Source organism: Pseudomonas sp. JL3 (assembly GCF_031570575.1).
GTDB lineage: Bacteria > Pseudomonadota > Gammaproteobacteria > Pseudomonadales > Pseudomonadaceae > Aquipseudomonas > Aquipseudomonas cucumis.
This window is the reverse complement of sequence record NZ_JAKWJK010000025.1, coordinates 1-57,671: the sequence shown is the minus strand read 5'-3', so window position 1 is coordinate 57,671 and position 57,671 is coordinate 1. Positions and strand designations below refer to the sequence as shown.

Sequence of the window (57,671 nt, the reverse complement as noted above, 5' to 3'; positions counted from 1 at the left end):
CATTTGCTCAACAGCGCCTGTGGTTCCTGGCGCAACTGGAAGGCGGCAGCGCGGCGTATCACATTCCCGCGGGCCTGCGTCTGCGTGGCGAACTGGATGCCATCGCGCTCACCCGTGCGCTGGATCGTATCGTGGCCCGTCATGAAGTCCTGCGTACCACCTTTGTGCAGGAACAAGGGGAGGAGGCCGAGCAACGCATTGCCCCCGTCGATGTAGGGTTCATGCTGCAACTGCACGTACTGGCCGACCACCCGGACGCGGAAGCTGAACTGCTGATCATGGCCGAGGAGGAGGCTCGCGAAGCCTTCGATCTGGTGCGCGGTCCACTGGTGCGTGGTCGACTGGTTCGCATGGCCGATGACGATCATGCGTTGCTGGTGACCATGCACCACATCGTGTCGGATGGCTGGTCCGCCGACGTCCTGACACGTGAGCTGGGCGTGCTGTATGAGGCGTTCCGCCAAGGGCAGGAAGATCCGCTGCCGGCCTTGCCGGTTCAGTATGCCGACTATGCCATCTGGCAACGCTGCTGGCTCACGGGCGAGGTGTTACAACAACAGGAGAGCTACTGGCAGCAGGCACTCGCCGGTGCACCGGGGCTGTTGACGTTGCCCACTGACCGGCAACGTCCCGCGCAGCAAGACTATTCAGGCAGCGCCGTCGGCCTCACACTCGATGAAACCCTGACCGACGACCTCAAGGCGCTGAGTCACCGCCATGGCACCACGCTGTTCATGACCGTGACGGCCGCCTGGGCCACCGTGCTCAGTCGTCTGTCCGGGCAGAGCGATGTCGTCATCGGTACCCCTGTGGCGAACCGCCTGCGTTCTGAAGTCGAAGGCATGATCGGCTTCTTCGTCAACACGCTGGCACTGCGTGTCGACGTGTCGGACGAACTGACGGTCGAAGCCTTGCTGCAACGCGTGAAGGCTCAAATCCTGAGTGCTCAGGCGCATCAGGACTTGCCATTCGAACAGGTGGTGGAGGTGGTTCGGCCGGTGCGCAGCCTGTCCCACAGCCCGGTGTTCCAGGCCATGCTGTCATGGCAGAACAACGAAAACGTCGGCCTGGAATTGGGCGACATGGCGCTGCAAGGGCTGAGTGTGACCAGCCGTACCGCGAAGTTCGATGTGTTGCTGGACATGGCGCAAATCGGCGGCCGCTTGTACGGGTCGCTGGAATACGCCACGTCGCTGTTCGACCAGGCGACGATGGAACGTTACCTCGGTTACCTCGAGTACGTACTGCGAGCCATGGTTGCCGACGAGCATGCAAGGGTGGCGCACATCCCGCTGCTGGGCGATCACGAGCGCCATCATTTGCTGGAAACCTTTAATGCCACCGCGGTCGCGTATCCGCAGGGCCTGACGTTGCATGGGCTGTTCGAAGCGCAAGTCGCTACGCGTCCCGACGCAATCGCGGTGACGTACGAAAACAGTCACTGGACGTATGACACGCTGAACCGCCGCTCCAACCAGGTCGCCCATGGCTTGATCGCGCTGGGCATCCGCCCGGACGACCGCGTGGCGATCTGCGTGGACCGCAGTCTCGAAATGCTCGCGGGCCTGCTGGGCATTCTCAAGTCCGGTGCCGGTTATGTGCCACTCGACCCGGATTATCCGGCCGACCGTTTGGCCTACATGCTGGAAAACAGCGCCCCGGCAGTGGTCCTCACTCAGCGTGCCTTGCAGGCCAGTCTGCCAGCGACGACGGCGAGGGTGTTGCTGCTGGATGCCACTGACGAGGGCGATTTCTCGGCGCAGCCAACCATCGATCCTGTGGTGGACGGCTTGTGTGCGGAACACCTGGCCTACGTGATCTATACCTCGGGTTCGACCGGGCTGCCCAAAGGCGTGATGAACGAGCACGGCGCGATAGTCAACCGTCTGTTGTGGATGCAGGACGAGTATTGCTTGGCCCCTGCGGACGCGGTGCTGCAAAAGACTCCGTTCAGCTTCGACGTATCGGTGTGGGAGTTTTTCTGGCCACTGTTCTGCGGCGCGCGTCTGGTGATGGCCCGTCCGGGCGGTCATCGGGATCCTGCGTATCTGCGCGAGGTGATTCAAGCCAAAGGCATCACCACGATGCACTTCGTGCCCTCGATGCTGGACGTGTTCCTGGCCCATGGCGATGTCAGCGAGTGCGAAGGGCTGGTGCGGGTGATGTGCAGCGGCGAGGCGTTGCCGGGTCACCTGGTGCGGCGCTTCAAAACGCAACTGCCGGCGACATCGTTGCACAACCTGTACGGGCCGACCGAAGCGGCTGTCGACGTGACTGCCTGGGACTGCGCGGGTGCTGACACACCCGATAGCACGCCGATCGGCAAACCGATCGCCAACACGCGCATTTACCTGCTCGATGGCTGCCAGCAGCCGGTGCCCACGGGGGCGGCAGGCGAGATTTACATCGGCGGGGTCCAAGTCGCACGAGGTTATCTGCACCGTCCGGAACTGACGGCCGAGCGCTTTCTGAAAGACCCGTTCAGCGATGCTCCGAATGCCCGTATGTACCGCACCGGCGATCTGGGGCGTTATGTGCAGGACGGCAACATTCTGTACCTGGGGCGCAATGACGATCAGGTCAAGATTCGCGGTTTCCGTATCGAGTTGGGCGAGATCGAGGCGCGTCTGGCCGAGCACCCGGCGGTACTGGAAACGGTGGTGCTGGTGAGCGAAGACGAACCCGGCAACAAACGATTGGTGGCTTACTATACGCCGCGCAGGCAGGGCGAAATGCTCGACATCCAGGCCTTGCGTGGTCATCTTCAGGTTCGCCTGCCGGAGTACATGGTGCCGGCCGCCTACGTGGCGCTCGACGCGCTGCCGCTGACGCCGAACGGAAAACTGGATCGCAAGGCGTTGCCCGCGCCGGATCCGGACTCGGTGATCAGCCGAGATTACGAGGCGCCGCAAGGAGCAATCGAAACCACCCTGGCACAGCTGTGGGCCGAGTTGCTCAAGGTCGAGCGGGTCGGGCGCCACGATCATTTCTTCGAATTGGGCGGTCACTCGCTGCTGGCGGTCACGCTGATCCAACGCATGCGTGAGGTCGGTTTGAGCGCGGATGTGCGGGTGCTGTTCGGCCAGCCAACGCTGGCGGCACTGGCGGCGGCCGTGGGGAACGGTACGGAAATCGTGGTGCCGGACAACGGCATTGCGCATGACTGCCAGCGGATCACGCCCGACATGTTGCCGCTGACGACGCTGTCGGGGGAAGAGATCGAACGTGTTGTCGCGCTCATCCCCGGTGGTGTTGGCAATGTGCAGGACATCTACGCACTGGCACCGCTGCAGGAAGGGATTTTGTATCACCACCTCGCTTCGCAGCAGGGCGATCCCTATGTGCAGCAGGCTCTGTTCAATCTCAAGGATCGTGCCCGCCTGGATGCCTTCGTGGACGCGTTGCAGGGTGTGATCGGTCGGCACGATATCCTGCGCACTGCAATGCTATGGGAAGGGCTGCGCGAGCCGGTGCAAGTGGTCTTGCGCCAAGTACAACTGCTTGTCGAGGAATGTGTTTGCGAGCCGGGTGATGTCGCCGCACAACTTCGCGAGCGTTTCGATCCGCGACACTACCGGCTCGACGTACGCCAGGCACCGCTGCTGCGTCTTGCCTGTGCCTATGACGGCGAACACCAGCGCTGGGTGGCCTTGCTGCTGTTTCATCACATCGCTCTCGACCACACCGCGCTGGAAGTGATCCAGCACGAAATGCAGGCTTACTTGCTGGGTCAACAAGCGCAATTGGGCGATGCCGTGCCGTATCGCAACTATGTGGCGCAGGCGCGACTTGGGGTGAGTGAAAGCGCCCATGAGGCTTTCTTCAGCGACATGCTCAAGGACATCAAGGAGCCGACGTTACCGTTCGGCCTGCACGATGTGCAGGGCGACGGTACCGGCATCGAGCAAGCACAGTGGGTGGTTGACGAAGCCTTGTGTCGCCGCCTGCGCACGCAGGCACGTCTGCTCGGCGTTAGTGCGGCGAGTCTGCATCACCTGGCATGGGCGCAAGTGGTGGCAGGCGTGTCCGGTCGCGAGGATGTGGTGTTCGGCACGGTATTGATGGGACGGATGCAGGGAGGCGAAGGCGCCGATCGGGCATTGGGACTGTTCATCAACACCTTGCCGTTGCGGGTTGATGTCGGAGCAACCGGGGCACGTGCGGGAGTGAAGACGACCCATGCGCGCCTCACCGCACTGCTCGGGCACGAACACGCGTCGCTGGCCCTGGCGCAACGTTGCAGTGGTGTGGCGGCACCCGCGCCGCTGTTCAGCGCGTTGCTGAACTACCGGCACAATGCAACGCAGGTCACCGGTGACGCGCTGTCGGCGTGGAGCGGGATCGAAGGGCTGGGCGGTGAAGAGTGGAGCAACTATCCGCTGTCGCTGAACGTCGACGATCTTGGCGAACCGTTCGTGCTGACGGCCTTGGTGGTATCTCAGGTCGGGGCGAAGCGTGTCTGCGGTTATATGAATGCCGCACTGGAAAGCCTGGTTGATGCGCTTGAGCGTACCCCTGAAGCACCGCTGCGTGACCTGGCAATATTGCCGCTGGCAGAACGTCGGCAACTGCTGCTCGACTTCAATGCGACTGACACGGTCTACCCTCACGAACGGACAGTTCATGACCTGTTTGACGCTCAGGCCAGGGCCCGGCCCGACGCGATTGCCATCGAACAGGCGGGGCAACAACTCACCTATCGGGAACTGAATGCCCGGGCGAATGACCTGGCGCATTACTTGCGCGAGCAAGGCGTCACGCCTCAGGCACGGGTGGCGATTATGCTGAATCGCTCGTTCGATCTTATCGTGAGCGAACTGGCAATCCTCAAGTGCGCCGCCGTCTATGTGCCGCTGGACCACCATGCGCCGCAGGAACGCCAGCGCTTCATGCTGCAAGACAGCGCGGCGGCACTGGTTCTGACGACGAGCGATAGGGTGGTGCCTGAAGGCATCCTGCGAGTGGACATGGATACTGTGCGGCTGGCCCGCGATGAACGGCCTGCCGAAATGTCCACCCAGGCGAGCGATACGCCGGCGTACATCATGTACACCTCCGGCTCCACGGGCCAACCGAAGGGCGTGATCGTGCCGCATCGGGCCATCGGCCGATTGGTGATCAACAACGGCTATGCAGATTTTGGCGCACACGACCGTGTGGCCTTCGCTTCTAACCCGGCCTTTGACGCCAGTACGATGGAAGTATGGGGCGCGTTGCTCAACGGAGGACGGATCGTGATCATTGATCACGAAGCGCTGCTCAGCCCGACGCAATTCGCTCAGGTGCTGACAGGGGCGGGCGTTTCGGTGCTGTTCGTGACCACCGCCGTGTTCAACCAGTACCTGATGTTGATCCCGGATGCCCTGGCACGTCTTCGCATCTTGCTGTGTGGTGGCGAGCGGGGTGATCCGGCCTCGTTCCGGCGTCTTTTGGCGCATGCCCCGTCACTGCGGCTGGTGCATTGCTATGGCCCCACCGAAACCACGACCTTCGCCACGACCCATGCGGTGACAGCCGTGCCTGACGGCGCGATGAGTATTCCGATCGGCCGTCCGATTGCCAACACCCGGATCTATATTCTCAATGCTGCACAGCAACCGGTACCGGTCGGGGTCACGGGCGAGATTCATATCGGCGGCGCGGGGGTGGCCCTCGGTTACTTGAACCGTGCGGACTTGACCGAAGAGCGCTTTATCGTCGACCCGTTCAGCGATCGGCCGGATGCACGCCTGTACCGCAGCGGTGATCTGGGGCGCTGGTTGCCGGACGGCACCATCGAGTATCTGGATCGCAATGACGGGCAGGTAAAAATCCGCGGTTTCCGCATCGAACTCGGAGAGATCGAGGCGCGCTTGCACGAATGCCCCGGGGTGCGCGAAGCCTTGGTGGTGGCGCGAGAAGACAGCCCTGGCGATAAGCGTCTGGTGGCGTACTACACCGTGCAGGCGAGTGGTGAAATACCCGATGCCGAAACCTTGCGCATGCAGCTGCACTCACTATTGCCGGAGTACATGATTCCGGCGGCTTATGTGCAACTGGTGGCGTTGCCCCTGACGCTGAACGGCAAGGTCGATGTCGGCGCGCTGCCGGCACCGGAAACCGGTGCCTATGCGACCCGCGACTACGAAGCACCGCAGGGTGCATTGGAAACGACGCTGGCAAGTCTGTGGGCCGAGGTATTGAAGCTGGAACGGATTGGCCGTCATGACAATTTCTTTGAGATGGGCGGGCATTCGCTGCTGGCGATCCGACTGGTCGGCCTGCTGGCGCAGGCCAACCTGACGGTATCGCTGTCCGAGTTGTTCCAGCATGAAAGCGTGGCGTCGATGGCATCGATGCTGCAGGCCCGCGCCACTGATGTTCAGCAACTCGGCTCGATTGTCCCGGTGCGCAAGACCGGCACGCAAAACCCGCTGTTCCTGGTGCATGAGTTCAGTGGGCTGGACCTCTACTTCCCGGCGTTGGGCAAACATATCGATCCGGATATCCCTGTCTATGGTTTGTCTGCCATCGCGTGGGGAGAGCAGCAGTTGCAGACGATGGAGTGCCTGGCCTCGCGCCTGGTGGGCATCGTGCGTTCAGTGCAGCCCAAAGGGCCTTACCGGCTTGCCGGCTGGTCATTCGGCGGTGTGCTGGCTTACGAGATCGCCATCCAGCTGATTGGCCTGGACGAGGAGGTCGAGTTCGTCGGCCTGATCGATAGCTACCTGCCGCGATTGGTGGATCAGGGCCGGGCGCGCTGGACGCCGGACGAAGCTCACAAACTCCACTTGCTGGACCGCTGCGATGTCTTCTGGAAGGCCCAGGCACCCGATGACGTGGACGTCGCGTCGATCCTCGCAAAACTGGCGTGCTTGCAGACGCAGCTGAGCCAATTCGACTTCGAAGGCCTGGTACAGCGGTGTCGCGACGAAGGGGTGCTGCATCAAGAGCTGGCTGTCTATAGCGCAGCCCAGCTCTGGCACTACCTTGGCCGTGAGGTCGCGCATGGCCATGCACTGGCCCATTACACGGTGTATCCGATTTCCGCCCCGGTGCACTTGTTTATGGCCGACGAGCGCAAGGAAGACGCGCCCGAACATTCCGGCTATCTGGGGTGGGACGCTGTTTTGCCGAAAACACAGATGCACTGCATCAGCGTACCGGGTGATCACCAGACGATGATGCAGGCCCCGCATATTCAGACACTGGGTCAAGCCATCAACGATGCACTTCGCGCCGTCGCGTCACGTCCGGCGCCGATGCCATCGAAGACTGGCTATCAACCGCTGCTGACGATCCAGGGCGGGCGCGCCGATCGGGCTCCGATCTTCTGTGTGCCTGGCGCCGGAGACAGTGTGACCGGTTTCATCGGGCTGACCGATGCCTTCGGCCCGGACTGGCCGATCCATGGGCTGCAACCCCGTGGACTGGATGGCAGCACCGAGCCTTTCAGCCTTGTGGAAACCGCCGCCGAGGCGTACCTCGACGCGATTGACAAGGTGCAACCCGATGGCCCGGTGCATTTGCTCGGGCACTCCTTCGGCGGCTGGATCGTGTTCGAGATGGCGGCTCGTTTGAATGCGCGCGGTCGCAAAGTGGCGTCGCTGACGTTGATCGACAGCGAGTCGCCGGGTGGCAACGGTGTGGTGGGCAAACCCTATACCGCGACGGGGGTGTTGAAACGCTTGATCGAAGCGATGCAGTTAGCCTCCGGCAAGTCGCTCGGTATCGATGCCACGGTATTCGGCACGCAGGACGATGCCGCACAGATGCGCTTGCTGCATGCGGGCATGGTCCGCGCCGGCATGCTGCCGCAGCGCTCGGCTGTCGACTCGATGCGTGGTCCGGCGCGGGCCTTCGGCACGGCACTGCGCACGGTTTACCAACCTCAACATCAATACACCGGTCCGGTGCGCCTGGTGCTGGCTAACGATCCGACCCTGGACACGGCCGGTAACAAACGCGAGCAGCAAGAAATGATCGAAGGATGGCGCAAGCACGTGCCTGACCTCAGTATCTGGTACGGTCCGGGCAACCACTTCACGATCCTCAAGGCACCTCACGTACATAACCTGGCAGCCTGGTGGCAGGACAGCCTTCCCATGCTCGATGAGGAGGCCGCCAGTGATTGCGTATAGCCGTCCTCCCATCGCGCGAATCCATGGAGCCCGGCGCCTTATCGGCCGGGCCTGAAATCAACGCACTCATGGTTATTTATGGAAAAGTCGAAGTTTCGCAAAATTGCTATCGTGCTCGTTCTGGTCGTCGTGGCCGGTCTGATTTTTTACAGCGCTCAGTCCCCGGGCAAACCGCCGGAGTACCTGACCGCCACGGTCGAGCGCACGGACATCGAGAACGCGGTGCTGGCGGCCGGGATTCTGCAGGGCGTCAAACAGGTCGATGTCGGCGCGCAGGTTTCAGGCCAGCTGAAATCGCTCAAGGTCAAATTGGGCGACAAGGTCAAGAAGGGCCAGTGGCTGGCGGAAATCGATCCGATGCTGGCGCAGAATTCACTGCGCCAGGCCCAGGTCAATGAAGAAAACCTGGTAGCAAAAAAACAGGCCACGGCGGCGCAACTCAAGGACGCGAAAGCCACCTACGATCGCTACAGAAAACTGCAACCGGACGACGCGATCTCCAAGCAGGAGTACGAGACCGCCGAGTCGAACTACAAGGTGCAGGCGGCCAATCTGCTGTCGCTTGATGCGCAGATAAAGGACGCCCGTATCCAGGTGGAAACGGCGCGGGTCAACCTGGCCTACACGCACATCGTCGCGCCGATCGACGGCTATGTCGTGGGGGTCGTGACGCAGGAGGGCCAGACCGTGATCGCCGAGCAACTGGCGCCGGTACTGCTCAAACTGGCCGACCTGGACACCATGACGGTCAAGGCTCAGGTGTCAGAGGCCGATGTCATTCACATCGTCCCCGGGCAGGAGGTGTACTTCACCATCCTGGGCGAATCGGACAAACGCTACTACGCCAAGCTGCGGGGTACTGAGCCCGCGCCGCAAAACTTCCTCGAAACACAGGCCGCCGGGACAACCAAGCAGAACACCGCGGTGTTTTACAACGGTCTGTTCGACGTGCCGAACCCCGACCATCGCCTGCGTATTTCAATGACCGCCCAGGTACGTATCGTCCTGGATAAAGCCAAGGACGTATTGACGATTCCCGTCGCCGCCCTGGGCGCGAAAAACAAGGATGGCAGCGTCGTGGTCCGTGTGGTGGACGCCGAAGGCAAGGCGCAGATGCGCAATGTGCAAACCGGTATCAACAACAACGTCAGGGCCGAGATCAAAGAAGGCCTGGCAGAAGGTGACAAGGTCATCATTGGTGAACCGGCTCCGGCCGTGGCGGGTGCCTGACGATGACGCGACCACTGTTGGAGCTCAAGGGTATTACCCGCAGCTTTCTCGCCGGCGAGAAGGATTTCACCGCGCTCAAGGACATTAATCTGACGATCAACGCTGGCGAGATCGTTGCGATCACCGGCGCTTCCGGCTCAGGCAAATCCACGTTGATGAACGTGCTCGGCTGCCTCGATCATGCGAGCGCCGGTAGCTACAAAGTGGACGGGCGCGAAACCAGCGCCATGGACGACCATGAATTGGCGGTGCTGCGTCGTGACCATTTTGGCTTCATTTTTCAGCGCTACCATCTGCTGCCGCACCTGAGCGCCTTGCACAACGTCGAAATGCCGGCCATCTATGCCGGTACCGGCGAGTCGCAACGGCACAGCCGTGCCGGGGAGCTGTTGACCCGCCTGGGGTTGGCGGGTCACTTGCGCAATCGGCCGAGCCAGCTTTCCGGTGGTCAGCAGCAGCGGGTGAGTATCGCCCGGGCATTGATGAACGGCGGCGAGGTCATTCTGGCCGACGAGCCGACCGGTGCACTGGACACCACCAGCGGCAAGGAGGTGATGAAGATTCTGCTCGAGCTCAATGCGGCAGGGCATACCGTTATCATCGTCACCCACGATGAGAAAGTGGCGGCCAATGCCAAGCGCATCATTGAGATCCGTGACGGCGAGATCGTCGACGACCGGGTCAATCCAGAGCGTCCCGTGGAGGATCAACCGGCGCAGGGAGCACGCCCGGCCAAGGTCAAGCAGACGAACCGTTTGCTGGCCAGTTTCGGGCTGTTCAGCGAAGCGTTCAACATGGCCTGGGTTGCGCTGGTCTCGCACCGGATGCGAACCCTGCTGACCATGCTGGGCATCATCATCGGCATCACGTCTGTTGTCTCGATCGTGGCCATCGGCGAAGGGGCCAAGCGCTACGTGCTCAAGGACATCGAAGCGATCGGCAGCAATACCATCGAGATCTATCCGGGCAGCGACTGGGGGGACAGCCGCTCCGCCGCTATCGAAACACTGGTGATGCCCGACGTCACAGCCTTGAGCGAGCAGTATTACATCGACAGCGCCACACCTAACGTGGGCCGCAACCTGTTGCTGCGTTATGAAAACATTGATGTGACGGCGACCGTCAACGGTGTGAGCGAGAGTTACTTCCAGGTCCGCGGGATCAAAATGGGCGCGGGTGTATCGTTTGGCAAAGATGATGCCCGGCGGCAGTCGCAGGTGGTGGTGATCGACCACAATACGCGTCTGAGGTTGTTTGGCCCGACCGCGGACCCGTTGGGCCAGGTGATTCTGGTCGACAACCTGCCGTGCACCATCATTGGCGTGACCGAAGACAAGAAAAGCGTATTCAACACCAGCAAGAACCTGAACGTGTGGATGCCTTATGAAACCGCGGCCGGGAGGTTGCTGGGCCAGCGTTACCTCGACAGCATCACGGTGCGGGTGAAGGACGGGCAACCGAGCAAAGTGGTCGAAGACAACGTCGTCAAGTTCATGGAACAGCGCCATGGCACCAAGGACTTCTTCACCTACAACCTCGACAGCGTGCTGCAAACGGTGCAGAAGACCAGCCAGTCGCTGGCGTTGCTGCTCTCGTTGATCGCTGTCATATCGCTTGTGGTGGGTGGCATTGGCGTGATGAACATCATGCTGGTCTCCGTGACCGAGCGTACGCGTGAAATCGGTATCCGCATGGCGGTCGGCGCACGTCAGTCGGATATCCGCCAGCAGTTCCTGGTCGAGGCGGTGATGGTATGCCTCGTGGGGGGGACGATTGGCATCGCGCTGTCGTTTGGTATTGGCTACGTGTTTTCGATCTTCGTCAAGGAATGGCAGATGGTGTTCTCGATGGGATCGATCATCACGGCTTTCGTCTGTTCGACGCTGATCGGTATCGTGTTTGGCTTCGTGCCTGCACGCAATGCCGCGCGACTCGATCCGATCGATGCGCTGGCGCGCGATTGACTAACCTCAAGTCCCGCCGCCCGAGGGCGGCGGGACATAATCACGAAACCGAGTCGTCAGGCTCGGTATCTACTGCTCTTCATACCGCCTCGCGCGCATAGTGTGGACGTGTTTCGCCGGCCTTCCTGACTGCCTGTTCGAAGCGATCCAGCACCATGCCGACCTCGGCTTCGGTAATGGTCAATGGCGGCAAGAACCTGAGCACCGCGCCATGGCGTCCGCCGGTTTCCATCATCAGTCCGTTGTCGAAGCAGTTGAGTTTGATGGCGCGTGCACGGGCACCGTCCGCCTGGCCGGCACGTTGATTCGCGCCAGGCTTGGTAACCTCCACCCCGATCATCAGCCCGCGACCGCGAATATCACTTATGAACTGAAAGCGTCGCGCAATTTCATGAAGACCGCTCTCCAGCCGTTTGCCCATATGGGCGGCATGGGCAACGAGGTTGTCTTGTCTGATTTGGCGCATGGTTGCCGCACCGGCGATCATCGCCACCTGGTTGCCACGGAAAGTGCCCGCGTGCATGCCCGGGCTCCAGGTATCCAGGTGATCGGCATACACGATCACCGACAATGGATAGCCACCACCGATGGCTTTGGACAGCACCAGAATGTCGGGCACGATGCCGGCATGCTCGATGGCGAAGGTGGTGCCGGTGCGCCCCAGACCGGTCTGGACCTCGTCGACGATCAGCAGAATGTCTTGCTCAAGAGTGATTTCACGTAAAGCTCTCAGCCAGTGCGCCGAGGCGGGAATACAGCCCCCTTCGCCTTGCACGACTTCGACGATCACGGCAGCGGGTTTGGTGACGCCACCTTCAGGGTCCGACAGGACGGTACGGATATAGTCGATGGACAACTGGTCGGTCTGTTCGCCGTCGGTACCGAACGGGCAGCGAAAGCGATAGGGGAAGGGGAGAAAGTGAGTGCCCTGGGCTATCAGTCCGTTACCGGCCTTGGGGGACAGGTTGCCCATTGCCGACAATGCCCCGGCTGTCATTCCGTGATAGCCACCGTGGAAGGCCATCAGTGTCGAGCGTTTGGTGTAGTGGCGCGCCAGTTTGATGGCCGCCTCGACCGCATCCGAGCCGCTGGGGCCACAGAATAAAATCTTGCTCGTGTCGCGCATTTTCGCCGGCAGCATGGAGAACAATTCCTGCACGAAAGCGTGCTTGGCCGGGGTGGCCAGGTCGAGCGCTTGCTGCAGGTGATCGCCGCCGAGAAAGTCCATTACTGCGTCTTTGACGGCAGGCGGATTGTGACCCAGGGCCAGGGTGCCGGCGTTCGACAGACAATCGAGAAACTCCTGGCCGCTGGCATCCTTGATGCGCATTCCCTTGCCGCTGACGAACAGTCGCTGGAACGTCTGCGCATAGGTTCGTGCGTTCGACTCGACTTTCTTGAGATAGCTTAGTTCTTCCATATTCGATCACCCATTGGCCCTAGGAAAGAGAGTCGAGCGGTGTTGTGCCTCACGCTCAGCAGGACGTGTTGCCTTATTTGGCAGGCGAGTTACATGTTTCAGTCATTTCAACAGGGCCCCGCATGAACCGCTAATTTTTCTACCGGCACCTGTCCCTGTTTTCCATGCCAGACACAGAATGAGACGCAGGTTTAAATAGCTGACACACGAGCTTCATCAAACCCATCACTATCAACCTTCCGTCTCCCCGAGCCGTGCCTGTATCGGGTGCCTCGCTGTTTTTCCACTTTTTTGTCAGGCACCAAGAGAACGCTATGCATGTCTTCAAGCCTCCAGGTGGAGTATTACTGGTGACACTGTGTGCAATGGCCCTGAGCAGTTGTGTTCTCGGGCCTGACTATCAGGTGCCAACGGTCCCGGTCGATGTCAAATGGCAGGCGCCGTTACCCCATGGTGCGTCCGTGGCAGCCTTGACCGATTGGTGGCAGCAGTTCGACGATCCGGCGCTGGCCGAGTTGTTGCGCCTGGCCGAAGCCGACAGCCCATCAATGGATCAGGCTTGGGCCAACATCGCCCGGGCCCGCGCGACGCTTGCCGGGAATGTCGCGGATACCTTGCCGAGACTTGACGGTACGTTGTCCAAGGGCCGTGGCGGACAACAAACCGGTGATAAACACCTGACGGGTTCAGGCTCTTCTGCCCAGTTCGATACTGCGTGGGAGGTCGATCTGTTCGGCAAGTTGCGACGCAACAACGAAGCGGCGAGTTCGCGGGTCGAGGCGCGCGTGGATGATTGGCATGATGCGCGGGTTTCGCTGGCGGCCCAGGTAGGCGACTACTACGTGCAATACCGTGGCTGTCAGAAACTGGTGTTGGCCTACAGCGACCAGGCGCAATCGCAACTGGATACGGCGCGCATCACGCGCCAGTCGTTCGAGGCGGGCTTTACCTCGTCCGCCGATGCAGCCCTGGCCGATGCCAGTGCCGCCAGCAACGCGGCGACCCTGATCAGTCAGCAGAGTGAGTGTCAGGTGCTGCTCAAAAGTCTCGTTGCGCTCACGGGCGGTGACGAAGGGCGGTTGACCGAATTGCTCGGCCACTCCCCGGCACAATTGCCGCAACCTGCCGAACTCAACGTACGACAGATCCCGGCCGACCTGCTGCGCCAGCGCCCGGACCTTGCGTCCAGCGAGCGCGAGCTGGCGGCGGCAAACGCCGAGATCGGTGTGGCCAAGGCTGATCGCCTTCCAAGTCTGAGTCTTTCCGGCACGTTTTCCGTCGGGGTCACGGCGGGTGAGCGCAACCGCTCCTGGTCGCTGGGGCCGGTCTTGTCCATTCCACTGTTCGATGGCGGCAAACGCCGTGCGGCGGTGGACGGTGCCGAAGCTTCTTATGAGGCAGCCTTCGCGGTTTATCGCCAGACATTGCGCACCAGCGTCATGGAAGTCGAACAATCGTTGGTGCGTCTCGATGCAGCGCGGCGTCGGGAGTCCGACGTCGAGCGCTCCACCGCAGGTTTTCGCGAGTCGTTCGAGGCCATCGACCGCAACTGGCGGGCTGGCGGCGTGAGCCTGCTGGACCGCGAAACCGCACGCCGTCTGGCCCTGACGTCCGAGATCGAATTAATCACATTGCAGCAGGATCAAGTGCGCTACTGGATTGCGCTGTACAAGGCATTGGGAGGTGGATGGCAGACTCATCAACCGCAAGAGCGAAACCAGGCATCAAACGGGGAAGGTGTGTGAGGTCGACGTTGCGTAAAATTTTGCTGGCAGTGGCCGTGCTCACGGTAGTGATCGTGTTGATCTATTTGCGCCGTGGGGCTGAACCGCCGGCTGTGACAGCCCCGAACGTCAGCAGCCTGAGTGTCGAGGTCGTCCAGGCGCGACGCCAGCTCTGGCCGCAGTTACTGTCTGCCAGCGGTGCGCTGGCGCCCTGGCAGGAAGCGGTCATCAATGCCGAGACCAGCGGTCTGCGCATTGCCAGCCTTGAAGCCGATGTCGGCAGTAGGGTCAAGAAAGGGCAATTGCTGGCCACCCTGGCTTCGGAAACCGTGCTGGCCGAAGAAAGCAAACAACAGGCGGTCGTCGCCCAGGCCGTGGCAAACCTGGAGCAGGCCAACTCCAACGATCGCCGCGCCCGAGTCGTTGGTCAGGGCGGAGCATTGTCAGAACAGCAGCGCGAAGACTATCGAATCAAAGTGGCGACCGCCAAGGCTGACCTCGCGGGGGCCAGGGCCGAGTTGCAAACCACCCGGATCAGGCTCAAGCAGACGCGTATCGTTGCCGTCGACGATGGCATCATTTCCTCGCGTACGGCGTTACTCGGCAAGGTGCTGTCCGCGGGTGACGAGCTGTTTCGTCTGGTCCGCGAAGGCCGCATCGAATGGCAAGCCGAGCTGGACTCGCGCCAACTGGCGCGCGTGCAAACCGGCCAGCTCGCCCGTCTGATATTGCCCGGCGGCCAGAGCCTGGAAGGACGGGTGCGATTGGTCTCGCCCACGCTGAACAACAAAACAAGCCGGGCCCTGGTCTATGTTTCCCTGCCAGAAGACAGCGCCGCCCGGGCCGGCATGTATGCCAGCGGCCAGATCGAACTGGGACCTCGCGAGGCCGTTACGGTACCGGACACGGCGGTGATCCTGCGTGACGGTCGCAGCTATGTGTTTACCCTGGGCGATGACATGCGCGTTGTGCAGCGGCCTGTCGAGGTGGGCAGACGCCTTCAGCAGGCGGTGGAAATTCTCAGCGGTTTGAATGAGCCGGCCCGCATCGTGCGTGCCGGCGGTGCCTTCCTCAATGATGGTGCGAGCGTGACCCTCGTTCAGCCTCAGGTTGCTCAGCCATGAATATTTCTGCGCTCTCGATCCGCCATCCGGTTCCGGCCGTCATGCTGTTCATTCTGCTTACCCTCTTGGGCCTGTTGGGTTTTGAAAGGCTGGGCATCCAGGATTTCCCGGACATGGATTTGCCCGTGGTCGTGATTAGCGCATCACTCGAAGGCGCCGCGCCGGAGCAACTGGAAACTGAAGTGGCGCGCAAGATCGAGGATAAGCTCACGTCTCTGCGCTTGCTCAAACATGTGACGACTGTCATCAGCGACGGTGCCGTTAACATCAGTGTCAGCTTTGCCATCGACAAGGATGGCAACGAGGCACTGAACGAAGTACGCAATGCGGTCGACAGCGCCATGCCGCAATTGCCGGCCAGCCTGGATACCCCATCGGTTTCCCGACTGACCACCAGCGCTTCGTCGCTGCTCACCTATGTCATTGATTCCGACAGCCTGGATGAGGAGGCACTGTCGTGGTTCGTCGATAACGAGTTGAGCAAGAAACTGCTGTCAGTTCCGGGGGTGGCATTGGTTGCGCGCGTAGGTGGTGTCGACCGCGAGATTCAGGTCAACCTCGACCCCGCCATGATGGCGGGTCTGGGTATCCGCGTTGCGGACGTGGCCAACCAATTGAGGGCGATGCAAAAGGACAACTCCGGCGGTCAGGGCAATCTTGGCAGTGGGCAGCAGGCAATGCGTACCCTGGGGGCCATTGACGACCCGGCCACACTCGGTGCCATCGATATTCCGAGCGGCGACGGACGTCTGCTCGCGTTGCGTCAGTTGGCCACGATTCGCGACACGCATGCCGAACGCAGCAGTCGTGCTTTTCGCGACGGCAAGCCGGTGATTGGTTTTCAGGTCATCCGTTCGCTGGGGTTTTCCGATATCGGCGTGGCCGATGACGTGCGCAAGGCCATGGTCACGTTTGCAGCGCAACATCCCAACGTCCAGATCGTCGAAGCCAGTAACACGGTGGAATCGGTCCTCGACAATTATCACGGTTCGATGAGCCTGCTATATGAAGGCATGCTGTTGGCGGTGCTGGTGGTCTGGTGGTTTCTGCGGGACTGGCGCGCCACACTCATCGTGGCCACGGCACTGCCGTTGTCGATCATTCCCACCTTTGGCGTGATGTACTTGGCCGGGTTTACCCTCAACACCGTTTCCCTGCTGGCATTGGCGCTGGTCATTGGTGTGCTGGTGGACGATGCCATCGTCGAGATCGAGAATATCGCCCGGCATTTGCGCATGGGTAAAACCCCGCTCGAGGCGGCCACCGAGGCGGCGGACGAAATAGGCCTGGCGGTACTCGCCACTACCGTCACCCTCGTTGCGGTCTTTCTGCCCACCGCGTTCATGGGGGGGATCGCAGGCAAACTGTTCCGCCAGTTTGGTGTGACCGCCTCGGTTGCGTTGCTGTTTTCCTTGCTGGTGGCGCGGTTGCTGACGCCGATGATGGCCGCCTATTTTCTCCGGGCCAGAAGGGATGCCGAACATGACAGCGGCTTGATGACGCGCTACCTGGGCTGGATCCACTGGACCTTGACCCAACGTAAAACCACCATGCTTCTGGTTGGAATGTTTTTTATGGGCTCGCTGGCGCTGATTCCGTTGTTGCCGACCAGTTTCCTGCCGGCCCAGGACACGGCTCGCAGTAAAGTTCTGCTGGAATTGCCACCCGGAACGACGCTGGAACAAACCACTGCAATAACCCTGCAGGCCAGTGAAAGCCTGCGCGCCCTTGATGAGGTCAAACACGTATTCGCCTCGGTGGGAACGCCCAGCAGCTCGGGCTCCGGGCCCAGCGATATCACCGGTAACGGCGATGCCATCCTGACCGTGGACCTGGTGCCCCGTAATGAGCGCGAGCTCAAACAGGTCGAGGTCGAAGCCAAGATGCGTCAGGTGTTGCGCACACTCCCGGGGGTACGGGTCAATGTGGGGGGCGATGGCAGCGGAGAGAAGTTGAATATCGTGCTAGCCAGTGACGATGGCGATCTGCTGGAGCGCACCGCCAGTTCCCTTGAACCGCAGTTGCGCCAACTCCGGGGTATCGGGAATGTCACTTCCAGCGCGGCCTTGCAGCGACCGGAAATTCAGATGCGTCCCGATTTCGCCCGCGCGGCGGAGCAGGGCATTACCAGCCAGGATATCGCCGATACCTTGCGCATGGCGACCTATGGCGAATACTCCTCGTCACTGGGCAAAATCAACTTATCGCAACGCCAAGTGGACGTACGAGTGCGCATGGATCCCTTGCTGCGCAGTGACCTTGATACGATCAATCAATTACGCGTGACCGGTCGCGACGGCCAGGTCGCGCTGGCGTCATTGGGTGAAATACACATGGGCAGCGGGCCAGCGCAAATCAGTCGCCTGGACCGCTTGCGCAACATCACCCTGTCTATCGAACTCAACGGGCGCACTTTGGGCGAAGTCATGGCCGAGATTAGTCAATTGCCGGTGATGCAGAATCTTCCATCCGAAGTGAAACTGGTGGAGCAGGGCGAGTTGCAGCTGATGACGGAGCTGTTCGGCAGTTTCAGCCTGGCCATGGTCATCGGTGTGTTCTGTATCTATTCGGTGCTGGTGTTGTTGTTCCACGACTTCTTGCAACCGGCCACCATTCTCTCGGCGTTACCACTCTCACTGGGGGGCGCGCTGGTGGCCCTGCTGGTGTGCAACCTGAGTTTTTCGATGCCTTCGGTTATCGGTTTGCTGATGCTGATGGGGATCGTGACGAAGAACTCCATTCTGTTGGTGGAGTACGCCATCATGGCCCGCCGCGATTATGGCCTGGGCCGATATGATGCACTGGTGGATGCCTGCCACAAACGCGCCCGACCGATTTTGATGACCACCATTGCCATGGGGGCCGGCATGCTGCCGACCGCCATGGGGATAGGTGAGGACCCGAGTTTTCGGCAGCCGATGGCCGTGGTGGTGATTGGTGGGCTGTTGACCTCGACACTGTTGAGTCTGTTGGTGGTTCCAGTGATTTTCACTTATGTCGACGACATATTGCAGTGGTTCAAGCGTCGTGCTCGTGTGCTGACCGGCGAGGGATTGATGAATGAAAACTGAGGGGGAGGGAAGAGCCCCCGATGCAAGCCTGTCTTGGACAACGATCAGACAAGCATGGGGGCAATGTTCAGACGGCTTGTCGAACGGCGGTACTGGGGGGCCATTCAGCATTAGATTGATTGGCATCCATCGAATGCATCCAGCGAATCAACGAGCGGCGTCCGCCAATACCCATTTTTATCGCCGCGCGCTTGAGATAGCTCTCGACCGTATTGACCCTCAGGTTGAGCTGCTCGGCGAGTTCAGGCGCCGTGCGCCCCGCCAGCAATCCAACGCACACTTCGGTTTCACGGGAGGACAAGCTCAGTCCAGATAAAAGCAGTCGATCGGCAAATCTCTGGCGCAACGCTTCCATGCCGCCGTTTTCCGGTCCCTCAAGTGCCAGACCGTTGTCTTGTCGTGGCGTGTCCGATGGGAGCAGGGCAGCAACGTGTTCCTCCACCATTGGCAACAACAGACAGGAAAAATCTTTCAGCAATGCACATTCCTGCGCTGAAAAACCTTGCGAAAGAGGGGACCGGTATACGGACAGGACATATCGATGACCGTTTTTGCGGGAAGTCAAATGCAATTGGGTTGTCGCCCTGGGAGGCAATTTGTCCGACTGTTCACGCGCGAGCAAACAGCAGGAGAAATCTGGCAGCTTCTCAGGTTTGGCGTCTTCGAAAAAAATATCATCGGCAAGTAAAAAAGGTTTTGCTGTATGAGTGTCCATGACGGCATCGATGCAACTGTTACTCATACCGACGCATCCTATACTTGAGGTGCTCAGTTCAGAAACATTTCTTGCGTCTATCCATTGTTCCGTAATATGCGTTGCATCAACAGGTAGTTCCGTGAGTATCAGATCGTGCAACATTCGAGGGAAGTTACGGCTGCCTGTACTGGCGATGACTTTTCCAACGTGCGGGAATAATCTTTGTAAGTTCATCCGCTCTCCATGTCATGACGTTAGGGGAATTGTTTTTTTTGTCTGGGTAAGACGCGATACAGTATATATGGAAAATGTGTACGATATGTTTCAGTTTAAGGTTTATTCAGTTCGGGTTCAGGAGTTTATCGAATGTGCCTGATGATGCTTAGCATGTCATAAGCGACTGGGTGAGCGCGTCATCATATATGGATGATCTGCTGATGGAGTTTTTCTTGAGTACCTCTTCATAGGTTGTTGGTGTGCACGCCAGAGTGCCGTAAATGATTTTTTCCCCCTTCGTTCCCAATGCAACATTTCGTCTGTCCACTGCCCATCCGGAGCGTCTTAGGATTTTTTCCATCATGGTATCCACGACAACTTCATATGTGTGCACGTTTTGTTGATTGGCGAACTTTATCATTGACAGAAAAAGAGCGGCCGTGCGAAAATCTATATTGGCTTTAGTTAGTTTTCCGCTTGATGATTTGTCGGTCGATAGTGCAAATCTTGTTGCCTCCCAGCAATGTTTTGAGTGGGGTCTGGTCTTTCCTGTTGTCAGCAGGAAGCTTAATGCCCCGGAGATCAGTGTTGGCTTGCTGGAGGGGCGAAGTCGAACACAACCAGTCACTAATTCGCCATGATGAGAGTAGATATAGATTGCATCGGAATTGTCGTACTCATCCGATTCGTAATCGCTACCACAATAGCTTTCAATGTCCCATTTTTTTCTATCAATGAACGCTATTTTACGGATGAAAAGTATTTGTTCCAGGATTCTCGACGGGATCTTTGAGTAGCTTCCGATACTGGTGCATACATCGGAAAACCGATAGGTGCATGGAAAAGAATTCATCATTGGGTTTTCTTGGTTGTGCGTGGGAAGTCTACTGTTAACGCTGCACTAAAGTATTGCAACTGTCCTAAAGTACAGTGTTGGGTTTGATATATGTGTTGTTTAATCGGATGTTTGGATTTTTGGCGATTCTGTACTTCAGTGGTAGGAGGGTTGTGGAGTGGCGATTTAATGTCACTTGGGTTGGTGGATGCTACGTAATCAAATGGCAATACAAGTGTGGGAGCGTTGTTTTCTGGCGCAAGCTTTTTTGCTTTCTTCAATGAGAAGGGCATTTATTTATATCGTGGTATCCTTGCCTGGGTGGTCGGAACCGCGATTTTTTCTGCAGTGTGATAGCACTCTAAACGATTGTCAGCCCTGGAATCAGATACCTAAGGAAGGGACTGAGCTGCCTTCAATAAATATAAGCCGCCTTGGCTTCTGGCATGGATGAACTTATGTATTATATTGCGCTTTCATTGTTGACTGTATTGCTGGTTCCAGGACCGACCAATTCGCTTTTACTGCAATCCGGAATAAGCAGAGGACTGAATGGGCACTCTTTCAGGCTTATTGCTGCAGAATGGCTGGCTTATGTCATCCAGATTACGATGTGGGGAATCTCCATCGATCTCCTTGTCGCTGATTATTCGTGGGTTGTTATTGCAACAAAAATTTTCGCGGTGTGTTTTCTATTTTATATTTCGTTGAAGCTGTGGTTTTCGGTAAAAGGTAATGCGCCTTCAACGGTATCGGGCATTTCAGTACCCGCGCTTTTTGTGGCTACGCTGACAAATCCCAAGGGATTGTTTTTTGTGTCTTTTGTTGCGCCAGTCGGAACATTTTTGGCAATGGACAGTTATGTTTCATTCATATCATTGTTTTCGATGGTGATATTTCCAGTCGGGCTCGTCTGGGTCGCAACGGGAGCTTACTTTGGGCGCAAGTTGCATTCAGTTGTTTCCGGACGGCTTGTGAACAGGGCAATCTCTGTGGTGATTGCCCTGTTCGCATTCGGAATGCTTTTCAATATTGCTTCGCAAGTGGTATTTGCTTGAGTCTTAGGGTGTTCTGTCAATCCTGATTTTAGCGCCAGGTGAGAACATTGGGTACTATGGTAGTACGGGACAAAATGCCGAAAGTAGGCAGTTGTAGGTGCTGAATGATGCGAGAAATAGCAAGTGCTAAATTAGGTTTAATTGTAGTGCTTTGATCATCGCTTGTTTGACATTAATACAGTCCAGTTTTTCTGTCATTTGCTTGGCGTGAAATTTTACCGTTCGTTCGGTTATATTCATTATCAGGCCTATTTCCTTGTAGTTTTTTCCAAGGGAAAGCCAGTGCAAGAACTCAATTTCCCGGGGACTCAGTTTTAAGGGGTTTTCGGTACTGATTTCTATCGGGCGATACTGGTGGGCAAGGAGGCTGAGGGTTTTTATTATGAGCATGTTCGATCGGACATTGGGTGAAAAGTCGGGATCGTTATCTTCTGAAGTGAGGTGAACCGAACCAAACGCTCTACCTGGTTCGTGGATAGGGATACTGAAACCTTGCTGGATCCCATAGCTAGCTGATTGCTCGAATATTTCGCTGGTGCTATCGGTTGCTTCTGGAATTTCGTCCCAGAAAAAGGGGCTTGATGTAATAGCAGAGTTTGCCATCACAGGGTCTGACTTGTAGAGAGCATTTTTTCGGTAAGTGTCTACCCATTCGGCCGGATAATTGCTATGAATGGAGATTTTTGAACTTTCGAAGGGGGTAGGCTCCAGGTGAACATAAGCGAATTTATGGATTCCCAATATGCAAAATATCCATCCCAGCACTTCAACGTATTCTTCTTTGCTCGCACCCGGGATGGTGTTCTCAACCTCTTTGATTAAACTGAAAATGCTTTGGCTTGAGATGAGCTTGGGCATGGTTGGCGGGCTCGATAGCGTATATTGATTTGTCAGGGGCTGACTGTTATTAGAATGTTTACTTTAATTAGGGTGTTTACTTTAAATATGGCTTGCTGTTAATTAGGGTATACGCGATTTATATCATCGGTCGTGAATAATGACAAGAATGTTTTTCAATTGCACTCAGCACCAGAATCGTCTCAGCTTTCTGGGTTTTCAAAGAAGACGATAACCAGATCGGAGTCATATTTTTCAGTGCTGGATTCACAAAAAACGCCACTCAATCGAGTGGCGTTTTTTGCGTTTGGCAGCGCTTGAGGTGTCTCACAGAGGCATCTTCGGGTATTCCGCCCTGGCCAAAGCTGTTAGCACCAAACAGATGATTCAGTTATGTGCTTAGCAGCTAAGTCTATACAAGACCGACAAACGAAAGAATAACTAGGACGATTACAACGGCCCGTCCAGCCAAGTCACCTAGCCACGTAAGACCAGGACAGGGTGTGCACTTAAATTTAAGTGGGCATCAGCTCTAGCCTTTTAAGCGGGTATTTCATGCAGCCACATCGTCGCCCTTACTCCAAGTCTTTCAAGGCCCAGGTCATTCAAGAGTGTGCCCAGCCTGGTGCTTCTATTGCCAGCATCGCGCTCAGTCATAGCCTCAACGCAAACCTCGTCCATAAATGGATTCGGGTACAAGTGCAGAAAAGCACGGCGCTGCAACCTGCATACATTCCGTTGCCCATGCAGTTGGCCGAAGCAAATTCGCACGCAGCATCCTCGAATATCTGCGTTGAAATCCAGCACCCGCGTAGCACCGTCAAAGTGAACTGGCCAACCGAAAGCGCTGCTGCCTGCGCGACCTTTCTTCGAGATCTGCTGCGATGATCCGCTGCTCGCCGGTTGAACGAGGGTAAGTTCCACTGGCTAAGCATTCGCCATGGCCGGTGTAGATGCTCGCTCCGGGTTCGAAGAAAACCCACCGCTCTTATGTCTGGGCCTACGCTACCAGCCAATTCTGCGAAACGGCAGCGGTCGTTTGCGACTTCAGCCCTAGCCGTGCCGGAGAGCATGCTCGCAATTTCCTGCAAGACTGGAAGGGCAAGTTGGTCCGCGATGATTTTGGCGGTTACAAGGCAAGCTTCGAACTTGGCGTGACCGAGATTGGCTGCATGGCCCATGCGCGGCGCAAGTTCTTCGAACTGCACGCCACCAACAAGAGCCAGCTCGCCGAGCAAGCCCTGCGCTACATCCAGTTGCTGTACGAAATCGAGAGCGAAGTCCGCGACCTGGAACCGGACTTAAGACGCCAAATACGGCAGGAAAAAGCCGTCCCGGTGATGGATATGCTGCATGCCTGGCTTGCCCAGCGCTACCTCGATGACGGGGCTGTACCCATAGCTAACAATTGGGCCGAGAATCAAATCCGGCCATGGGCTCTTGGACGCAAGAACTGGCTCTTTGCAGGATCGCTACGCAGCGGCAAGCGGGCTGCGGCAATCATGAGCCTGATCCAGTTTGCGCGGCTCAACGAGCATGATCCGTATGCTTATTTGAAAGATGTCCTTACGCGTCTGCCGACGCAGCGGGCGAGTAAAATCGATCAGTTGCTGCCGCATAGGTGAACGTCGAGCTTACCCAGAACGCTCAAGAATGACGGATAAGGATCTTAAACTTCAAATAGCCGACGCACCTGCACGGAATCGGCGCTTCCGCTTTGTTCAAGAGGAAGGAAGTATCGTAGTTGCCATTGTTGTGTCCTAACGGCCTCTTTGGCGACTGGTTTGACCCAAGGTGGATAAACGCGGATAGCGCGCTTACCGCCCTTACCGTTAATCGCCATGATGCCCTTTGATGCCAGTATTTTCTGGTCGAAAACAAACTGTCCGCGATGAGTTGCATCGAACACACTCACCACAATAAAGGCTACGCCATCATCGACATCGAGAGGTGCAATGATGCTGCCTGACGTCGGGCGCTTCCATATTGTGACGAACTGTCCAATCTTCGTCGGCGTTGTTTTAGCCACACGGAAGACAATGGTGTGTCCGTCGAGGCCAAAGCGGGAGGCTCCATACTCGACACTCTCAGCCTCGCGTAGAGCCAGATCCGTCAATTGCATTCCCGCCGGCTTGTACACATCCTGGATAGCAGCTATCAGATCGTTCGGAATATGGCCGAGGGCCGGATCTGCCGCGCCTGCATATTTTGTGTCTAGTTCAGTTAAATCGAATTTCAACGGGAACAACTCCTAAACGACTCATTGACCATACGCCCCATCCATAACATATACTACGCCCTTCGATATGCCGAAGCGGGCTGCGTGTGGTTACGTCGTGTAATTGCGCAAGGTGGGATAGCCAGCCGCTTACGATGGGCAGGATTAAGACGAATCAGCACTTCGAAGTCTGCGTAGCGAATGACACCGCTAGCTTGATGATCATTCGTTCGATTGGTTATAGGTAGAATCCAATAGCGTGGCTTGGATTCACTCCTTTTTTGTTCTTGATACACCCTGAAAACAAGTCCAGAATTAAGTCTTTTCCTGCTTCGGCAAGAAAAGAAACCCCTTAGATTTCAATGGGTCGGACGCTAGATGAGAGTCTCGTTTCCCGCTCCAAGCATTAAAAAATGGATCTCTGAAAAGAGGTCCATTTTTTTTCGTCCAAAGAAAAGTCTTTCTTGGACTTTTGCCGCGCGCCCCCTCTGAAAACACTCAGATCCAGCCCCATTGGGCACATTTTCCAGTACATCAATCCGGTGCTCGGCAGATCGGTTTTCTCGTGACATATGTGATGGCTCTCACCAATAACGCGGTCCGACACGCCAAACCCGGAACCAAGGACTACACCCTCCCTGACTACAATCGCTGTTCATGGCCAGTTAAGCCGTTGGGCCAGGTCGGTGATCAATCATTAGGCAAGTGCAATTGCACTTCCGTGGCGTCATGAAAGAGTCGGACGACCTCGATCACCTCGTCGTTTGCCACACGATAGAACACGATATGGCGTGGGCTTTTGATCGTCCCATGGGGGTGTTTGGCCTGCGGCGTGAATAGAGTGGTGATAGCTGCGAAGGCCCGGCTTTCTCATTGCTGCCCCTCAATCAGGATCCTTACCCGCTGTAGCGCCCAAATTGGAAGCTCCCAAGAAGTAAAACAATCCACCCACTACGATGAAGAGCGCGAGCATGTAGAAGATGTAGTGGGGAGGTTGGGTCGCCAATACGACTCCGCAAAGCACCGGTCCCAGTGCCGCCCCGAGGCTGGACAGGTTTTGCACTCCGTAATACATACCGCGCAGGTTGTCCGGAGCGATTTTGTCGATGAACATGTACTCGGCTGGGAATACGATGATCTCGCCGACCGTGAAAATGGCCATGGAAATGACCCAGAGCAGAATAGAGGTCGACAGGGCAAAACCCGCCAACCCCATCATGAACATACTCAGTCCCGCGGCCAGCCACAGACTCAAATGTCTGTGAGAGATCTTCTTGCCTATGGAGTATTGCAAGCTGATCACCATCAGCGCATTGGTCGCCACAATGGTACTGATGACCTGGTAGGTAGATTCTGGCGAAGTAGTGATCACCAGATACTGCGAGAGATAAGCGGTGAATTGGCCAAAGACCACCGCGCTGAGCAGCCCGCCAAGGGTGAAACACACCAACCGGTAATCCTGGAGCAGCAATTTCCCCACGGCCAGAAACGGTACAGGTTTTCGAGCGTCATCGATGGCGTTCAGGTCTCTATCGCCCCAAACGAAATAGATGAAGAAGAATCCTGCCCCAAGCCCGGCAGACAGCAGGAATGGCAAGCTGATATCCAGCTTGGCCATTCCGGCCCCAAGAAATGGGCCGACGGCATATCCGATATTGGTCAGTGTGTATTTGATCGAGAACACTTCGCTGCGACCCGTGACTGGAAGCAGGCTGCCAAACCCTGATTTGATGGCGATATCAATGACGGCATAAGCCAGGTTGATCAACACCAGGCAGCTGTAGAACAACCAGAGATCGCGAGCAAGAAACGTCCCGAAAAAACCCAGCGTGAACAGACCGCTGAAGCCCAGGATGAGCCGGTAACTGGACATTTTGTCGACCAGAAACCCTCCGTAAAGGCTCAATAACGATCCGATGATCAGTGTGCTGCCAATGACCAGGCCGATATCGGCGACGTTCAAGCTGAACCTGCCGGATAGGTAGATGACCAGATAAGGCAAGGTGATAGCTCGCGCCAGGGTCAATATCAGGGAAGCCGAAAGCAGCAAATTTACTGTCGTTGGATAGTTTTTTAGCGTGGTCAGCATCCTTGCCTCATCGTTCAGCCGGTAATTTTTATGGATTCACTAGTCGCATAGTGTTGATTGGTGCGTTCGAATCAAGCTTACTGGAGAAAATTGTTCTGACCTGTGATGGTTTTTATTGAATTGGCGGAACTGAATTCATGAATACGGAACGTCTATGTTTTCCTCCGAACGATTAAAGGGCATTGATGTATTTGTCAGCGTTGCGGACTGCGGCAGTTTCAAAGCCGCCGCCGAGCGGATGAGTCTGACAGCTTCTGCAATTAGCAAAGGTATTGCTCGATTGGAGAGCAGGCTGGGGGCTCGGTTGTTCCACCGAACCACTCGAAGTTTGTCACTGACGGATGCGGGGATTGCGTTCTATCGCACGTGCACAGGCGTGCTGGCGGACCTCGAAGAGGCTGAGCTGTCTCTACATGCCGAAACCACCGAGCCTCGTGGCAGGGTTCACATTGGCCTTCCGGGTGCCTTTGGCCGTTTGCAGGCACTTCCAGTCATTCTGTGGTTTGCCCAGGAGCACGCTCTGCTATTACCGCACATTTCGTTTTCCGACCGTTTCATCGACCCTATCGAAGATGGTGTCGATATCGTCGTACGCATCGGTGGCTCGGACGTTTGGCCCGACACACTGGGGCATCGTTACGTGGGCCGTGAGTGGCATATCTTCTGTGCGTCGCCCGCGTATTTGAGCAAGCATGGCACGCCTGTGACCGTTCACGATCTGGAGCATCATCAGTGCATCGCTTACGGCTGGGCGGATGGAGCGATTAGCCCTTGGAGTTTTGCAGGAACCCAGGCCGGCGAAATTGAACGCAGGGCGATAGCCGCAAGGTTCGTCGTGGGAGATGGCGAAGGTCTGGTGATCGCTGTATCGGCGGGATGCGGAATCGCGCAGCTACCTTCGTGGTTGGTCAAGCGTCAGCTTGAAGAGGGGACATTGGTTGAAGTGCTTCCCCACTTGGCAACCGATGGTCTGGCGATCAATCTGGTTTGGGCCAAAAGTCGGCAAGCGCTTCCCAAGGTCAGTGCGTTGCTGGAGGCACTTGCCGCTGGCTTGGTGCAGTCTGGTAGCAAAATCCAATGACCACTTTTGGCCTCATAGACATCGCTTACAAACACAATCTGGTTGTCCCGATCAACTATCGCTCACATTGCAGCGCAAACTCGACGGCACTCAGCAAAGCATCGCCGCTGAAGGGTTTACGCAAGCATTCGATGGGTTTATAGCGGCTGGATTCGGCCAGTGTGGCTTCATCCCAGTGGGCAGACATGCAAATCACTGGAAACTTTCTGCCCTTGAACGTCAGCGCGCGCATGACGTCCAGCCCCGACAGGCCGTTCATTTTCAAATCCAACAGCAGACACGCGACGTCATTGAAGTTTTCGAGGGTCAGGAACTCTTCGCCCGAGGCGAATACTCGAGAACGGTATCCGGCCGACCGAAGCAGGTTGGCCAGGCTTTTGCGCACGGACGCATCGTCGTCCACGATGCAGACGATGATGGCGCCGCCAGTGTTGAGAGTCATGAAGAACCCTGCATGCTAAACGGCGGCTCGGCGCTGATCAGGCCATACAGCTTGACCAGACTGACCAGCGAGCGCGTCTGCATCTTCTCCATGATGTGCTTGCGATGGACCTTGGCGGTGACTTCACTGGTGCCCAATCGGTTGGCGATGTGCTTGTTGGACAGACCCGCGACGATCAGCGGTAGCACTTCGCGTTCACGGGGGGTCAACAGGGTGGCCCTTTGACGGGCACTTTGAGTGCGTTGCCATTGCTCGAACGCTATCGCTGCACGCTGACGGGTGGTGCGCAGGATGTGCAGCAACTGGTCTTCGTCGAAAGGTTTGGTCAGGAACTCGACCGCCCCGGCTTTCATGGCCTGCACCGACATCGGGATGGTGCCGAAACCGGTCATGAAGATGACCGGCCACGGATGCCCGCGTTGTCCGAGCGCCGATTGCAATTCCAGGCCCGTCGCCTCGGGCAGGCTGACGTCAAGCAGCAGGCAAGCGGGGCCGATGTCGAGGTTAGCGCTGAGCAATTCTTCGGCCGAGGCGAATATTCGGTGCGTAATACCTTCGGCCCGCAGCAGTCGGCTGAGGGCTGTGCGCACGGACGCTTCATCGTCGACGATGAACACCGGCACGCTGTCCGGATCGATGGTCTGTTGATCCTCGGACACCAAAAGGTCCGGGACAACCGGATGGAACAGCGGCAGGGGTGGTTCACGTTCTTTCAATAATCGGTAACCTCGGCGCGGAACCGTCTGTATGAGCTCTTTTTCCCCGAGTAACTTGCGCAGCGAAGAAATCTGCACCTGCAGATTGTTTTCCTCGACGACGGTGTCGGGCCAAACCTGTGTAATCAATTCATTTTTGCTGACAATCCGGCCATCGGCCTGCATCAGTACCGAGAGGATTTCGAACGCCCGGCCCCCGACACGCAGCGGCCGTCCGTCAAGAAAGGCTTCGCGCCGTTCCAGGGAAATAGTGGCGTGGCCGAGTCGGATCATGCGTTCCTCTGCGCTGCGTTGACGGGTAGTGACGCCGCAGCGTCGATTCATCAGGGCTACACGCTAGGGGACGGCCTCGCATAATGCAATTATCCCGAGGGATAACGCGCCTTGGTTTCAGTGTGTAAAAATCATCGGCAGCGGGGCAGCAGGACGGCCATCATGGTGCCGATGACGGACAGGATAATCCGCACACAGCCACCGGGCCAGAGCCTTGCGTGTACTCTTGGGCTCAGCCCGAAACGAATCTTCAGCGGTGATTGTTCATGCCCAGCCGTCCTCTCTCAACATCCGGTTCCCGGAGTCTCGATGTCGTCCATGATGAAGCCTGGCTGTTGCGCTGCACCTTCGCCATGCTGCGCCGGGAAAACGACTTGACCTGGTTTACGCTTCAGGACCGGTCATCGGGCACATACTGGCTCGCCGCCCGGGCACCGATTCAGCTGCCTGCCACGTGCCAACGGCTGGAGCGCGATTTTCATCTGCGCCTGGATCCGGCTTGGGCGATTGCCCCTGTTGCGTTCATCCGCTCGGCTGAGGGACCTTTGTTGATCTATCCCGCGTCGGGGACGCCGTTGACTGATTTGCTCGGTGACACGGGGCTACCACTGGCGCGCTTGCTGGCCATCGCCGTAACGGCGGCCAACGCGCTGGCCAGTGCTCAGAAGACGGGCGTGCGACATGCCAGTCTGCTACCCCACCACTTGGTGGTGGACGCCGCCGACTCGGTCAGACTCCTGGGTTTTCACAGCCATGCCGGGGAGGTGTCCGCTGCTGAACTGCCCGGCATGGAACAATGGCCTTATCTGGCCCCCGAACAGGTACGGCGTGATGCCGCCAGTTTTGATGCGCGAAGCGATATCTATGCGCTGACCGTGATCCTTTACCAAGCGCTGACCGGTCGACTGCCACTCAGCGCCCGGGACCCGTCGCAATGGCTGCATGTACACGCCGCCGTGCAACCGCAATCACCGGCAATCCATGTCGCCGATCTGCCGGAAGGCATCTGCCAAGTTCTGCTCAAAGGCTTGGCGAAGGAACCGGATGCCCGCTATCAGAGCGCAGAATCGATGGCCGCGGATCTGGCCTGGTGCCAACAGCAGTGGCTGAAATATGAGCGCATCGATGGGTTTCGGCTGGGCACCTTCGATGCGCTGCCTTCTGTGGCCCGCAGTGATGTTCTGTTCGGCCGAGAGGCTGAACGCACGCAGTTGATCGAGCAGATAAGTCAGGTGCGCGGCAATGGCATCGCCCGGGTCTTGCTGGTCGGTGGCGCACCGGGTGCCGGCAAGTCGACGTTGATTCATCAAGGTATCCGGCCCCTGGCGCCCGGCTACTGGGCCAGCGGCAAGAGTAATCTGCTGCAGCAGGAAATTCCCTACGCGCCATTGGCGCAGATCTTCAAGTCGCTGATGACGCAATTGTTGGGCAAACCGACTCTGGAACTGGAGGCGCTGGGCGAGCAACTGATCGAACGCCTCAAGGGGCGGGGCAAGCTCCTGGTGGAGCTGGCGCCCGAGGCCGAGCTGGTCATCGGTGTCACGCCTGAACTGCCGAACATGCCTGCCCGGCATGCGCTTGATCGCGCCAACCAGACGCTACTCGATGTACTGGAAGTCTTTGCTCAGCCAGGACGACCCCTGGTGCTATTCATCGATGACGTGCAGTGGGCCGACGATTCGACCCTGTCGTTCTTGCAGGCCTTCATTGCCCGGCCGCCCCGGCATCTGGTGCTGATTCTGGCGTACCGCGAGGCCGAATCGCAGTTCCTCCAGCGTGAGGGTGGGTTGCTGCAGGTGCTGGGCGATGGGCAATCGTTACCCGGTGCAAGCGTCATGCTGGGTCCATTGTCGGTGCCTGCTGTCGCGGAACTGATCGCTGCTGAACTGGACACTGACCTCAAGGCTATTGAGACACTCGCGCCAGTTGTGCACTACAAAACGGCCGGCAACCCTCTTTTCGTCAGCCAGGTGTTGCGCGCGTTGATCGATGAACGTCTGGTGCGCTTCGACGTGCACGGTCGCCGCTGGGTCTGGGACCAGAAGGAGGTGGACGGTTATCGCTATGCCGACAACGTCGCGGACTTGATGGTGCAACGACTCGAGCGGCTGACACCGATGGAACGCGAAGTACTGCGCATGGCCGGCTACGTTGGCGGGCGCTGTGATGAGTCGCTGCTGCACCGGCTGTTGCCGTGTGATCCGCAACAGATAAACCTTGATGTGCAGAGCCTGGTCGATACCGGTTTTCTGTTGCGCGAGCGCGAGCAACTGGTGTTTCCCCACGACCGTGTACTTGAGGCAGCCTGTCAGCTTGCTGCGCCAGCGGGACGCGCCGCCGAGCACGCCCGTATCGCCGCCGCCATGCTTGATCAGTGGGGCGCGCAGATCCATGAGCGTGTATTTGAAGTCGCCAGCCAGGTTCAGCGCATTGACACCGATGAACTGGAGGCGCATCGCCGTGCCGCGTTCGTTGAGCTGTTGGTCGAAGCCGCCGAGCGCGCCAGGGACACCGCCGCTGTCGAGCAGGCCGTGGGCTATCTGCGCACGGCCGAGCGTCTGCTCGGGCAGACGGGTTGGTCGAGCCTTTACACTCAGGCGTTCGCCACCCAATGGCTGGCTGCCGAATGCGACATGTTGCTGGCCGATCTGGCAGGCGCCCAACACCGCCTCGACGACTGCCTGAATCACGCCACCACAGCGCTCGACCGCGCAAAAACCTATCGGTTACGGGCCACCTTGCGCACGTTGCACTCCGATTACGAGGGCGCGATAACCGAGGCGCTTACCGGGTTGGCCCTGCTGGATATTCCCCTGCAGCGCAAGCCCTCGCACGAACAGCTGAGCCTCGCGTTTGCCCAAGTACGCGCACTCGTGGGCGCGCGTCGCATCGCCGATTTGGTGCATTTGCCCAAGGCTGATGACCCGCCTGTCGAAGTGGCCATGGAGTTGCTCAGCACGTTGATTTCCTCGTTCTTCGTCAACGACGACATTCGTTTTCTGCATTTGGCGAAAATGGTCGAACTTACGTTGATGCATGGCACCACGCCGAGCAGCGGTTACGGCTTTGCCTGGTTTGGCGTGATGATTGCCGAACGCTATGGCGAGTATGTGGACGGGCAAGCCTTCGCCGAAGTGGCCCTTGAGCTCACCGACAAACACGGCTATGAAGCCGGGCGCACAGGCACGCTGGTGGCGCTCGATCAAGTCAGCCCGTGGACCCGACCGATGGCGTACGCCCGACAGAAGGCGTTCGCAGCATTCGAGTGCGGTCAGGCCGGCGGCGACCTGGGAATGTCCTGTTATGCCTGCAACCACATCGGCTCCGATCTGTTGTTCATGGGCGAACCCTTACAAGGAGTGTTGGACGAGCTGGAGCATGGTCTGGCTTGGGTGCGTCAGTTTCACTACATCGACATCGAACGCATCCTGCTGGCACAACAGGCGTACGCCAGCGATCTGCGCGATGGGCGTCAGCACCGGCCGCTGACCGAACTGGACGGCATCGAACATGACCGTTTCGGCCCCATCGACCGCACCAGCGTGTCACAGCCGACGCTGTTCTGGACGTGGCTGTATTCAGGCATGTCTGCGTTTCATTTCGGCGATATCCCTTACGCATTGCGGCGTTTCGAAGAGGCCGCCGCGCTGGCCTGGTCCATTCCGGCGCACATCAATCTCGCCGATTACTATCTGTTCTACAGCCTGGCGTTGGGTAGTGCGCAGGCACCGGGGGATGTTGCCGAAAAACTGGAACAACTCGAGCGGCAACGTCTGCGGTTTCTGCCATGGGTCGAGCTCAACCCGACAACCTTCCGCAACAAATTGCTGCTGATCGAGGGTGTCATCGCCCGTTTGCGCGGTCAGGAACTTGTAGCCATCCGCTGCTTCGATCAGTCGCAAATCGCTGCGGCGGCGGCCGGTTTCATCCACGAGCAGGCGCTCGCACATGAACAGCTGGCCGATATCTGCTTGCCCAACGGGCTGGTGTCGGGTGCCAATCACCACCTGCGCGTCGCGCGCGACTGCTACAACCTGTGGGGCGCCGACGGCAAGGTGCGTCAGCTGGAGACCTTGCACCCGTTTCTCAGCGCGCAATCGTCGTTCGAGCCGGCCCGGCTTGTGACGCAGGTCCGGCTCGATCTAGAAGTGGGAATCGAGGCGGCACGAGCACTTTCGCAGGAGGTACTGCTCGAACGACTGGTCGAAACCCTGATGACTCACCTGATGATTCAGGCGGGTGCCGATCATGGCGCTCTGATGATCGTCAACGACGTCGAGCTGCAGCTCGCGGCGACCGCTGCTGTCGAAGCCGGCAACGTGCGGGTCGCGCTGGACACCGGGCAGTCGCTCGAACAGATGGCGCCGGCCTCGGTACTCAACACCACCATGCGCACGCGTAACACCCTGATGCTCGACGATGCCCGCGCCAATTGTCCAGAGGCTTACAGCGCCGATCTGCAACAGCGCCAGACGCGCTCCATGTTGTGCCTGCCGTTACTCAGACAAGGCTCGTTGATCGGCCTGGTCTATCTCGAAAACAGCCTGGTGCCCAACCTGTTCAGCGCCGAGCGTCTGACCATGCTGGAAATTCTTGCCTCCCAGGCCGCGGTGTCACTGCAAACCGCCAAGCTGTATGCCCAGCTGGTCGAAGACACCCGACTGCGCGCGCAAATGGAAGCGGACTTGCGCAGTTCGCGGGCAGAACTGGCGCGCAGCTCGCACCTTAAAGTCATGGGCGAGCTGTCTGCTTCGATAGCCCATGAAATCAGTCAGCCGCTGCTGGGCATCTTGTCCAACGCCGCGGCGAGTCTGCGCTGGCTCAAGCGTGATCAGCCCGATCTGGAAGAGGCTATTCAGGGGCTCGAAGACATTCGCTCAGACAGCGCCCGTGCCGCCGACATTGTTCAGGCGCTTCGCACGCTCGCCAAACAAGCGCCGTTGCAACGGCTCCCGGTGCAGATCGACGAGTTGATCGGTGAGGTCGTGCGCCTGACCGCCACTGACCTGGCGAACCGCAACGTGCAACTGCAAACCCGACTTGATGCGCAATGCCTAGTGTGGGTCGATGCGGTGCAGATCCAGCAAGTGGTGTTCAACCTGATCACCAATGCGCTGGAGGCCATCGCCGGGGCCGGGTTGCCAGAAGGACGCATCATCATCGGCTCAGCGTTCAAGGACGATCATATTCAAGTCTGCTTCCAGGACAACGGGCCGGGCATTGGGCCACAACAGCGAGAGCAAATCTTCGATGCGTTCTACACCACCAAAGGCAGCGGCATGGGAATGGGGCTGGCTATCTGCAAGTCGGTGATTGGCGCGCACGGCGGGACGCTAATTGTCCAGGACAGCGAGCAGGGCGCCCGGATCTGTTTCAACCTGCCGGTCGCGGCAGCCAGCGCCGGATAAAAAAAAGGCCGCGTGAGCGGCCAAAGGGGAGGAGTTCGTTCTGTCGACCTTGATCAGTTCACGCACGCAGCTCCTGCGAGCGAGGCTGTCGAAGGCCGTCGGCCACGCTATCGGGAATTCTCCTGTCGGAGATGTCCTGATCAATCATTGGCGTGTTGGGAAGTGGGCTTGTGACCACGTGATCAAAGGTCCGCCGCCAGGCCTTGGGTGTCATCCCTTCCAGCCGGCTAAAGGTGTGGGTGAAATGCGAGTGGTCCGCGAAACCGCATTCATAGACGACGTCGGTGATCGCCATCGAGGTGATCAGCAGGTTTTTGGCTTTTTCGATTTTCATCCTCACCAGCCAGCCTTGCGGTGAGTGGCCGGTACTCTTTTTGAACGCCCGGGAAAAATGGCTGCGCGACAGGTTGCAGTGTTCGGCAATCTCGCTGATGCGAACGCAACTGGCCATATCACGCAGCATCAGTTCCTTGGCGCGGCGCTCTTGCCAACTGGACAGGGCGCCTAGCGGTCGCGCAAGTTCACATGGATGGTCTGAATTCACCGATTGCGGGTTCATGAAGGCTCTCCTGATCGTTCAGGAAAGTCTGTCCGCCAACGACATTTAAAGTCCTTAAGCAAACCTTAAGAGTTATGAAACGCCGCGCCCGACATCTAGCCAGCGCTATCGCAAGGGCATGTAACTGCATCATGCCGTCCGTGTTGACGCTCGGATGCGCGACCGTTCTTACCTCCGCGGCCAGCTCTGTAGCCGTCAGTAGAGCATGTTGCTGTCTTTGGACAGTGCGATACCGTTGAGATCATGAGCGTTTTTACACACTCTGGGCCGATTGCTGCCCGTCACCTTGGGCCGCCAACAGTCGGTTGTGAATTAACCGATGGCATTCCTCCAATTGGATGTGGGGTTTTAGAAAGAACCTGAATATAGGATTGCGCTGTCGTAGCAGTTGGCCAAAACCCAATTCGACTAACATGGATCAACCTTCTCGCGGTGACGTTTCATCCAGCGCAATGACGTCCAGCATCACGCCCGTGCGCGCCACCACCCGGACCTTATCCATGTTTGAGCGCTAAAGGAGTTGGACGGATTTTTTCGTCATTCACGCCTGGAAGTTCACGACCGCATCAAAATGCTCGTCATCGTAAAGACCTGGCAGCACCGTGGCGCGGCGCCCCGCTATACATCATTCTAAGCAGAACGGAATGATGGCCATTCAAGCTGCCGGTGACGTTGGCTCCTGGATCCAATTAACGACGGCTCAGCGAACTGCGCTCTCTGCTCTTTCGATATGTAGCCAGTGAAGGCACAATGCGCATCCTTTTTTTGGCTGGCCTTGCCGGAGGCCTCGAAATGATCAAGACGCCGTACTACCTCATCGACAAACAAAAGCTGCTGGCAAACATGCAGAAGATCGCCTATGTGCGCGAACAGTCCGGGGCGAAGGCCCTGCTGGCACTCAAGTGCTTCGCCACCTGGTCGGTGTTCGATCTGATGCAGCAATACATGGACGGCACTACATCGTCGTCACTCTACGAGCTCAAGCTCGGTCGACAGAAGTTCGCGGGCGAGACCCACGCCTACAGCGTGGCCTGGGCCGACGACGAGATCGAGGAGATGCTCGACAACTGCGACAAGATCATCTTCAACTCCATCGGCCAGTTGCAGCGCTACACCGAGGCTTCAGCAGGCAAGGTACGCGGTCTGCGGGTCAATCCACAGGTGAGCAGCTCGGATTATTTGCTGGCCGATCCAGCGCGGCCGTTCAGCCGTCTGGGCGAGTGGGATCCGGTGAAGATCGAGCAGGTTATCGAGCAGATCTCGGGCTTCATGTTCCACAACAACTGCGAGAACGCCGACTTCGGCCTGTTCGACCAGATGCTGTGCACCATCGAAGAGCGCTTCGGCCATTTGCTGCACAAGGTCGAGTGGGTCAGCCTGGGCGGCGGCATTCACTTCACCGGTGAAGGCTATGCGATCGACGAGTTCTGCGCGCGGCTCAAGGCCTTCTCGCAGAAATACGGCGTGCAGGTCTACCTGGAGCCGGGCGAAGCCGCTATCACTCAGAGTGCGTCGCTGGAAGTCACCGTGCTCGACACCCTCTACAACGGCAAGCACCTGGCCGTAGTGGACAGCTCCATCGAGGCGCACATGCTCGATCTGCTGATCTATCGCCTGAATGCCAAGCTGGCGCCTAGCGAGGGCGAACACACCTACATGGTGTGCGGCAAATCCTGCCTGGCCGGAGACATTTTCGGTGAATATCAATTTGATCGTCCGCTGGCCATAGGCGATCGGCTGTCGTTCGTCGACGCCGCGGGTTACACCATGGTCAAGAAGAATTGGTTCAACGGCCTGAAAATGCCGTCCATCGTAGTGAAACAACTCGACGGTAGTGTCGAGGTGGTTCGTGAGTTTGGTTACAACGACTACATGTCCAGCCTTTCGTAAGCTGGCAGAGAAGGAGAGAGAGAAAAATTGAAGAAGAACGTACTTATCATTGGTGCAGGAGGTGTCGCCAAGGTGGTGGCCCACAAGTGCGCGCAGCACAACGATGAACTCGGTCGTATTGCTATCGCGTCGCGCAACATCTCCAAATGCCAGGCCATCATCGACAGCGTCAAGGCCAAGGGCAGCCTCAAAGAGCCCGCCGACATAAAAGCCTTCTCGCTGAACGCTATGGATGTCGAAGCGACCAAGGCGCTGATCCGCGAAACCGGATCGCAGATCGTCATCAACGTCGGTTCTGCCTTCCTCAACATGTCGGTGCTGCGTGCCTGCATCGATACCGGCGTGGCCTACCTGGACACCGCCATTCACGAAGAACCGGGCAAAATCTGCGAGACGCCGCCCTGGTACGGTAACTACGAGTGGAAGCACCTCGAGGAGTGCAAAGAGAAGAACATCACCGCCATCCTCGGTGTGGGCTTCGACCCGGGTGTGGTCAACGCCTATGCAGCGTTGGCACAGCAACAGTATTTCGACCGTATTGATTCGATCGACATTCTCGACGTCAATGCCGGCTCTCATGGCAAGTATTTCGCCACCAATTTCGATCCGGAAATCAACTTCCGCGAATTCACCGGGCAAGTGTGGAGCTGGCAGAACAGTCAGTGGACCAGCAACACAATGTTCGAAGTCAAACGCACCGACGACCTGCCGGTCGTAGGCGCCCAGAACCTGTACCTGACCGGCCACGATGAAGTGCACTCCCTGTCGAAGAACCTCGGCGTGCCCAACGTGCGTTTCTGGATGAGCTTTGGCGAGCACTACATCAATGTGTTCACCGTACTCAAGAACCTCGGCCTGCTCTCCGAGCAACCGGTCAAGACCGCTGAAGGCCTGGAAGTCGTGCCGCTGAAAGTGGTCAAGGCCGTGCTCCCTGATCCGAGCTCGCTGGCACCCGGCTACACCGGCAAGACCTGCATCGGAGACCTGGTCAAAGGCACCAAGGATGGCCAGCCGCGCGAAGTGTTCATCTACAACGTCGCCGACCACGAAGAAGCCTTTGCAGAAACCGACAGCCAGGGCATTTCCTATACCGCTGGCGTGCCACCTGTGGCGGCAGCCCTGCTGGTCGCCCGTGGCGAATGGGATGTGCAGCGCATGGCCAACGTCGAGGAGCTGCCGGCCGAGCCGTTCCTCAAGGCGCTGGATGTGATGGGCCTGCCGACCCGCATCAAGGACGAGAATGGAGACCGTCCCTGGAACTGAGGCGCGCAAAATACAGGTGAATCTCGTATTCCGCGCTAAACGCAAAAACGCCGCTCTTTGAGCGGCGTTTTTGTTTGTGTGTCATTTGTTGGGCTTGATTGTTCCTTTTGCCCGGGGTTAGTCGCCACCCCGTTGCTCANGAACTGAGGCGCGCAAAATACAGGTGAATCTCGTATTCCGCGCTAAACGCAAAAACGCCGCTCTTTGAGCGGCGTTTTTGTTTGTGTGTCATTTGTTGGGCTTGATTGTTCCTTTTGCCCGGGGTTAGTCGCCACCCCGTTGCTCAGCCACCAACAGCAACGACTGCGGCACAGGACTTTGCGGGTGCTGCGGCTCCTGCAGGCCAGCCAGCCGAAAACCGGCCATGTCCAGCGCATTGAGCCAACTGGACAACGTTCGGAAGTACCACGGCATGGGTTGCCACTGCCCCTTGAACCCAGTGAAGGTCTCCTCCCGCCAACCATCCTGATAGTCGCCCGCCGCCACAGTCCACGGATGCAGCGTCTGGATCACCAGCGCGCCGCCAGGGGCGAGCAGGGCGTTCATAGCGGCGAGCAGGGGGATGATGTCCTGGTGCAACAGGGCGAAATTGGCGCAGATCAGGTCGTAGTTGCTGCCGATGTCCACCTTCGCCTCCACCAACGCTTCATAGCTCGCCAAATGCACCTGCGAAGAGCCCGCCGCCCGCGCCGCCTCGACCAGCGTCGCATCGCCATCCACACCGACCGCGTTGATGGCCCGTTCGGCCAGCGCCCGCAACAGCCAGCCCTCGCCGCAGCCCAGGTCGAGCACACGCTCGGGTTGGCGGCAAAGTACCGCCAGCAGGATTGCCTGGTCGGTGACCTTGAGGCGGCTTTCGATGGTGCCGGTGCGGATGGCCTCGATCCAGGATTGGGCGTTGTGGTGCCAGCTCTGGAGGAGGGTGGATTCGGGGGCGGGCATTTCGGTGTCCGGAGTTGTTGGGTGGATGAAAGGATAGGACAAGTGCTGGTGTAAAAAATGCAAAACTGCCGATACCTGGGGTATCGGCAGATCGGGTTTTGCCGCTCAAAAGCCTCAGTAAGGATTACAGTGTTGCGCTATGGCCTTGGCTTGGTCGACGTATGGCCGCTTCGGTTCAAGGTTCCACTCGGGCTTGTTCCTGACGGGCTTGCCGTCGAAGGTTGCCGCCAGATGACAAACCAATTGCCGGCGGATTGACCCACCATTGATGCTGTATTGCCTCCATTGCTCATCGTCTTTGTGCTTGTTGTACAACTCGGCAAACATTCTGTCGGTCTGATCATCCTTGATAGCGCGGCCGCAAGCGGTGGGCACTACCTCAAGTGACCAAGTGTTGGGCCCGAGTTTCGGATCGTCGCGTCGTAACCAGGTGCTTGACTCGATGTACTTGTCACAAAATTGTTGCGTGGGTGGAGGCGTGGTTCTGGCGCACGAGAAGGCGGCCTTGCTAACCGGCGTTCTTGGAAAGTCAATCTTGATGACGTTGCGATCCTTTCCTGTCTTGTTTTTATAGTCCCGCTGATTGGCCAAGGCATCGTTCAAACCACGTTGATCGCTGTAGAAAAAGGCCAGAATCGGTAGTTCGTCATCCTTCGGGTTACCCAAGCGTAATTCTGTCTGGGTTTGAAACTCACGGGTATTGATGACTTGTCGAGCCCCCATAAAGTTTCGAAACGCGTCTACCCGATCCTTGCCGCTCATGGGATTGCGCATATTGAAGCCACATTGCAACTGGTCCTGATTCCTGTCGTTGTTGAACCTGGTGAAATGCGCGACCCAGGTGTTAGCGCTAGTGATAGGCGGCGCCATGGCCTGGCAAACAGCCTCTGTCTGGCCGGTGTTCTTATTGTTGCCACAGCCTCGGTCATCTCGATAGTCGGTCCAGGCGTCGTTAGGAAACGCACAGTAAACATGCACCGCAGTCTCAGGTTCGCGTACCAGATCTATCGGAGTAATGATGTAGCCATTCTGAGTACTCATGCCGGGATCTTCATAGCTGATGCCATCGGCACGCATCCAGGAAGCGGCAAAAGTACCCAGCTCTTTGGCTCTCGGGCTTGGGTTCCATACATCCCATTTCTCTCCCTTCGCTGGGTTGGCTCGGTGAGTGCCCCGAATCAACAATCCCGAACAGTCCGACGCCGGATCCTGCCTGCAACTATCGACTGTGTTGTTGTACAACGTTTCAACCCGTTTCAGCGTCTCCTCGCATGATTCGGCGTTGGCCAATGTCGTTTGCAAGAGCAACGGAAATATGAGTAATGGAGTAATCCTGTTCAGACGTTTTTTCATGGCGCTACTTCCTTGTGGTTGGAGCCGGTAGCTGGCGCGGGCGTCAATGCCGGTGATACAGAAAACAGAATGGTTCGTTGCACGCGCCTGCCTCTTTCGCCGACGAGTTGCGCGACCTGCCGCGGACAACGGCAGCGCCCTCGGGCGAGGGCGCCACAGCGCGCCAGCAATTCAACGCGGGACTGGGTTGCAACCTGCGGCCCGGGTCTCGCTGTCCGATAACGCAGGCCTGAAAGGCTCGAGATTCCAGGGCGTCTTGCTGCGGTAGTTGACCAGCACGCAGCTCAATTGCTGGCGCATGCTGCCGGCGGAATTTTCATTGTCGCGCCAGTTGCTATCCGCGCCCTTGAGGGCGAACAGCTGGTTGTACAAAGCCCCGACCTGCTCGTTGGGCAAGGCGCGGCCAGCCGCCGTAGGCACCACGCTCAAGGTCCATTCGTCCTTGCGGGTGCCGGGGTCGTAACGCTTGACCCAATCGGCAGACGCGATGTATTGCGGTGCCTGGAGCGGTAGCGGATTGCAACCGGCCCTGGCCGCTTCCTGGGAGGTGACATTGGGACGAAACGGTTCCAGGTTCCATTCGGTCTTGGCCGGATAGTTCTGCACCAGACAGCTCAATTGCTGGCGCATGCTGCCCGGTGATTTCTCGTTGTCGCGCCACTGGCTATCGGCCCCACGCAGCTCGAACAGTTCCTTGTACAAGGCGTCCTGGTCGCTGGCCTGGATCGCCTTGCCCTGGGCGGTGGGCGTGACCTTGAGGGTCCATTCGTGTTTCTTGCTGCCCGGGTCGTAACGCTCGGCCCAGGTGGCCGCAGCGATGTAGCTGGGCGCAGGTGCAGCCGGCGTCGGCTGTGCACCGCCAGCAACCGTCAGGTCTATCGCCTGGTCGGTGGCGACGTAGCTGAAACGCTGCTCCGCCGGCTTGGTGAAGTCCAGCCGCAGGATCGGCACGCTGTAGCCCTGGGCCCGGAGTTTCTTCTGGAAGTTGCGCGCGCTGTTCAGGCCGTTCTCTGGTTTCGGGGGAGCCTGATCACCGCGAGTGGCGAAATTTTGCGTGCTGTTGACGTTGTAGATGAAGGCGTCGATGTACTTCATGTTTTCGCTGCCATCGTTGGTCGCCGAGGCATTCTTCAACATGAACTCGTTGACCTGGGCACTGAAGGCGAAGGGGTCCTTGTGGGTGGTGTTCGGCCGGGACTCGTGGACCCGGATCATGGCGTTCCAGTCACTGGGTTTTTCCGCGTTCCAGGAGCACTGGCTGTACTGGATCGGTCCTTTCATCATCCCGGTGTATTTCTGGGTCCATTGCTGGGCGGTGCTCACCCCGGCTTCCGCGCAGGTGCCGTAGGCCAAGGCGGAGTTACGGTTGTTCATCGCGCCCTGGGCCGCACGCGGTGGCTCGCGACTGTCGAAGAAGCCGCAGCCGTACCACTTGCGCTCCGGCCCGGTACCGCCATCGAAGGCGTAGATGCAGGTCCAGCCCTGCTCCTTGACCGGCAGGCTCAAGGCCGCCGCGTCGGTTGGGGTGCGCAGGATAAAACCGGCCGGGTGAATGAGAATCCGGGTGCTCAGGTCCTTGCGGATCCAGGAGTAGGAGGTCGCGCCGATCTTGATCGCGTAGGGGCTGTAGTCCCAGGGGTTGAAGGGCCCGTCGTTGACCATGCGCAAGGTCACGCCGCTGCAGTAGTAGTGACCGCGTGCGGCACCGGTATCGGGTTCCTGGCAAGCGTCATTGAGGGTGTTGTAGTTGTGGTTGATGCGGTTCAGGGTCTGCAGCGGATCGAGCGGCGGCTGGGCGGCAACCGCACAGAACGCCAGGGGCAGCGTCCAGGCCAGGGTAAAAGACGAGCGAACGGTTGGGTACATCGTCGACACTCCTTGTCGCACTAGAAGATTCCCTTTATCGCACCAAAGTAGTCAACCCAGTCCTTCCGGTCAAACCCGTACTTTCTTCACAGAACAATTTCCCGGTTCATAAACTTTTTGCGTGACGTCGTCATGTAGCGGCAAGTTTGCGCTAGTTATCAGACGTTATTTCACCAGACGCGATACGCGCAACGCGTGTCGAAATCAGACTCGTAAGTGGCGCACTCGGGCTACTGGCTTTCAAGGCAAGGCGCGTAAGGTGACGCGTCACTTCATGGCTGTGCGCAGCCGTGATGCCTGATTTAGAAACCCGGGAGCGTTTGAGGTGCGCCGCGTTCGGACGCGGCAACAGGGAGAAATGATGATCGCCTGACCCTCAGTCAGTACGCCCTAACGTCGATCACCAGAGAACAAAAAAAAACAATGGATAACCTGAACTCCAAAGATTCGAACGGTCAGTTGGCGCAGGGTTTCAAGCCGCGTCACGTCACAATGCTTTCTATCGCGGGGATTATCGGCGCAGGTTTGTTTGTTGGCTCCGGACATGCCATCGCTGCCGCGGGGCCGGCGGTATTACTGGCTTATCTGTTTTCGGGCCTGTTGGTCGTTCTGGTCATGCGCATGCTGGGCGAAATGGCGGTTGCCAACCCGGACACCGGATCTTTCTCTACCTACGCCGACCAGGCAATCGGGCGTTGGGCAGGCTTCACCATCGGCTGGCTGTATTGGTGGTTCTGGGTGCTGGTGATACCCATCGAGGCGCTCGCGGCCGGGCATGTATTGAATCAATGGTTCCCGCAGATCGATACCTGGTTGTTTGCATTGCTGTCGATCATTCTGTTGGTCGTGACTAACCTGTTCAGTGTGTCGAAATACGGTGAGTTCGAATTCTGGTTCGCGATGGCCAAGGTCGTGGCGATCATCGGATTTATCGGCCTTGGTTTTGCGGTGTTGCTGGGGTGGATTCCGGAGCGCGAAGCCAGCGGCTTGAGTCGGCTCATGGAGGAACATGGCGGTTTTGCGCCCAACGGCTTGTCAGCGGTTGTAGGGGCATTCATCACCATCATGTTCAGCTTCATCGGTACAGAAGCGGTGACCATTGCAGCGGCCGAATCCAGTAACCCTGCGCAGAACATCGCCAAAGCCACACGCTCGGTGATCTGGCGGATCGGGGTGTTCTACCTGCTGTCCATTTTCGTGGTCATTTCCGTGGTGCCCTGGAATGATCCGTTGCTGGCGTCGGTGGGTTCTTACCAGCGAGCGCTGGAACTGATGAACATTCCCCACGCCAAACTCATGGTAGATGTGGTGGTGTTGATTGCCGTGGCCAGCTGCATGAACTCGTCGATCTATATCGCCTCGCGCATGTTGTTTTCGCTGGGCAAGCGCGGTGATGCACCGAAGCCGCTGAAGGTGACATCGTCAGCGGGCGTGCCGAGGGCTGCGGTGATCGCCAGCACCGTACTGGGTGCCGGTGTGACCTTGTTCAGCTACTTCATGCCCGCCGGTTTATTCCAGTTTCTGCTCGCCAGCTCCGGCGCCATTGCCTTGTTGGTGTACCTGGTTATCGCGGTATCGCAACTGCGCATGCGCAGGATTCTGCGTCGGCAGAACGTCACGCTGACCTTCAAAATGTGGTTGTTCCCCTGGCTCACCTGGTTGGTCATCGCCTTCATCTGTGCAGCGTTGGCGGTGATGATGGTGACGCCCGAGCACCGTATGGAAGTTTCTTCGACCATCGGCCTGGCGCTAGTGATTTCCTTTATCGGCCTTGTGACCGCGCGTCAGCATGGGCAGCCGCAGAGTGCGGTGTCGGCGGAAAGTGCATAGCAGCCATATCAGCGTAAACCTGCGTGCGATCGTATCGGTGCGCCAGCAGTGGCGGGGCGGTTAACACCGCCAGCGCCACAGGCCATTACCGCTCACTGCGAGAAAAAACTTCGATGGCATACGACACCTCCAAGGCCGCTCCTCCCCAAACCATTGGTTTTTTGCTGCTGGACCAATTCACTCTGATCTCTTTGGCATCTGCCATAGAGCCTCTGCGAATGGCCAATCAGTTGACCGGTCAAGAGCTGTACCGTTGGCACACCTTCAGCTTGGGGGGCGAGCGGGTGTGGGCAAGCGATGGCATGCCGATCACTCCGGATGCGGCGATTAATAACGCACCGATACTTGATACCGTGATCGTCTGCGGAGGCATTGGCATTCAAAGCGCGGTGACCCGTGAACACATTACCTGGTTGCGAGCCCAGGCGCGGCGCGCGAAGCGGGTAGGGGGCGTGTGCACAGGTAGTTGGGCCTTGGCTCAGGCAGGCTTGCTTGATGGCTTCGATTGCAGCGTGCACTGGGAATTTCTGGCGGCCATGCAGGAAGCTTTTCCGCGAGTGAACCTCAGCTCCAGTCTATTCACCCTTGACCGAGACCGCTTCACCAGCTCGGGTGGAACCGCGCCAATGGACATGATGCTGCACCTGATCAGTCGCGATCATGGTCATGAACTGTCAGCGGCCATCTCCGACATGTTCGTCTACGAGCGAATCCGCAACGAGCAGGATCACCAACGAGTGCCCCTTAAACACATGCTCGGTACCCACCAACCGAAGTTGCAGGAAATCGTCGCCTTGATGGAGGCCAATCTGGAAGAGCCGATCGACCTCGACGAACTGGCGAGTTATGTCGGCTTGTCCCGTCGCCAACTGGAGCGGTTATTCCAGAAATACCTGCATTCCTCTCCCTCACGCTATTACCTCAAACTGCGCCTGGTCCGCGCGCGTCAGTTACTCAAGCAAACGTCGATTTCGATTGTAGAGTTGTCGGTGGTGTGTGGGTTTGTGTCCACCCCCCATTTCTCAAAGTGCTATCGCGAGTGTTTCGGCATCCCACCCAGCGACGAGCGCTTGGCGGCGCAAGCGCAACCGCAAGTGACATCAAGACCGGTTGTACAGGCATTGCCATTGGCAAGGCCGATGAGTTTGCTGGATCAGGCACGTGATGAGTCAACGTTCGCCAGTATCAAAATTCTGAAATCCTGACCTACACCGATACGATCGCTGCCAGTCAGTTAAGGGAGCATCGGGCGAGGCTTATCGCCTCCTGTGTGCGTTTTGGCGCTAGCAACCGCTCGACGGCGCCACTCACCATGTTTTCCATCAGATTATCGCGCTCTCGTTCATCCAGCGAATAGTGCGTCAGCCAACTGGGCGCGCTGTTGAGCAAGGCGGCAATGGCATGACCGACGGCCAACAGGCCCTGTTCGCTGAATCGGGGTCGGACGCCGAGCATCAGCAGCAACTTGCGTTCGTACTGCTCGCGCAGTTGCCGGACCCGTTCCTGCTGCTCTTCATTCAGGCAGCCGTTGTCGCGCTCCACCAGACGAAAATGCCAGGGCATTTCCTGATGCAGATTCAGGTGCGCGCGGATCAATTGGTTGAGTCTGTCGCGTTTTGCCGGGGCCGCGTGTTCGATGCGCCCCAAGGTGGCCAGCAGCTCTTCGTAGAACTCCTCGATCAGATCGAGCAGCATGTGCTGCTTGCTGGGGTAATGGTGATACAGCGAGCCCGGGGCGAGCCCCAGGCAGGTCGCGAGCTCACGCATGCCGACCTGACCGAAACCCTTGCTGGCAAAGAGCTCCAGCACCTTGTCCCGGTATTCGGCGAAGCGCGAGCAACGCTCAGGCGTAGGCATGGAAGCCACGCCCTGTTTTGCGGCCCAGGTAACCGGCGGCGACCATTTCCTTGAGCAGCGGAGCGGGGCGGTATTTGCTGTCGTTGAAGCCGTCGTAGAAGGCTTCAAGGATGGCCAGCACGGTGTCCAGGCCGATCAGGTCGGCCAACGCCAACGGGCCGATCGGCTGATTGCAGCCCAGGCGCATGCCGGCGTCGATGTCTTCGGCGCTGGCCAGGCCTTCCTGAAACACCAGGATCGCTTCATTGATCATCGGCACCAGAATCCGGTTCACCACGAATCCCGGACGGTTGCCCGCGGTGATCGCGGTTTTGCCGAGTGTGGTCGCCATGTCCAGCGCCATGGCGTGGGTGGCATCGCTGGTTTGCAGGCCGCGAATCACTTCGATCAGGCCCATCACCGGCACCGGGTTGAAGAAATGCAGGCCGATGAAGCGCTCAGGCTGGCTGACGCTGGCGGCGAGTTGGGTAATGGATAGTGACGACGTGTTGGAGGCAATCACGCATTCAGCGCTGACCTGCGCGGCGATTTGTTGCAGCACGCGCAATTTCAGGTCGAGGTTTTCGGTAGCGGCTTCGATCACCATTTGCACGTTTTGCAGGCTGTTGTAATCGGTACTGGTGCGAATCTTGTCAAGGGCAACGAGCTTTTGCTCATGCGTCAGTGTGTTTTTGGCGACCTGCCGATCGAGGTTTTTATCGACGGTCGCGATTGCCTTTTGCAAGGCGTTCTCGGAAATGTCGATCAAGGTCACGTGGAGGCCGGCCAAGGCGCAGACTTGCGCGATGCCATTGCCCATGGTGCCGGCGCCGATGACGCCAATGTTCTGAAGATCCATGCGCATGTCCTTATCAAACCCGCTCGAACAACACGGCGATGCCTTGGCCGCCGCCGATGCACATGGTCGCCAGGGCATAACGGCCTTGGCAGCGATGCAGTTCGTGAATGGCCTTGGTGGCGATGATCGCGCCAGTGGCGCCCACCGGATGGCCCAGCGAGATGCCCGAACCGTTGGGGTTGACCTTCTGCGGATCGAAGCCCAGTTCTTGCGCGACGGCACAGGCCTGGGCGGCGAAGGCTTCGTTAGACTCGATCACATCAAGGTCGGCAACGGTCAGGCCGGCGCGCTTGAGCACCAGGCGGGTGGCGGGAATCGGTCCCAGCCCCATCATTGACGGTTCAACGCCTGCGTGGGCATAACCCACCAGTCGGGCCATGGGCTTGAGGCCTTGTTCCTGAACGGTTTGGCCTGTGGCCATGATCAGGGCACCGGCACCATCATTGAGGCCCGATGCGTTGCCGGCGGTGACGCTACCGTCCTTTTTGAAGGCGGGTTTCATGCGGCTCAATTGCTCGGCATTGACCTCGGCCCGTACATGCTCATCCGTCGCAAACGAAACCGTCCCTTTGCGGGTCGCTACTTCGATCGGCACGATCTGCCCGGCAAAACGCCCTTCGGCAATCGCCCGGGCAGCACGCTGCTGGCTGAGAAGCGCCAATTCATCCTGGGTCTGACGCGTGATGCCATAGTGCTCGGCGATATTCTCAGCGGTGATACCCATGTGGAAACCGGCAAACGGGTCTTGCAGTACCCCAAGCATGTAGTCGATGGCCTGCATGTCGCCCATGCGTGCGCCCCAGCGCGCCTGCGGCAACAAGTACGCGCCTCGGCTCATGGACTCGACGCCGCCTGCCAGCGCAGCGCCCGCATCCCCCAGCATCAAACTTTGCGCGGCACTGACAATCGCCTGCAAACCTGAACCGCAGAGGCGGTTGACGTTGAAGGCGGGAGTCTCTTTCGCCAGACCGGCATTCATCGCTACGACCCGGGAGATGTAGGCATCGCGTGCCTCGGTCGGGATCACATGTCCCATCACCGCATGGCCGATGTGCTCGGGCGCCAGGCCTGATCGTTCGATAGCGGCGCGGCAAACGTCGGTTGCCAACTGAATAGGCGGCACATCCTTGAGTGAACCGCCAAAGCTGCCAATGGCAGAACGGACGGCGCTCACTACAAAAATATCGGAATGGTTCATGTTGGCTCTCTGAATAGGTCTTTTTTGTTGGGCACGAGTCTAGAATCAGCAGCGCCACAGGCCTATGCCAGAACTGTTCAAGGGTGATGGCGTTTTTTGCCATATTCAGATGTGACGAGAGAGGCATTCAAATGCGGGAAACGGATTCGGTGGCGGTTTACTTCATGTACCCCATGATCCATGCGTTGCGTGAGGAACCGCAGCGTTTGCGGTCAGTACTTGAACAGGTGGGAATTGATCCGGCACTGCTGGATCAGCCGACGGCACGGGTGCCGGCCACCGCTTTCGCCGCGTTATGGCTGGTGCAGATTCGTGAGTTGAACGACGAGTTTTTCCGGTTGGACTCCCATGGAATGCCACCAGGCAGTTTTGCCTTGATCTGTCGGGCATTGATTCAGGAGCCGACGCTGGAAAAAGCCATGCGTCAGTGCCTGGCCAATTTCGCCCTGTTCCTGCGTGATTTTCGCGGCACGTTGAGTGTGCGTGGCAAGCGTGCGGTCATCAGCTTGCAGACCTGCTCGCAGAACAGCGAGGTCAGCCGGTTGGGCGAAGAAACGTTTCTGGTGTTGATGATCAGTCTGCTGTGCTGGCTGGGCGGGCGGCGCATTCCTATCGATCGTGCGGACTTTAGTCATCAGCGTTTGTCCCTGCGTGATGATGCCTTGCTCTGGGGCCCCAACCTGACCTTTGGCACCGAACGCACCGAAATCGAGTTTGCCAGTCACTACCTGCGGCTGCCGGTGGTTCAGGACCTTGCCTCGCTGAAAGTGTTTTTGCGCACCGCACCGCAATGGCTGGTGATCCGCTTCCGCAACCAGCATGGGTTGGCGTCGCAGGTTCATCAGCGCTTGCGCCACAGCCATTACAGCGAATGGCCGACCTTGCAGGCCTTCGCCCTGGAGCAGCACCTGAGCCCCAGTACTTTTCGCCGCAAACTGGGACGTGAAGGCTGTTCGTATCAGGAAATCAAGGATGAAGTGCGGCGCGGAGTGGCGTTTGAACGGCTGCGTCAGAGCAAGGCGAGCATCAGCGATATTGCCGAACAGTTGGGGTTTCAGGAGCCGAGTGCGTTTCACCGGGCGTTCAAGAAGTGGACAGGGGAGAGCCCGGGGCGATATCGGGCGCGGTTTGAGGAGGGTTCTGAATGAGCCCGCTGATAGGAATCACATAGCCATTTCTCCCAGGTCCATAAGCGCTACGGCGCGAGTTCGCCGAACCAATGGGACGCGGTGACACCGCCGTCTGAGCGCTTAGGCGAGCGCATTCGGCTGGCTTTGCATCTCTCGTTCAAGAAAGTCGATGAACGCGCGCGCCTTCGCATTCAAAGCTGGACCGTGCGGGGCCACTGAGGGAAACGTCACAGCCGATCGTATGGCTATGGTTGAACTTGCCGTCATACCGGGAAATTGAAGGTCCATCGGCGTCTCTTTGAGACATACGGCCAATTTTCGGATAGGCGGTTTGCACCAGAAACCTCTCATCAGCCCGCGATAAGGGCGACAGCTCGTCATAGCGCATCCTGGCCTCGTCGCCGATAGCTTGCGCTCCTCACCGCCGGGGCGTTGCAGGGGGGAGGCGGTCCGGCCGATTGCTACACACAGTCGTTCGGCATGATCTAAGCTCCAAAAGATGGTTTTTGCGAGCAGGGGTTTCAATGCGAAGCACACCTGAAAACAGCCTGAAAAATGCGTTGAAAGCCTGTAGAGAGAGCTTTATTTCTGTTGGGTTTTTCAGCTTTTTCATCAACGCGCTGATGCTCGTGCCCACCTTCTATATGCTTCAGGTGTATGGGCGAGTGATGGCCAGCGGAAGTCTGACAACCCTGGCCATGCTGACGCTGATCATGACCGGGTTGATAATCACGCTCGGCTCCCTGGAATGGATCCGTTCGCGCATCATGGTTCGGGTCAGTACCCGACTGGATGTGTTGCTGAGTCGCCAGGTCTATAAGGCCAGTTTCAAACGGGCACTGGACAGTGGTGGGATGGATGCCTCGGCCCAGTCGCTCAACGACTTGACGGGCTTGAGACAGTTTCTCTCCGGTAACGGTTTGTTCGCCTTCTTCGATGCGCCCTGGTTGCCTATCTATATCGCCGTGATGTTCATGTTTCATCCCTGGTTTGGCTGGGTAGCGACGGGCAGTGCGCTGCTGTTGTTATTGCTCGCGTTTATCAATGAGAGGCTGACGGGGCCGGCGCTGGCCCAGGCGAACAAGGAACATATCGGCGCGACGCTCTACACCACGAAAAATCTGCGCAACGCTGAAGTCATCGAATCCATGGGCATGCTTGAAACCCTTATGGACCGTTGGGGACTTCGCCAACGGAACGTCCTGTTGCTGCAGGCTCAGGCAAGCGATAGAGGTGCCATAGTCAGCACGCTTTCCAGGACCTTCCGGATCCTGGTGCAATCATTGATCCTTGGTCTGGGGGCGTACCTGGCCGTGGACCATCAGGTAGGGGCAGGCCTGGTGTTTGCCGGGGCCGTGCTGCTAGGGCGCGCATTGGCTCCCATCGATCTGATCATCGGCAGTTGGAGGGGCTTTATTGCGGCCCGCTCGCAGTACAGCCGTCTCAACGACATCCTCGACAAACAACAGGCTCAGCCCGAGCGCATGTCATTGCCTGCGCCTCAGGGGTACGTGCAAGTGGAAAATCTGGTCGTCGCGGCACCGGGCTCGAAAACCCCAATTATCAACAACATAAGTTTCAGCGTACCTGCCGGCTGCGTTGTCGGCATCATCGGTCCAAGTGCCGCGGGCAAGTCGACCCTGGCCAGGGCACTGATGGGGGTATGGGTGCCGCTGCATGGTGTGGTCCGGCTCGATGGCGCGGACATCAGCGCGTGGGACAAACATGAACTTGGGCCGCATATCGGTTACTTGCCCCAGGACATTGAACTGTTCGAAGGCAGTGTCAGCGAGAACATTGCCCGCTTCGCCGAGGTCGACTCGGCGAAAGTCATTCAGGCTGCCAGGACCGCTGGCGTTCACGAAATGATTCTGCAGCTGCCCGATGGCTACGACACCATCATTGGCAGCGAGGGCCTCACGCTGTCGGGAGGACAGCGCCAGCGCATCGGACTGGCCCGTGCCCTGTATGGCACCCCGCGACTGATTGTTCTCGACGAGCCCAATTCCAATCTTGACGAAGTCGGTGATCGTGCCCTGGTGGCAGCTATCCACCAGATCAAGCAGAGCGGCGCGACCCTGTTTGTCATTACCCACCGAACCAACATCGTGTCGCAACTTGACCGACTCATGGTGATGAACGCAGGGGTTATCAGTCTCTACGGGCCACGCGAGCAGGTGCTCGCCGAACTCAACGCGCAGAGACAGCAAGCACAAAAACACGCCATGTCAGCAGGCGCCAGCATGGCTTCGGTCAAAACCAGCAAGGGTGATGCCGATGAACCCTACGATGCCCAGTCGTCAAATTGAAAGCTTCGCCGGCCTGCCGATATCTGATCGTAAAGCACGTCGTCTGGGCATTGGTATTGTAGGGGTGACCTTCGGCCTGTTCGGCACCTGGGCGGCGCTCGCGCCCCTCGACGGTGCCGCGTTCGCGCCGGGGGTGGTCACCGTGCAGACTTATCGCAAAACGGTCCAGCATCCTGAAGGGGGCATCGTCAAAGCGGTACTGGTCCATGACGGTGACATCGTCAAGCGTGGTGATCCGCTGATCATTCTTGATGATGCCCAATTGCGCTTCGAATACGAGATAACCCGAGGCCAGCTGGTCGCGACCAGAGCCATGGAGGCAAGGCTCAGGGCCGAGCGCGACACACTGTCGGCGGTCAGCTTTGGGGAGATATCCGATTCCGAGAGTCTGCGAGGAGTGGAAGCGCGTCAGGGCGAGACCCAGGTGTTTAACGCCCGGCAGGGCTCTCGGCTGGGCCAGATCGCGGTGTTGCGCGAGCGCATTGGCCAGTTGAATCAGCAGATCAAGGGGCTGGAATCGATGATCGGTGCCAAGGTTCATCTGGAGAAATCCTACAGCGGTGAAATCGTTGAATTGACCGACCTGCTCAAGCAGGGGTTCGTTGACAAACAACGTCTGCTCGATCAGGAACGCAAGCTGGGGATGCTCAAGTCGGAGGTGGCTGATCATCGTTCCGCTATTAACAAGACTCGTCTGCAGATCAACGAAACACAGCTGCAGATTCTGCAAATCGACAAGGATTTCAATACCGAGGTGGTCAAGGAGCTGGCCGAGGTTCAGACCAGGATGTACGACCTGCAAGAGAAAACCTCGTCCCTGGAAGACCGGCTCAGTCGTATCGTCATCCGCGCACCCGACGCGGGCATGGTGATTGGCATGACCGTGCATACCATTGGGGGTGTGGTGAGCCCGGCGACGCCGCTGCTGGATATCGTGCCCTCGGTTTCCGAGCTGGTCATAGAAGCCCAGGTAGCGCCGGTGGATATTGATCGTGTCGCCATCGGCAAGCGTGCCGATATCCGTTTCGGCGCGTTCAATAGCTCGACCACTCCCGTGATCGAAGGCGAGGTCAGCAGCGTATCGGCTGACCGGCTGGTCAACGAAAAGGCCGGGACGGCCTATTACCTGGCGCGGGTGCGGGTAACCGAGGAGGGCGCGCGCACCTTGGGTGAGCGCAAGTTGTTGCCGGGGATGCCGGCGGACGTACTAATCATCACCGGGCAACGCACGTTGTTGCAGTACTTGATGCAGCCGGCTCGCGATGCCATGGCTCAATCGATGATCGAGGAATAACCATGAGTGCGTCGGCAGTTCTGCTGGGCGGTGTGTTCATGCTTGCAGCGGGTGCCGCTTTGGCGCAAACCACTGCAGCACCGCCGACCGGGGTCAGCGCCTCGACGTTTTCCACCGACCTCATGCAGTTGTATCGGGAGTCGAGGCTGGAAGATCCGCGGGTATTGGCCTCCTATGCGCAAGCGCAGGCGGGCAAGGAACATCAGCGCGAGGCTATGGGTGCGCTGTTCCCGCAGGTATCGCTCAACGCCGGGACGAATCGGATTCATCAGGAGAGCGACCTGGTGCAGCAAAGTTACGATAGCGAAAACTACAGCCTGGTGCTGCGTCAGTACCTCTACAACAAGACCGCGTGGGAGAACTACCAAAAATTCAAAAGCCTGGCCAGGCAGTCCGAATCGCAAGCGCTGGATGCCCAGGCCGAGGCCACCGTGGACCTGGCGCAGCGTTACTTCACCGCGTTGGCGGCGGAAGATGAACTGGAGTTGGTGAGGGCGGAGCGTCGAACCACGCAAAAGAGTCTGGACCGAGTCAATGCGTTGTACGAAAAGCAGCTGGCAATGATTACTGATCAGCTCGACCTCAAAGCCCGGGTAGATTTGCTGGCGGCGCAGGAACTGGATGCCCGGAACCAGGCCAGTATCAGTCGCGAGGCACTGGCGGAGATCGTCGGCCGGCCGGTCAAGGAGAAGCTCAACCGGATTCGCGATGACGTGCAACTACGGGTTTCGGCGCAGAGTCTGGAAAACTGGGTCCGCGAGGGTATAGCGCTAAACCCGGCGCTCAAGGCCAACGAGAGCAGTGTGGAAGCCGCGGGCGCTGCGTTGCGCAGCGGCAAGGGCGGGCACTATCCGACCCTGAGCCTTACGCTGAGCGCGCAGCAGACCAACGAGGGCTACAACAATGCCCTGGCGCCGCGCACCGACAGTTATGTCGCCGGTATTGGCGTGCAGGTGCCGCTGTACAGCGGCGGCTCGACCTCGGCGCGGGTCCGTGGGCTCTACCAGGATCAGATTACCGCCGAGCAGGAGCTGGAAGCGATCCGGCGCCGGGTGGTCAAGGAGATCACCAGCGCTTACCTGACTGCCAATTCGAGTGGAGAAAAGATCAATGCGAGCCGCAATGCCCTGGCCTCGGCACAGTTGTCCAGAGTGGCGGCAGAGAAAGCGCTCGATTATGGAATGGTCAATGCCGTCGATGTACTGACCACCGTACGCAACGAATTCCGCGCTCGGCGTGACCTGCTCAAGACGCAATACGAGTTCGTCACCAATGTCCTCACGCTCAATCGCTGGGCGGGAAAGCTGCCTGCCGAAAGTGTCGAAAGCGTTAATGGCTGGTTGAGCCCCGGCAGCTCCAGCCAAAACCTCACATCCCCCTGACGCCAATTTTGAGCGATGACATCCAGCGGTTCAGGCGTTGGTTGCTGTGGCGTTGTCGCAAAAAAACTATAGCGCCGCAGGCATGCTGTTAACCGAACCCACCGGAAGGAAAAAACCGCGGCGAGGCCCAGACTGAGGGCATTCCCATGGCTCGGCGAGGCAAATTTCGCCGACAAATTGACGTCAGAGTTTGTTCTGTGCTTGCCCTCACACCATTCGTCGGTTAATTGACGATTTTGATCGGAATCAGACTTGATCGCAGCTCGCCCGGGGCGAGCCTAACACCTTGATTTTCTAGGGGAGGGGGGCCCTTGGTAACGTCAGTCGGGCTACCCGCAGGAGGCTCGAGTCGACGACTGGCGGGTGGGCGTGCTGGCAGTGTGCTGGTCTGGCCTAGACTCAATTCAGCGGCTCGAGGGAGCACATCAATCATGCGCAAGCTATTGATGATTATTCCTATTTATGTTGCCTCGATGGCTTTGCCCGGCTTTTGGAAACGTCCGTAATTCCTGCCGGTGAAGCCAGTGGAAGTGTCCCCAGGAGTGAATCCCCGGGTGGGCACCGTTAAGGCCTGTCGGCGCTCGCATCTGTCCTTCGATTTTGCGAGTTGCTGATCCAGAAAGGCCAAGGGAGGGAGGTCAGAGTTAATTCTTCAAGGGAGTCAGGAAAGTAATGACGACCCACAAAAAAACAATACGCGTGATGCTGATCGATTGTCGTCCCCTCGTTCTCATGGGTCTTCACGACTTGATCAATGCCAGGAAGCCTCAGATGGAAGTGAGCGGACAGGCCACCACCTATACCAATGCGCTGGATCTTGCCGATCAGGTGCGCCCCAATGTGATTTTTTTCAGTTTTTTTCCAGATGCGCTGAACCCACTGGAGGTCGTCGCGGAACTCACCCGCAATGCCGAAATGAAATTGCTGGTGCTCAAGGGCTTGTACGAAACCGTTCCCGTTGCCCAGGCAATAGAGGCGGGTGCACGCGGCATCGTGCTGGCGGAAGACCCGACGGAATCGATCATCCAGGCCATCATCACGGTCCACCACCGCGACACCGGACTGGATAGAGCCTGGGCCGGTGGGCTGTCCGGCTATTCCGCGAGCGGGCATGTTCACTTGAAAGGCAATCTGGAGCAGGCGAAACAGGCGCGGCTGACGCTGCGCGAGAGGGAACTGATTCGTGCCATCGTGGGGGATCCGTCCGCCAAATACATGTGCATCGCCGGGCGCCTGGGCATCAGCGAACACACCGTGCACAACCACCTCAGCAACATCTATCAAAAGCTTAATCTCATCAATCGCATCGACTTGTTGATGTATGCGCTGAAGCACGGGCTCACCAACAACGAAAAACCACCAGAGTCCGCTTGGGTAGAACTGGATTTGGCTTCACGTCGAAACAAGAGGGTCTGACACCCTTTGGCGCGCCTGGGCCGTTACTGTGTTGCCGTCCTTGTCGGTGTTGATGCGATCGTGCTGGAACTGCACAAAACAATGCGAGGGTGGCTTGCGCCACCCTCGCATCTTTTTACGCGCGTTTCTCAGGCGCTGCCGTAAACAATGTCGCTACTCAGAAGATCGACCCCTACCAAGGTGATGGTCGTGACTTGTCCGCCCGTTTCGGCAACCGTGACGATACTGTCTGCGCCGGTGTTGTCGATCGATTGGACAACCGCGTTCTGGTCGCCGTTGAGCACCAGGGTGTCTCGCAGGTTCGCGTCCGCATCGAAACCGGTGACCTGGTACAGGTTCTCATCGACTGACAAATCGACGTTGAAGGCATCACGCTCACCGCCCGTGCCCACCAGCGAGAAGTCGAAGAGGGCGCTGTCCAAGTCGTTGGCGAACAGGTTGGCGTCAAACGTACTCGTCGCCGAGTCCCCATCCTTGTCCGTCAGCGTCGCGTTGAACGTCAGCTGGACATCACTGGCCAGGCTCTCGGTCTCCTGAATGAACTGGATCGTCGGGATCTTGATCTCGCCTCGGGCCATCGTGAGCTGAACAGCGTCGATCAGATTCGTGCCATCGCTCTCAATGAGGAAGGACACCTGTCCGCCTGCCTCCGGCGTCAGGGTGTTCACTTCGATGAGGTTCGAGAACGTGCCATCCTCGTAGTAGGCCCTGTAGTACAGGTCTTCGGTTGCCGTGTTGTAACCCCCCACGGAGTTGTCGATGAAGACCCTCATACCCGTCAGCAGGCTCTCCGGATTGATGACGAAACTTTCGTCGTCAACGCCGATTGCCGCCAGGTCGTCTCCCTGGAACAGGTTATTGGCGACGCCGATGCCGGCCGTGCTGACGTTCATGGCCGAGGGGTCAATGTACGAGGGCAGGGGGTCGGTTTGCAGCGTGGCTTCGGTCGGATCGGGTTCTCCGAGCCCAATGCCGGTCAGGATGTCCGAAGTGGACGCAAGCGCCTTCGCGGAAAAGAACACAACCTCCTCGGATGGCGAAGGAATAGTCGGTGGATCCTGCTCTGGAATCAACAATGTGCGCACTGGATCCGGGCCTCCGGCACCGAGCGCGCCATCGGCAGTGCTGAGCACGATCTCTGAACTGAAGCCTTGCACCAGATCCAGTGCATAGCGGCCATCGGCATAGGCGGTCAGCGTGTAGTCGACGCTGGTATCCGCCGTGGCGGCGTTGTTGTCGAAATCGCCGGTCAACGTTCCTGCGAATTGGTACGCGCCACTGCCGTCCGGTGAGGGCGACTGCTCAGTGAGCGTGGCGGTCCCGGTGGTGGTCGTGTTGTCTGGCCTGACGAGGGTGAACTGACTATTCACCGAGATATCCAGACCCGCCGCACCCAACCCGTCGGCGCCGGCCGAATTGTCCCAGAACCCGAATTGCGGCAGGACGCTACCGGTGCCGATCAGGTTGCCGAATGCAAGTGACGGGCCGTCGTCCTTGAACACCAGGTTTTGCCCAATGTTGAGCGTCGCCTGGGCTCTATCGCCGTCCTTGTCGGTTGCGGTCCCTATCAGCGTCACCAGATTGTCCGCCGACAGCGTCGTCGAATCATCGGGATTGGTGGCGTCGGGATGCACCACGGCGCGGATCTGGTCGAGCGTGACGTCGCCGTTGGCGGCCACGCTGACCGTGAACACCAGCAGGTTGGTCGTGGCCGTGCGTCCTTCGACTATCGCGCCGTTGAGCGACAGGTTCACTGCCTCACCGGTGGCGGTATCGGTCAGCCCGGAGGCGCCTGCCACCACGCCCAGCGCATAGGTCAGTGTGCCGGCGCCATCAGCGCCGAACGCCGAGTTGAAGTTGGCGGCAAAGTTCTGGGTGGCGTTGGTCGCCAGTACCGTTTCATCTACCGTCAGCGTTGGCTCGGTGCCGGTGGTGCTGATGCTGGGTCCGTCGTCCTTGAACACCAGGTTTTGCCCGATATTGAGGGTGGCCTGGGCGCTGTCGCCGTCCTTGTCGGTGAT

35 protein-coding genes and 1 pseudogene (1 of these 36 running past the window's edge) are annotated in these 57,671 nt (G+C 58.3%); 20 read left to right on the top strand and 16 right to left on the bottom strand.

The window, feature by feature from the left end; all coding sequences use genetic code 11:
- The 3 genes from MMG91_RS27030 to MMG91_RS27020 form a co-directional block, all read left to right on the top strand.
- The coding region annotated (locus MMG91_RS27030; protein ID WP_310661256.1) for a non-ribosomal peptide synthetase crosses the window boundary (this coding region is incomplete at its 5' end): on the top strand, positions 1-8,120 show 8,120 of its 11,583 nt. Its footprint begins 3,463 nt before the window's first position.
- Positions 8,121-8,198: 78 nt separating this feature from the next.
- Positions 8,199-9,350, top strand: a complete 1,152-nt coding sequence (macA, locus tag MMG91_RS27025; RefSeq protein ID WP_310661255.1) for a macrolide transporter subunit MacA — start codon at positions 8,199-8,201, stop codon at positions 9,348-9,350.
- A 2-nt stretch (positions 9,351-9,352) separates the two neighbouring features.
- Complete coding sequence (locus MMG91_RS27020) at positions 9,353-11,314, top strand: MacB family efflux pump subunit (protein ID WP_310661254.1); 1,962 nt, start codon at positions 9,353-9,355, stop codon at positions 11,312-11,314.
- 79 nt (positions 11,315-11,393) lie between these two features.
- Here the strand turns inward: MMG91_RS27020 and MMG91_RS27015 are convergent, their stop codons facing one another.
- Entirely contained in the window at positions 11,394-12,734 is a 1,341-nt protein-coding gene (locus MMG91_RS27015) for a diaminobutyrate--2-oxoglutarate transaminase family protein (RefSeq protein WP_310661253.1), read from the bottom strand.
- Positions 12,735-13,084: 350 nt separating this feature from the next.
- On the opposite strand from MMG91_RS27015, the gene MMG91_RS27010 reads away from it, so the two are divergent.
- Genes MMG91_RS27010 through MMG91_RS27000 form a run of 3 tightly spaced genes read left to right on the top strand, consistent with a single transcriptional unit; the run spans position 13,085 to position 18,653 of the window.
- Complete coding sequence (locus tag MMG91_RS27010) at positions 13,085-14,479, top strand: efflux transporter outer membrane subunit (RefSeq protein WP_310661252.1); 1,395 nt, start codon at positions 13,085-13,087, stop codon at positions 14,477-14,479.
- Between the two features lie 8 nt (positions 14,480-14,487).
- The gene (locus MMG91_RS27005; RefSeq protein ID WP_310661251.1) at positions 14,488-15,582 is read left to right on the top strand and encodes an efflux RND transporter periplasmic adaptor subunit; all 1,095 of its coding nucleotides are present in this window, start codon (positions 14,488-14,490) and stop codon (positions 15,580-15,582) included.
- Positions 15,579-18,653, top strand: coding sequence for an efflux RND transporter permease subunit (locus MMG91_RS27000; protein ID WP_310661250.1), 3,075 nt, complete (start codon positions 15,579-15,581; stop codon positions 18,651-18,653). Before MMG91_RS27005 ends, MMG91_RS27000 begins: the two co-directional genes overlap by 4 nt.
- A 67-nt stretch (positions 18,654-18,720) precedes the next feature.
- Here MMG91_RS27000 and MMG91_RS26995 read toward each other — a convergent pair whose 3' ends face one another.
- Positions 18,721-19,584 carry a helix-turn-helix transcriptional regulator gene (locus MMG91_RS26995; RefSeq protein WP_310661249.1) on the bottom strand — a complete coding sequence of 288 codons (864 nt, stop codon included), beginning with the start codon at positions 19,582-19,584 and terminating at the stop codon, positions 18,721-18,723.
- 148 nt (positions 19,585-19,732) lie between these two features.
- Entirely contained in the window at positions 19,733-20,422 is a 690-nt protein-coding gene (locus MMG91_RS26990; protein WP_310661248.1) for an acyl-homoserine-lactone synthase, read from the bottom strand.
- A gap of 437 nt (positions 20,423-20,859) precedes the next feature.
- Here MMG91_RS26990 and MMG91_RS26985 point away from each other — a divergent pair, with 437 nt between their 5' ends.
- Complete coding sequence (locus tag MMG91_RS26985) at positions 20,860-21,459, top strand: LysE family transporter (protein WP_310661247.1); 600 nt, start codon at positions 20,860-20,862, stop codon at positions 21,457-21,459.
- Between the two features lie 126 nt (positions 21,460-21,585).
- Here MMG91_RS26985 and MMG91_RS26980 read toward each other — a convergent pair whose 3' ends face one another.
- Positions 21,586-22,317, bottom strand: a complete 732-nt coding sequence (locus tag MMG91_RS26980) for a LuxR family transcriptional regulator (RefSeq protein ID WP_310661246.1) — start codon at positions 22,315-22,317, stop codon at positions 21,586-21,588.
- Between the two features lie 534 nt (positions 22,318-22,851).
- On the opposite strand from MMG91_RS26980, the gene tnpA reads away from it, so the two are divergent.
- Together tnpA and MMG91_RS26970 are read left to right on the top strand one after the other, a co-directional pair.
- On the top strand, positions 22,852-23,184 hold the full coding sequence (gene tnpA / locus MMG91_RS26975; protein WP_310661245.1) for an IS66-like element accessory protein TnpA: 333 nt from the start codon (positions 22,852-22,854) through the stop codon (positions 23,182-23,184).
- A gap of 65 nt (positions 23,185-23,249) precedes the next feature.
- Positions 23,250-23,921, top strand: a pseudogene (locus tag MMG91_RS26970) (transposase); the annotation flags it as partial.
- A 44-nt stretch (positions 23,922-23,965) separates the two neighbouring features.
- Here the strand turns inward: MMG91_RS26970 and MMG91_RS26965 are convergent.
- Positions 23,966-24,535, bottom strand: a complete 570-nt coding sequence (locus tag MMG91_RS26965; protein ID WP_310661244.1) for a MepB family protein — start codon at positions 24,533-24,535, stop codon at positions 23,966-23,968.
- 862 nt (positions 24,536-25,397) lie between these two features.
- The gene (locus MMG91_RS26955; protein ID WP_310661243.1) at positions 25,398-26,603 is read right to left on the bottom strand and encodes an MFS transporter; all 1,206 of its coding nucleotides are present in this window, start codon (positions 26,601-26,603) and stop codon (positions 25,398-25,400) included.
- 154 nt (positions 26,604-26,757) lie between these two features.
- On the opposite strand from MMG91_RS26955, the gene MMG91_RS26950 reads away from it, so the two are divergent.
- Complete coding sequence (locus MMG91_RS26950) at positions 26,758-27,684, top strand: LysR family transcriptional regulator (protein ID WP_310661242.1); 927 nt, start codon at positions 26,758-26,760, stop codon at positions 27,682-27,684.
- Between the two features lie 55 nt (positions 27,685-27,739).
- Here the strand turns inward: MMG91_RS26950 and MMG91_RS26945 are convergent, their stop codons facing one another.
- Together MMG91_RS26945 and MMG91_RS26940 are read right to left on the bottom strand one after the other, a co-directional pair.
- Positions 27,740-28,126 carry a response regulator gene (locus MMG91_RS26945; protein WP_310661241.1) on the bottom strand — a complete coding sequence of 129 codons (387 nt, stop codon included), beginning with the start codon at positions 28,124-28,126 and terminating at the stop codon, positions 27,740-27,742.
- Complete coding sequence (locus tag MMG91_RS26940) at positions 28,123-29,115, bottom strand: response regulator (RefSeq protein WP_310661240.1); 993 nt, start codon at positions 29,113-29,115, stop codon at positions 28,123-28,125. Before MMG91_RS26940 ends, MMG91_RS26945 begins: the two co-directional genes overlap by 4 nt.
- A gap of 353 nt (positions 29,116-29,468) precedes the next feature.
- Between MMG91_RS26940 and MMG91_RS26935 the strand changes: the two genes are divergently transcribed.
- Entirely contained in the window at positions 29,469-34,523 is a 5,055-nt protein-coding gene (locus tag MMG91_RS26935; RefSeq protein ID WP_310661257.1) for an AAA family ATPase, read from the top strand.
- 58 nt (positions 34,524-34,581) lie between these two features.
- Here the strand turns inward: MMG91_RS26935 and MMG91_RS26930 are convergent, their stop codons facing one another.
- Positions 34,582-35,082, bottom strand: a complete 501-nt coding sequence (locus tag MMG91_RS26930; protein ID WP_405046564.1) for a helix-turn-helix domain-containing protein — start codon at positions 35,080-35,082, stop codon at positions 34,582-34,584.
- A gap of 792 nt (positions 35,083-35,874) precedes the next feature.
- On the opposite strand from MMG91_RS26930, the gene nspC reads away from it, so the two are divergent.
- Complete coding sequence (gene nspC, locus MMG91_RS26925; protein ID WP_305502150.1) at positions 35,875-36,972, top strand: carboxynorspermidine decarboxylase; 1,098 nt, start codon at positions 35,875-35,877, stop codon at positions 36,970-36,972.
- Positions 36,973-36,999: 27 nt separating this feature from the next.
- Positions 37,000-38,235: a saccharopine dehydrogenase family protein gene (locus MMG91_RS26920; RefSeq protein WP_038983024.1), complete on the top strand. Its 1,236-nt coding sequence runs from the start codon at positions 37,000-37,002 to the stop codon at positions 38,233-38,235.
- Between the two features lie 264 nt (positions 38,236-38,499).
- On the opposite strand, the gene MMG91_RS26915 is transcribed toward MMG91_RS26920, so the two are convergent.
- From MMG91_RS26915 to MMG91_RS26905, 3 genes are all read right to left on the bottom strand, one after another.
- The gene (locus MMG91_RS26915) at positions 38,500-39,177 is read right to left on the bottom strand and encodes a bifunctional 2-polyprenyl-6-hydroxyphenol methylase/3-demethylubiquinol 3-O-methyltransferase UbiG (protein ID WP_305445771.1); all 678 of its coding nucleotides are present in this window, start codon (positions 39,175-39,177) and stop codon (positions 38,500-38,502) included.
- Between the two features lie 114 nt (positions 39,178-39,291).
- Positions 39,292-40,530 carry a DUF2599 domain-containing protein gene (locus MMG91_RS26910; RefSeq protein WP_310661239.1) on the bottom strand — a complete coding sequence of 413 codons (1,239 nt, stop codon included), beginning with the start codon at positions 40,528-40,530 and terminating at the stop codon, positions 39,292-39,294.
- 171 nt (positions 40,531-40,701) lie between these two features.
- Positions 40,702-42,396 (bottom strand): DUF2599 domain-containing protein, encoded by a 1,695-nt coding sequence (locus MMG91_RS26905; RefSeq protein WP_310661238.1) that lies wholly within the window; start codon positions 42,394-42,396, stop codon positions 40,702-40,704.
- A 423-nt stretch (positions 42,397-42,819) separates the two neighbouring features.
- On the opposite strand from MMG91_RS26905, the gene gabP reads away from it, so the two are divergent.
- Positions 42,820-44,226: a GABA permease gene (gene gabP / locus MMG91_RS26900; RefSeq protein WP_310661237.1), complete on the top strand. Its 1,407-nt coding sequence runs from the start codon at positions 42,820-42,822 to the stop codon at positions 44,224-44,226.
- Positions 44,227-44,339: 113 nt separating this feature from the next.
- Positions 44,340-45,431: a GlxA family transcriptional regulator gene (locus tag MMG91_RS26895; protein WP_310661236.1), complete on the top strand. Its 1,092-nt coding sequence runs from the start codon at positions 44,340-44,342 to the stop codon at positions 45,429-45,431.
- A gap of 25 nt (positions 45,432-45,456) precedes the next feature.
- Here MMG91_RS26895 and MMG91_RS26890 read toward each other — a convergent pair whose 3' ends face one another.
- The 3 genes from MMG91_RS26890 to MMG91_RS26880 are packed head-to-tail and all read right to left on the bottom strand — an operon-like array spanning position 45,457 to position 48,119.
- Positions 45,457-46,083, bottom strand: a complete 627-nt coding sequence (locus tag MMG91_RS26890; protein WP_310661235.1) for a TetR/AcrR family transcriptional regulator — start codon at positions 46,081-46,083, stop codon at positions 45,457-45,459.
- Positions 46,070-46,921, bottom strand: coding sequence for a 3-hydroxybutyryl-CoA dehydrogenase (locus MMG91_RS26885; RefSeq protein ID WP_310661234.1), 852 nt, complete (start codon positions 46,919-46,921; stop codon positions 46,070-46,072). Before MMG91_RS26885 ends, MMG91_RS26890 begins: the two co-directional genes overlap by 14 nt.
- A gap of 13 nt (positions 46,922-46,934) precedes the next feature.
- Positions 46,935-48,119, bottom strand: coding sequence for an acetyl-CoA C-acyltransferase family protein (locus MMG91_RS26880; RefSeq protein ID WP_310661233.1), 1,185 nt, complete (start codon positions 48,117-48,119; stop codon positions 46,935-46,937).
- Between the two features lie 131 nt (positions 48,120-48,250).
- Between MMG91_RS26880 and MMG91_RS26875 the strand changes: the two genes are divergently transcribed.
- The 5 genes from MMG91_RS26875 (at position 48,251) to MMG91_RS26855 (ending at position 55,650) form a co-directional block, all read left to right on the top strand.
- Positions 48,251-49,267: an AraC family transcriptional regulator gene (locus MMG91_RS26875; RefSeq protein WP_310661232.1), complete on the top strand. Its 1,017-nt coding sequence runs from the start codon at positions 48,251-48,253 to the stop codon at positions 49,265-49,267.
- 506 nt (positions 49,268-49,773) lie between these two features.
- On the top strand, positions 49,774-51,558 hold the full coding sequence (locus MMG91_RS26870; RefSeq protein WP_310661231.1) for a type I secretion system permease/ATPase: 1,785 nt from the start codon (positions 49,774-49,776) through the stop codon (positions 51,556-51,558).
- Positions 51,539-52,852 (top strand): HlyD family type I secretion periplasmic adaptor subunit, encoded by a 1,314-nt coding sequence (locus tag MMG91_RS26865; RefSeq protein WP_310661230.1) that lies wholly within the window; start codon positions 51,539-51,541, stop codon positions 52,850-52,852. The genes MMG91_RS26870 and MMG91_RS26865 overlap by 20 nt, the downstream gene beginning before the upstream one ends.
- 2 nt (positions 52,853-52,854) lie before the next feature.
- Positions 52,855-54,234 carry a TolC family outer membrane protein gene (locus MMG91_RS26860; protein WP_310661229.1) on the top strand — a complete coding sequence of 460 codons (1,380 nt, stop codon included), beginning with the start codon at positions 52,855-52,857 and terminating at the stop codon, positions 54,232-54,234.
- A 672-nt stretch (positions 54,235-54,906) separates the two neighbouring features.
- Positions 54,907-55,650, top strand: a complete 744-nt coding sequence (locus MMG91_RS26855; RefSeq protein WP_310661228.1) for a response regulator transcription factor — start codon at positions 54,907-54,909, stop codon at positions 55,648-55,650.
- Positions 55,651-55,778: 128 nt separating this feature from the next.
- On the opposite strand, the gene MMG91_RS26850 is transcribed toward MMG91_RS26855, so the two are convergent.
- On the bottom strand, positions 55,779-57,671 hold a 1,893-nt coding region (locus tag MMG91_RS26850), incomplete at its 5' end, for a DUF5801 repeats-in-toxin domain-containing protein (RefSeq protein ID WP_310661227.1).

What these genes read in the sequence shown, in the direction of transcription:
- MMG91_RS26890 (WP_310661235.1), bottom strand. Translation starts at nt 46,083, where the DNA reads ATGCCTACGCCTGAGCGTTGCTCGCGCTTCGCCGAATACCGGGACAAG.
- MMG91_RS26950 (WP_310661242.1), top strand. Translation starts at nt 26,758, where the DNA reads ATGTTTTCCTCCGAACGATTAAAGGGCATTGATGTATTTGTCAGCGTT.
- MMG91_RS26885 (WP_310661234.1), bottom strand. Translation starts at nt 46,921, where the DNA reads ATGGATCTTCAGAACATTGGCGTCATCGGCGCCGGCACCATGGGCAAT.
- nspC (WP_305502150.1), top strand. Translation starts at nt 35,875, where the DNA reads ATGATCAAGACGCCGTACTACCTCATCGACAAACAAAAGCTGCTGGCA.
- MMG91_RS26990 (WP_310661248.1), bottom strand. Translation starts at nt 20,422, where the DNA reads ATGATGAATTCTTTTCCATGCACCTATCGGTTTTCCGATGTATGCACC.
- MMG91_RS26880 (WP_310661233.1), bottom strand. Translation starts at nt 48,119, where the DNA reads ATGAACCATTCCGATATTTTTGTAGTGAGCGCCGTCCGTTCTGCCATT.
- MMG91_RS26945 (WP_310661241.1), bottom strand. Translation starts at nt 28,126, where the DNA reads ATGACTCTCAACACTGGCGGCGCCATCATCGTCTGCATCGTGGACGAC.
- MMG91_RS26940 (WP_310661240.1), bottom strand. Translation starts at nt 29,115, where the DNA reads ATGATCCGACTCGGCCACGCCACTATTTCCCTGGAACGGCGCGAAGCC.
- MMG91_RS26875 (WP_310661232.1), top strand. Translation starts at nt 48,251, where the DNA reads ATGCGGGAAACGGATTCGGTGGCGGTTTACTTCATGTACCCCATGATC.
- MMG91_RS26935 (WP_310661257.1), top strand. Translation starts at nt 29,469, where the DNA reads ATGCTGCGCCGGGAAAACGACTTGACCTGGTTTACGCTTCAGGACCGG.
- MMG91_RS27015 (WP_310661253.1), bottom strand. Translation starts at nt 12,734, where the DNA reads ATGGAAGAACTAAGCTATCTCAAGAAAGTCGAGTCGAACGCACGAACC.
- MMG91_RS26985 (WP_310661247.1), top strand. Translation starts at nt 20,860, where the DNA reads ATGTATTATATTGCGCTTTCATTGTTGACTGTATTGCTGGTTCCAGGA.
- MMG91_RS26855 (WP_310661228.1), top strand. Translation starts at nt 54,907, where the DNA reads ATGACGACCCACAAAAAAACAATACGCGTGATGCTGATCGATTGTCGT.
- MMG91_RS26995 (WP_310661249.1), bottom strand. Translation starts at nt 19,584, where the DNA reads ATGAACTTACAAAGATTATTCCCGCACGTTGGAAAAGTCATCGCCAGT.
- MMG91_RS27000 (WP_310661250.1), top strand. Translation starts at nt 15,579, where the DNA reads ATGAATATTTCTGCGCTCTCGATCCGCCATCCGGTTCCGGCCGTCATG.
- tnpA (WP_310661245.1), top strand. Translation starts at nt 22,852, where the DNA reads ATGCAGCCACATCGTCGCCCTTACTCCAAGTCTTTCAAGGCCCAGGTC.
- MMG91_RS27020 (WP_310661254.1), top strand. Translation starts at nt 9,353, where the DNA reads ATGACGCGACCACTGTTGGAGCTCAAGGGTATTACCCGCAGCTTTCTC.
- MMG91_RS26915 (WP_305445771.1), bottom strand. Translation starts at nt 39,177, where the DNA reads ATGCCCGCCCCCGAATCCACCCTCCTCCAGAGCTGGCACCACAACGCC.
- gabP (WP_310661237.1), top strand. Translation starts at nt 42,820, where the DNA reads ATGGATAACCTGAACTCCAAAGATTCGAACGGTCAGTTGGCGCAGGGT.
- MMG91_RS26955 (WP_310661243.1), bottom strand. Translation starts at nt 26,603, where the DNA reads ATGCTGACCACGCTAAAAAACTATCCAACGACAGTAAATTTGCTGCTT.
- macA (WP_310661255.1), top strand. Translation starts at nt 8,199, where the DNA reads ATGGAAAAGTCGAAGTTTCGCAAAATTGCTATCGTGCTCGTTCTGGTC.
- MMG91_RS26930 (WP_405046564.1), bottom strand. Translation starts at nt 35,082, where the DNA reads ATGAACCCGCAATCGGTGAATTCAGACCATCCATGTGAACTTGCGCGA.
- MMG91_RS26870 (WP_310661231.1), top strand. Translation starts at nt 49,774, where the DNA reads ATGCGAAGCACACCTGAAAACAGCCTGAAAAATGCGTTGAAAGCCTGT.
- MMG91_RS26895 (WP_310661236.1), top strand. Translation starts at nt 44,340, where the DNA reads ATGGCATACGACACCTCCAAGGCCGCTCCTCCCCAAACCATTGGTTTT.
- MMG91_RS26905 (WP_310661238.1), bottom strand. Translation starts at nt 42,396, where the DNA reads ATGTACCCAACCGTTCGCTCGTCTTTTACCCTGGCCTGGACGCTGCCC.
- MMG91_RS26910 (WP_310661239.1), bottom strand. Translation starts at nt 40,530, where the DNA reads ATGAAAAAACGTCTGAACAGGATTACTCCATTACTCATATTTCCGTTG.
- MMG91_RS26860 (WP_310661229.1), top strand. Translation starts at nt 52,855, where the DNA reads ATGAGTGCGTCGGCAGTTCTGCTGGGCGGTGTGTTCATGCTTGCAGCG.
- MMG91_RS26865 (WP_310661230.1), top strand. Translation starts at nt 51,539, where the DNA reads ATGCCCAGTCGTCAAATTGAAAGCTTCGCCGGCCTGCCGATATCTGAT.
- MMG91_RS26980 (WP_310661246.1), bottom strand. Translation starts at nt 22,317, where the DNA reads ATGCCCAAGCTCATCTCAAGCCAAAGCATTTTCAGTTTAATCAAAGAG.